This window comes from Pseudoalteromonas 'SMAR', assembly GCF_048515945.1.
GTDB lineage: Bacteria > Pseudomonadota > Gammaproteobacteria > Enterobacterales > Alteromonadaceae > Pseudoalteromonas.
Genome location: NZ_JBLWMW010000031.1, coordinates 1 through 54020, shown reverse-complemented (window position 1 = coordinate 54020; position 54020 = coordinate 1). Strand labels below are relative to the sequence as shown.

Genomic DNA, 54020 nt, shown 5'->3' with positions numbered 1-54020 from the left:
CACCGCCCTTTCACGGCGGTAACAGGGGTTCGAATCCCCTAGGGGACGCCATTTCAATTTACATCTCTATCTCTACTAAGAAAATTTACTTCTAGTACTCATCTTTTATTACTTAACAAGAACCTCAATGCTCAGTTTTGTTAGTATTTATTGCTAAGGCTCATTATCCCTTTTCCGCACCTGCCTTGTCCCAACCCGTATTAATACTTTGTAATTCCACCCAATTTAGCGAATGGGTATTTAGAATGATGGCAGTGGGCAGGAAAAAACACCCAAACCCACTCAATACTGCGAAGCAAGCGATTATACGGTATAACCGCCAGCAACGCCTTTAGTTGCATAAGCTACAGCATCGTGGGCATGTAATGACTCATAATGATTTATTTTTATATAAAAATCAGATAGCTCTGCTTTATTCAGTCGGGCTTTGAGTTTTCTTGCCGCATCTTCACAAAACATCAGGTTCTGGCCGTTTAAGCGAGCAAACTCTTGCTCATCTTCCCGTTTTACCGCTGCTTGTACTGGTGTTTGTAACTCATCCTCTAGGGTGTCTATTAAGTTAACAATATCAAACTCTTCAATGTCATGTGCTAGTTTGACCTTGAGGTTAGCAATAGAGCGCTGTGAGTGTGGAGTGGCGACAATACCTGCCGTACTACCCAGCCAATCATGTATGCTCTGGTAGTCAAGTTGCTTACCATCAAAAGTGTCTTGGAAAGCATCTTGTATAAGCTGCCTAGAAAGCGCTGCAGAGCAGGGGCAGGTTGACGAGTAGGTTACATCTAGGCCTAATTCTAATGAGTAGCTGCCATCTTGTAAGGTGGCATCAATCACTACTGGGTAGCTTTTCCACCCCGCTTTTTTACTAAGTAAAGAATTACGTCGTAAAGGTAGTTCAAAGTTCAGCGTCACTTTGGCTGCCGTACTGAGCTCACTGTGGGTGCTGAGAAATTGATCCAGCACTTGTTTTAAACTCTTAGGTGTCAGTACATGTTCGCAAGAGAGATTATCCAGGGCGAGAAAGAGGCGCGACATATGGATCCCTTTTGCCTGCTCTTGTTGCAAGTTTACAAAAGCATCCGCTTTTGCCAACACAGGCACCTCGTTTTGGCCTTTGGTTTTTAGCATCAAAGGCAGTTCAATATTGCCCATGCCTACCCAATCTAATCTGCCTGTTTGCAAGGCTTCCGCGTTATGTGCGATATCCGGCATGTTTTTCTGCATTGCTACTCTCTTCAATCACGACTTAAAAAACGCGCATATTACACCAAAAGCTGAAAAGTTGGGATGAGATAGCTAAATTCAAAAGTTAAAAATTATTATTAACGTGCAATTCTCGATACATCTCTAGCTCGCGCAGCTGTGGCTTTATGCGACTGAAATGGCGGCGGCTGATCCGGTGAACTGGTATTTTCCGTCGATATCCATGCTCGCTTATTATAGTGGCTTTTGTATAATAAATACTTCAGGCTCGTGGTCACCAAACTCTTAGTGTTTGGCTCTAGAGCTCTTAGCAGTTTTGCAACAAATCTCGCCCTACAAGCGTTTAAAAATGGTGATGTAAAGTATGACAGAAAATTCGTTTGGCTCATGGGCTCGAATTTTATCTAATCTAGTTGAAAAGTATGGTAATAAGCGAGCCTTTTTTATCGCTTATGGGTTTACCCTTTTCGTCGCCAGTGTGCTTTCTTGCATGTTTTACTATGTCGCACTTGGGGTGGTTGAAGTTGTTGATATATTAGCGCTGTTATTTATTACTGCAGTGATATCACCGGCATTAATCATGATGTCGGTCATGGCGATGCGGCAGTTACAGTCTTCAAAAGCCTACCTTGAATCTGCAACACAGCAAGAAAAAATGCTGAACCAGACCCTCAAGGATAATATTAACCGCCTTAATAGCGAGATAGACGAGCGTAAGATTGCGCTCCATGCCAAACACCGTGCAATTGATGAACTGCGCAAAGAAATCGCTGAGAGAAAGAAAACGCAACAAGAATTAGCACAACAAGGCATGTTGCTGCGAAGTATTGTCGACTCGTCACCCGATTTATTTTACTACCGCGATGAGCAGGGGGTCTTCCAGGGTTGCAATAAAATGTTTGAGTTGGTGATGGGTAAGTCCAGCAGCGAGCTTATAGGGCGCTCTGTGGCTGAAATTTACGACCAAGCTTACCTACCTAAAGTATTGGAGACCGATGCCGAGGTAGAGCAAACCCAGCAACCTATAACATTGGACGTGGAATACCCAGTAGAAGGAGAGATGCGCTGGTTCGAAATGCGCAAACTGCCATTTATCTCTGAAAATGGAGAGTACATTGGCTTACTAGCCTTTGGTCGTGATATCACCAGCCGTAAAGAAGCTGAGCAGGCGTTAGAAACCGCTTATAAAGATAAAGGGAAGTTTATAGCAACACTGAGCCATGAGCTCAGGACGCCCCTTAACGGCATTGTCGGGCTAACTAGAATGATGCTCGATACTGAGCTTACGGCACAACAAAAAAGTTGGTGTAATACGATTTTCTCCAGTGCTGAAACCTTAGGTAATATTTTTAATGATATTATCGACTTGGATAAAATTGATCGGGAGCAGTTAGATATTGCTACCGACAGTATTAATGTTTCAGACTTTATCAATGATGTAGTGAATTTTGCTGGGCTTATTGCGGAACAAAAAGGATTAGAGTTTACGATTAACCGTTCAGGCATGCTGGATGTTTACGCCTTAATTGATCCCACGCGACTACGACAAATTTTATGGAATCTAATCAATAATGCCGTGAAGTTTACTCACAGAGGTGGGGTAACGCTTGCTTGCCGGCGAGAAAACCGGGAAGACATGCCTTGGCTGGTGATCAGTGTCATTGATACTGGTATGGGGATCCCGCCTGAGCAAATAGAACGCATTTTTGAAATGTATTACAAGGCACCTGATTCATCCGGAAGTAATGCCATTGGCTCGGGTATCGGTCTTGCTGTGACTAAAGCTCTGGTACAGGCTATGAAAGGCACTATCAAGGTATCTAGTCTTGAAGGAGAGGGCAGTCGTTTTGATGTGGAAATCCCTCTGCAGTTATGTAGTGCCCCTAAAGAGCAAAGCTATGCTGGTCGCAGCTTGTATATTTTGTTGGTGGAGGACGTGCCACTTAATGCTGAAATTGCCACTAACTTACTAGAGCAACGCGGCCATGAAGTCATCTGGGCTGAGACCGGAGAGGATGCCTTGTCTTTTGTGGAAACAGAAGACGAACTCGATCTTATTTTGTTAGATATGCAGCTACCTGATATTAATGGCGATGAGGTGGCCAGACAGATCCGTGCCGATGCCCATTTTGATCATTTACCAATTGTGGCATTAACAGCCAATGTCCGCAGTGCGGAACAAGAACTACAAGGGATCAATGTTCAGGGGGCACTAGCCAAGCCTATCAACACCACCAAACTTGATAAGATGCTGGCTGAGCTATTTGGTATTGCGGCGCAAAAGAATAAACAGCAGCCACTTAACCTCCGTGAACTGATGACACAGGATGGTTATAACGGTCTTGATGTAGAAACCATTTGCGACTTTGTTGAATCAATGGGAGCTCAGGCCTTTCAACGTAGCTGTGATCTGTTTCAGCAGCTCAGCCCGAAATACTGCACTGAACTTAGGGATGCGATAGCAAGTAATGATAGCGACAGCTACAGCGCCGTAGCACATAAAGTGAAAGGAGCTGCTGGTTCTGTGGGATTACAGCTAGCGCAATTACAGGCTAAGAAGATGGAGCAGGAAAGCTCAGAGCAGTCCGAAGATGTGTTGGAGCAGTGGGTTAAGGATTTAGAAGCAAAAATAGAAGAAGGGCAAAAAGCCCTTCATCCATTAATTGCAAAACTCGCTGATGGCTAAGGTACGATTACTGAGTATCGATTTTACCGATGAAACGATAACCTTCACCGTGAATTGTGCTGATTAATTCAGGTGTATTGTTATCGGTTTCGAAGTGTTTACGGATGCGACGAATAGTAACATCAACTGTACGGTCGTTAGCGCGAAGCTCACGGCCTGTCATGTGCTTAATCAGCTGCTCGCGGCTGAAAATACGGCCAGGAGAGTCTAGCATTAGGCGTAATGCGCGGTACTCACCCTTAGGTAAGCGCTTTGAATCACCTGTTGGCGAAGTCAAACAGCGGCTGTTTTCATCTAATTCCCAACCGTTAAAGGTAATAACGCCGTTACTGTCGATGGTGGACTCTTCAACCGATGTGCCGGTACGAGAGATCAGGTTACGGGCACGAATAGTTAGCTCGCGTGGGTTGAACGGTTTGGTGATGTAATCATCAGCGCCGATTTCAAGTCCAAGGATACGGTCAACGTCATTGTCACGACCAGTAAGGAAGATAAGGCCGATATTTCTCTTCTGGCGTAATTCTCGCGCCAAAATCAAACCATTTTTACCAGGAAGATTGATATCCATGATCACTAGATTAACGTCATCGTTAGACGTTAATTTGTCATGCATATCATCGCCATCAATGGCTTCAATTACCTTATACCCTTCCGCTTCAAATAAACTAACGAGGTTCAGTCGAGTTACGTCTTCATCCTCTACAATTAGAATGACTGGCGTTTGCATTATTAATTAACCTTTTCGGAATATATAATTTACAATGAGTTCGGAGCTATATAATAAATCCGAATATTTACGATTATAGGAGCTTATCCAATTGTTAACAAGTAAAATCAGTTGGGATGAAACTTGGATACGGCAAGTAGCCTTGAGCGCACGATAAAGTACTGATTTTCTAGGGCTTGTTTGTTTATATACAGTCGAATTTTACTCCCTTCTTGGACCAAAGAAGCAATCCCGCCTCTTTCTAAAAACTCAATACTTTCACCAATAGTCAACATATTTGATGCTATTGTGTCGGTCCAAGCGGACAGTATATCATTTTCACTTATTTCATCAATGTATGTGATATCACAGAGCCGGGAAAGTTCCCTGTAGCTGGTCGATTTTGCAACATTACTGATAACAATGGGCTTACCAGCTACGATTAAATTGTTAGCTCCTTTTAACTCAGCCGCGGGTCCTGCGTCGAGTGAATAGAAGCAAAAACGTAATCCTGACTGCTTTTCTAACTCGGGAAATTCAATGAACTTAGCCATTTGATATAAAAATGCCGCACGCACTTGATCTGGGGTTTTTGCCTCAGCAGCAACAGCAAACAAGAGCAAGATTAACACTATTATTAATCGTTTCATGATGCTTTACCTGATTTAGGCAGAGTGATAATAAACCTAGCGCCAGACTTGTACTCATCATCTAGCGTGATAGAACCTCCTAACGCTTGTGTTACTAGGTTATAGACTAAGTGCATACCTAAACCACTGCCACCTTCACCACGGCGTGTGGTAACAAAAGGATCGAAAATACGTTTTTTAATCGCCTTTGGTACTCCCTCGCCGTTATCTTGATAGTCAATGGTGACCTCATTGCCGCTGCTTGAGATAGTAATATCAATGTTGTTATCTTCAGAGGATTTAAAGCCATGCAGCAAGGAGTTAGAGACTAACTGCTCTAGCACCTGTTGCATTGGGCCGGCCTTACTTTGAATGGTTAAGTTGTCATCACAGGCCAGTGATACGTCAGGATTCTTAGTGGCAAGTTCTGGACGCATAGCTGCGATGACCTCCTTCAGTAGGGTAGCAAGATTCACTTCCGTGTTGACCTCTAAGTCTTGACTAACCGCCAAGCGTTTAAAGCTAGATACCAGCTCCGCCGCTCTATTAAGGTTACGGTAGATAAGATCGAGATTCTCAATTCCCTCGCTAATAAAGCGTTCTAACTGCTTGGAAGTGAGAGACTTATTCTGAAACGCATCGTTAATGTCTGAAAGTTTGTCACGCAATAATGTTGAGCCGGTTATGCCTAGCCCGATTGGGGTATTTACTTCATGGGCTACGCCGGCAACCATTTGTCCTAACGACGCCATTTTTTCATTTTCAATGATTTGATTCTGGTATTGGTGCATTCGCTCCAAGGCATTCAGTAACTCTTGGTTTGCTTCGCGTAGGGCAATGGTTCTTTGGTTAACCTTTTCCTCTAGGCTCTGGTTAAGTTGCTTTATTTCTTGTTTATCAGCTTGGTGGCGTTCTAACTGGTTCTGTGTTCGCGCCAACATAATATTGAGATTATTAGCTAAGACATTGAGCTCTGATATGTTGCTACCAGGAGCACGGGCATTATAATTATGATTTTTAGAAACATCTTGAAGCAGATTGGAAAGCGCCTCAATGGGGGAGGCAATGCGTTTTTGAATACCGCGAGATACCAGTAGAACTAATAAGAGCACAAACAGTGTTAGGGCAATATCAACCAGTATTTTTTTATTTATGTAAGCTGAGAGTCGCTCTAGGCCTCCTCTTATATACACATACCCCTCTATCTCACCTTCATAGATCACCGGTTTGATCAGTTCCACGTAGTCTTCTGACACTTTTGGCGTCGCCAATTCATCTATCTGATTTACTTTAAGTGGCACCGGAGGAGTACGACTGGCATTAAAGCTGGTGAAGAATACCGGCTTATTGGTAACATCATCAATAGCATAGATGTGGATGTTTTTGATAATATCGACCTGCTGAAATGATTTTAAACGAGCATCTTCGGTTTTTCTATCATCAAACAAAATGGTGATTTGCGAGTTAAAAGCAACAATATCAGCAATCATTTCAATTTTATTGATGATTAGCTGCTTTTGCTCTTTGACATCTAGGTAGGTTGAAATCGAAATCGACAGCGATAAGCACAACGCCGTTACAAGCATCACAGCGCTGATCAAAACTTTTCTTATGCTTGTTTTTGTTAGTTGCTTACTCATTCATTGTCCAGCTGTATGATCAGCATTAAGCTAAGTCTAGCAAATATCGGCTTAAGGTGTATTTAAACACTTTGCCTTGAATAACTAGCACCGTTCGCTAACCTAGTATAATAAAGTAGAGCAATTAGCTGAAAATGAAAAGGTTTAAAAGAGTCGAGACGGTAAATTTATACCGTCTGTATATGCGCGGACTAGGCTTTGGCGATTTAAAACTGGGCTTTATAAACCGCAAATTTATTGTTTTTGTCGACAACATCAAATTGCTGAAATTGCGCCGCAAGGATAGGTGGGTACTTTAAAAAGCTATTGGCGACAATTTGCAAACTGGCTGCTTTGTCCATATGACGCTTAGCTCCAGTCAAAAACTGCTCAGCGATACCATAATCGGTGGCAATGCCAGTATGAAATGGTGGGTTACTGAGAATGAGTTGATACTTCCCAGTTAGTTCACTGAGTCCATCGCTTAACACCAGCTCAGCTGTAAGGCCGTTCATAGCTAAGGTTTTTTGTGTCGCAAATAAGGCTAACGCGTTTACGTCTAAACAGCTAAAACGAAGGTTAGGTTGTTGTAGCAAGGCAAAGCAAGTAATGATCCCGGCACCACAACCAAAATCTAACGCCTTACCTTTGTACGGCAGCGAGATATTTTCTAATAGTAACTGCGTCCCTAAATCCAGTTTACCGTGATTAAATACTCCAGGCACACTGGCGGCACAAAACTGCGTGCCGGCGACACTAACATCAAAGCTGGTAACGTAAGTTTCAATATCAAACCGCTCTAATACGCTAAGCTGGTTAAATTCGTAAAGGATGCAGTGCTTTGCACTGTCGAGCTTATAGCTATACTGGGCAACCGGCTTTAGTTGTTTTTCAACGCTTTTCACTCCGCCTTTATTCTCTCCAACAACCAGCAATCGCGTGTTAGCGCCACATAAACTGCGAATATTATCCAGCGTCATTTGCGCTTCAGGCTTGGATTTAGGGTAATAGTAAATAACCAACTCAATGCCACCCAGTGGCGGTAGTTGATGATCTATATGTGCTGTTAGGCCTGGTACTTGTTTCGCGTGAAGGTGATTGGCAAAGTCATAGCTAAAGGCGTGAATGTCAGAGTCAGGGTTAAGCGCACACAGTTCACCGAGAAAATCATCGCGTTGATGATTTATAACCAGAATCTTATTGGCTACTAACTCTTCTTCATTGCGTAGCAACAGTAAACTTGGATTGGTTAATGACAAGGTTAGCTCCTGAATAAGTGTGGCTGAAAAATGGTTGTGAAGTTAAGGAGCTGGGCAGCTCCTTATTGCGAGCTTAGTTTTGGCGTTCAAACATAAGGTCCCAAACACCGTGACCCAAGCGTTGTCCACGTTGTTCGAACTTAGTAAGTGGCCTAAAGTCAGGGCGCGGAACATAGTCATGGGTTGCTGATAGGTTGCTGTAACCCGGTGCGGCATTCATTACTTCTAACATATGCTCTGCGTAGTTTTCCCAGTCCGTTGCCATGTGGAAAACACCACCCACTTTTAGCTTTTTACGTACTTTTTCGGCAAACTCTAATTGCACAATACGACGCTTATGATGGCGCTTTTTATGCCACGGGTCGGGGAAGAATAATTGCAATTTCGCCAGCGCACCGTCAGCAATACAATCAGCTAACACTTCTACTGCATCATGTTCAAATACGCGTAAATTGCTGACCCCTTGCTCATCTGCTTCCATTAAGCAGGCTCCAACGCCTGGACGGTGAACTTCAATGCCAATAAAGTTTTGCTGTGGATTGTTTTTAGCCATTTCAACCAGAGACTTACCCATGCCAAAGCCGATCTCTAGAACGACATCATTGCTGTTGCCAAATACCTCAGTTAAATCTAATAACCCCTGCTGATGCTCTAACCCCATGCTTGGCCAGCATTTTTCTAAGGCAGCAGCTTGGCCTTTGGTTAAACGGCCTTCGCGTTTTACAAAGCTGCGTACTTTTCTGATGTATTTGCCTTCTTGTTGCGCCTGTTCAAGCGCACTCTTGCTTGATTCGTTCATGGTCATTTCTATGCTCGTGAAAATGGTCGCATATTATCGTCATTCGGTTAGCAATAAACAAGTATAGAGTGAAACTTTACCAGGTGACTAATCAAGCATTAGTCATTACACTGGCGGCTTTTGTAGCAAGTAGTAGTTAGGTTTATGAAAGTTAGCCAACAACAAGCCAGCTGGTTCGCTGAACAGGTCGTTAATTGGTACCACTTACATGGTCGCAAAAGCTTACCGTGGCAATTAGGTAAAACGCCTTACAAAGTGTGGGTCTCGGAAGTCATGTTGCAGCAAACCCAGGTTGCCACTGTGATCCCATATTTTGAGCGATTTATGGCACGATTCCCTACGGTCATAAAACTTGCCGATGCTCCAGAAGACGAAGTATTACATCACTGGACAGGGTTAGGCTACTACGCCAGAGCGAGAAACCTACATAAAGCAGCAAAAATAATTCGCGATCAGTATCAGGGGCAGTTTCCTGAAACGCTCGAACAGGTGATGGCATTGCCAGGTATCGGTCGCTCTACTGCTGGGGCGATATTATCACTGGCGCTAGGTCAGCATCATGCCATTTTAGATGGCAATGTAAAACGGGTGCTAGCGCGTTTTTATATGGTGGAAGGCTGGTATGGCGTAAAAAAAGTGGAGAATACACTTTGGTCGCTTAGTGATGCCGTTACCCCAAGTGGTGATGTACGTGAATTTAATCAGGCGATGATGGATTTAGGTTCCGGAGTTTGTACCCGCTCAAAACCTAACTGTGAAAGTTGCCCTTTGAGTCAGCAGTGTGGTGCGTTGGCACACGATCGAGTGGCGGAATTTCCCCATTCAAAACCAAAAAAGCAAAAGCCCAAAAAACAGGCTCATCATTTAATTGTACGAGTTGGTAACCAAGTGCTGATGGAAAAGCGCCCAGCGGCGGGGATTTGGGGAGGACTGTTTGGCTTTTTCGAGTTCAGTGGGCAAAGCGAACTTGAGGCGTTTGCTGCGCAGCAAGACATAGCCATAACCAAGCGTCAGACTTTGCAGCCATTTGTGCACATTTTTAGTCATTTTGAATTGACCATTACCCCAGTGGTGGTGGACCTGGATAAGGTGCCTGATTGTGTCCATGAGCAACCTTTGGTTTGGTACGACCTGCAACAGCCTCCAGAAGTTGGCCTTGCTGCACCGACAAAAAAGTTGGTTAAAGTCTTAGCGGCAATAGGGTAAACTGATGTTATCAACTGGGTTGGCTGTAGTTCAGCCCATGAATTATTTAAAAGGTAGGTACTAATGGCTCGAACAGTATTTTGTCAAAAATTACAAAAGGAAGCGCCAGGGTTGGACTTTCAACTTTATCCGGGTGAAGTCGGTGAGCGTATTTTTAATAATATCTCTAAAGAAGCTTGGCAGCAGTGGCAGCAAAAGCAAACCATGCTTATCAACGAAAAACACCTGAACATGATGGACCCTGATCATCGCCAATTACTTGAAGAGCAAATGGTCGGGTTTTTGTTTGAAGGCAAAGACGTTGAAATTGAAGGCTACCGCCCACCAGAGCAGTAATACCAATCCGCATTAATACTTGCTCAATTTGAGGGAGCAAATTCGACGCTAACTGCGTTAAAAATTTCTTATTTAGAACAACTAAATAGCAAAATTTTCGCCTTGTTATCGACAGAATTTTCTTGCCTCAAATAGACCACTTAATTAAGCGAATTGGTATAAATTAAGTAATAAAAAAGGTCGCTATAGCGACCTTTTTTATTACTAGAAAAAGTATCAATAGTCGCGGTCGACTGAAATTTCAGCCAGAGCTATTAAGGCTTGTTTATAGTCAGACTGTGGTAGTACATCGAGTTGCGCAATGGCTTTTTTCGCCTCTTCTTGGGCTTTTGCCATGGTAAAATCAAGCGCTTTAGTGTCACTTAGGGTAGCTAAGATATCATCGATATATTCTAAACCATCGCCTTGTTTAATGGCTTTACGGATCTGCTCAGTTTGTGGTTGTGATGCTTTTTGCATTGCGTAAATAAGCGGTAATGTCGGTTTCCCTTCCGCCAAGTCATCACCGATGTTTTTGCCTAATAGCTCTGCATTGGCGCTGTAGTCCAAAATATCATCAACTAACTGAAACGCAGTACCGAGGTGCATACCATACAGCTTTAGTGCTTGCTTCACTTCTTCTGACTGTTCTAATACCACTGCTGGTAACAGGGTCGCCGCTTCAAATAATTTTGCCGTCTTGCTGTATATCACCTGCATATAGCTTTGCTCGGTGGTATCTGGGTCATTACAGTTCATTAACTGCAAAACTTCGCCTTCGGCAATCACATTGGTGGCATCGGCGAGTATGCCCATGACTTCCATGTTGCCCAGGCCGACCATCAACTGAAACGAGCGAGTATAGATAAAGTCTCCCACTAAGACGCTAGCGGCGTTGCCGAACTCCGCATTGGCGGTTGGCTCACCTCGGCGCAGTGCAGACTCATCGACGACATCATCGTGTAGCAAGGTTGCGGTATGAATAAACTCAATGATGGTTGCTAGGGTTATGTGTTTGTCACCCTCGTAACCTAGTGCACGTGCTGCAAGCAATGCTAGCATCGGGCGAATGCGCTTACCGCCACTATTGACTATGTATAAGCCCAGCTGTTTAACGAGTGCAACGTCAGATTGCATTTGCTGGTGTATGAGTTGGTTGACATCAAGCATATCTTGCTCAACCAATGTTTGGATAGTTTTTATATCCATCGTGCTCCGAGCCAATCTATTAACCGAGAATGAATAAACGCCGATGATTGTACTACAAAAAAAAGCCCGACTCGATATTTTGTCCGAGTTAAGGATAAAAAAGCAGTTTTATGCTGTTTTTTTGCCCTTTTGCAACCTTAAACTACGGTAAAAGGGTGAGGTTGTGCCTTTATTAGGTAGAATGGCTTTTTCCCTGCTGCTGGTGGTTATAGCGATATTAAGGTTGAAAAAAGAGCTTGGCTTTGACATTTTTTTGACTAAAATAGGAGAAAATATTTGATAGCCCTCATGCGAGCTAATTTTTATTCACTTTCTTCAAAAATACACTTGCGCGGTTGTGAGCATTAGCGTAAACTTCGCGCCCTATTGAAGAATATTAAGTTGCGTCGATTTGAGGGCGCACAGACGGAGTTAATTATGTACGCGGTTTTCCAAAGTGGTGGTAAACAGCACCGTGTGACTGAAGGTCAAACAATTCGTTTAGAAAAACTAAACGTTGAAACTGGTGCAGCAGTTGAATTTGATTCAGTACTTCTAATTGCTGATGGTGAAAAAATCGAGATCGGTGCACCGTTCGTAAACGGTGGCAAGGTAACAGCTGAGGTTGTTTCTCACGGTCGTGGCGAGAAAGTTAAGATTGTTAAGTTTAGACGTCGTAAGCATTCTCGTAAGCAGATGGGCCACCGTCAGTGGTTCACTGAAGTTAAAATCACTGGCATTAGCGCTTAATAATTTAGAGGTACAGAAAGATGGCACATAAGAAGGCAGCTGGTAGTACTCGTAACGGTCGCGATTCCGAAAGTAAACGCTTAGGTGTTAAACGTTTTGGTGGCGAATCAGTTCTTGCGGGTAACATCATCGTTCGTCAGCGTGGTACTAAGTTCCACGCAGGTACTAACGCAGGTATCGGTAAAGACCACACAATCTTCGCAAAAGCAGACGGTAAAGTTGTTTTTGAGCAGAAAGGTCCTTTAAACCGTAAATACGTTAGCATCGTTGCTGAGTAATCGGTATTAAATACTGAAAAACCCCGCTTAGGCGGGGTTTTTTGTTTTTAGCGTATAGAACATTAGCATAGCTCTACTCGCCTTGCTGCATTATCTATGATGTAGCTGCTATAATGGCGTAGTGAGTTTCAGACCGAGTTAAAGAGTTTAAATCATGAAGTTTGTCGATGAAGTAGAAATTAGAGCGGAAGCCGGAGACGGAGGCAGCGGTGTTGTCTCATTCCGCCGCGAAAAGTTTGTGCCAGATGGTGGTCCAGACGGTGGAGATGGCGGTGACGGTGGTAGTGTTTTCCTGCAAGCAGATGAAAACCTCAATACGCTGGTCGACTATCAATTTGAACGCTTTCACAAGGCTGAGCGTGGCACCAATGGTCAAGGCCGAAACTGTACCGGTAAAAAAGGTAAAGACTTAATCATCAAGGTACCTGTAGGTACTCGTGTTACCGATGTTGATACCGAAGAGAGTCTGGGTGATTTAACCAAGCATGAACAAAAGCTATTAGTCGCCAAAGGCGGCTTCCACGGCCTTGGTAATACCCGTTTCAAATCAAGCACCAACCGTGCGCCAAGACAAAAAACGCTGGGTACACCTGGGGAAGTTCGAAACCTCAGGTTGGAACTTATGCTATTGGCCGATGTCGGTCTACTTGGTCTGCCCAATGCTGGTAAATCGACCTTTATTCGCAGTGTGTCTGCCGCCAAACCTAAGGTTGCCGATTACCCTTTCACCACATTAATACCTAATCTTGGCGTAGTTCGTCCAAGTTCAGGTAAGTCGTTTGTGGTCGCCGATATTCCTGGTCTGATCGAAGGGGCGTCTGACGGTGCTGGTCTCGGTATCCGCTTTTTGAAGCACCTTGAGCGCTGTCGAGTGTTGCTGCATGTTATCGACGTAATGCCGATTGATGGCAGTGACCCGGTAGAAAACGGCTTCGCAATTATTAATGAGCTACATCAATATAGTCCGAAACTGGCTGATAAGCCGCGTTTCTTAGTGTTAAATAAAGTGGACTTATTAAGCGATGATGAGCGTGAAGAGGTGTGTGCTCGCATTGCTGAAGAGCTCGGTGTAGAAGAAAATATCTTTATGATTGCGGCTGCGAACAAGTTCAACACTGAAGAGCTTTGCTATGAGATTATGAAGTTACTCGATAGCATGCCAAAAGATAAGTTTGAAGAAGAGCAGCAACAAGAAGAAGTTGAATTCAAGTGGGACACTTATCACAGACACGCCACCAAGCATGATGACGATGATTGGGACGATGACTGGGACGAAGACGACTATGATGTTGAGGTCGTCTACGAACGTTAGCGAGAAATCAGTACAAAAAAGGCCAATGGAAATTGGCCTTTTTTGTTGCTCGCTTAAATTTATTCAGGTTTGCTAAGCAGTGATATACTGCGAGCAATGCAACGCAATACTGACCTTTACTCGATTGTGTATTGGTTTTAGAAGCAACGCATAATCATAAGGTTAATATAAAAATCAATACAAAGATATTAGAAAAGGTACATTGTGATAATTTCAATGATAGCTGCGATGGCGCACAATCGTGTCATCGGCAAAGACAACGATATGCCCTGGCATTTGCCTGCAGACTTACAACACTTTAAAAAGGTCACGCTCGGTAAACCGGTGTTGATGGGTAGAAAAACATTTGAATCTATTGGTAGGCCCTTACCGGGAAGGCGCAATATCGTCATATCAAGAAATAGCGACTATAATAAGGAAGGGATTGAGGTTGTTGGCTCAGTAGAGGCTGCTCTAGAGCTTGTTAGGGACAGTGACGAAGTTATGGTTATCGGTGGCGGTCATATTTATGAGCTATTCTTACCGTTTGCGGAACGACTGTATTTAACCTTTATCGACTTAGAAGTGGCTGGTGACACGCAATTTCCAGATTACTTAAGTCAAGGTCAGTGGCAGGAGGTTGCAACTGAAAGTAATGAGCCTGATGCAAAAAATAATCATAGTTATAAATTCGTAACACTCGACAAAAAACTATGAGTTTCTTGCTAACAATTGCTTAGGTTGCTAAAATATAGCCAGTTATGAGCTATACGAATAAAGTATTAAAGGGTCTGTGTAATGAAATTAACTACCGTGCTTCTATCAGCGTCTATTGCTGTTGCTTCACTTTCTTTTAGTAATTCTGCAGCGGCTAACGATCAGTTAGCTTTGTCACTGTGTGAGTATATCGCAGCAGATGATAAAAACCGCATCCGCAAAACGTTGAGAACAGCGCGTATTAAAATGCGTAATATTTATGATGGTATCCAATGTAATGGTAACAGCCTTTTACGCCATGCTATTGCAAGCAATGCTACAGACTCAGGTGAGTACATCGTTAAAAGTATTCCAAAAAGTGCGTTAGAAGATGGCAGTGATATTGCTTGGGCTGAGTCTAACGGCCACGGTGGCTCGCCACTGATCGCTATCATTAAAGACCGCGCAGGCCTATAATTCTTTAACTACTTGCTTATTAGCCGATATAGGAGAATAAGTAACTAGAATGCCCAAAGCCCTCATGTATGAGGGCTTTTTGCGTTTTACCACTGTGTTATACCAATCCGCATTAATACTTACTCAATTTGAGGGAGCAAATTCGACGCTAACTGTGTTACAAATTTCTCATTTAGAACAACTAAATAGCAAAATTTTCGCCTTGCCTATACGGATGTAGGTACCTCGGCGGTAGCAGGATGCGTGAGCGGAGTTATCGACAGAATTTTCTTGCCTCAAATAGACCACTTAATTAAGCGAATTGGTATTAATTCGCTAGCTGCCTTTTCTTTTTAGTGCTCAGATTGCGTTTACCGCTTGATAAAAATCAAGCCATTCTAAATTTTGTCATAAATTTCTGTTACGGCCTCTTGAGAAATTACCTATTCATGCCAATACTATTGTTAAGGGTAAACGCAAAAGAAGGATTGCATATGAAAATTAACCTTTCTGGTCACCATGTAGATGTAACCGATGCTGTTAAAGACCACGTTAACGAAAAGTTTGCCAAGATCGCTAACCACTTTCCATCGTTGTTATCCCTTGACATCATCATCAGCAAAGAACACAAACAATTTAATACTGAAATTACCACCAACTATGCAGGTAGTCGCATAGCGGTCAAAGGAGAAGATGACATCATGTATCCAGCTATTGCAAAAGCGGCTAAAAAGCTGGATGCGGCGTTGAAACACCGTAAAGGTCAACTTAAGGCCAATAAACATCAAAAACCGGTGAGCACCACGCCACCTATTGCCCATGAAATCATTCAAGAGATGGAGCTGAAATAGCCCCACTCAAACAAAAATAGCATAAGGCCCTTCTGGGCCTTTTTTGTTACACTCGCACTATCATGTAGCAGCTGGTCATTTTACTGTATGACAGATTACCAACAGATATTACAACAAGCATGTCAGTTCGTTAAGCCGCTTCTTAATAAAGGTAAGGTGGCTGATTATATTCCGGCCTTGGCTGAGCAGCCGCTGGAGCAATTCTCGGTGGCGCTACATACCGTTGATGGTGAAACCTTCAGCGCAGGTGATATCGATGCTCAGTTTACTATTCAGTCGGTTTCCAAAGTCATGACGCTGACTTTAGCGCTACAGCGCTACGGTGATGAGTTATGGCAAAGGGTAGGCAAAGAACCGTCGGGCACTGCATTTAACTCACTCACTCAGCTAGAGTTTGAAAATGGTATTCCCCGCAACCCTTTTATTAATGCTGGGGCAATAGTGACTTGCGACGCTTTGTATTCACGCCTCTCTGCTCCTATTCACACTATGCTAGAGAGCTACAGAGCAATGGCTGGCAATGATAAGCTTTGTATTAATAAAGTGGTTGCGCAGTCGGAGTATGATCACCGTTACCGCAATGCCGCAATGGCCTACTTGATGAAGTCGTTTGGTAACTTTGCCAATGAAGTAGATGATGTGCTGTGGTCTTATTTTAACTTTTGTGCCATTGAAATGACCACCACAGAGTTGGCTAAATCTTTTTCTTACCTTTCCAACCAGGGCTATTGTGAACACTCAGGTCAACAAGTGCTGAGTCATAAGCAAACCAAACAATTAAACTCGCTACTATTCACCAGTGGTTTGTACGACGCCGCTGGGGATTTTGGTTATCGTGTTGGTATGCCTGGAAAGTCTGGAGTGGGTGGCGCCATCATTGCTGTGGTTCCTAACCGTTTTACCATTTCTGTATGGTCTCCGGGGCTGGATAAGGTAGGGAACTCTTTAGCTGGTATTGCTGCGTTGGAATTTCTATCCGATAAGTTAGGTACGGCTATCTTCTAACGCCAGCCGTACCTATAAATCTTATTTTTCCCAGTACGATTGCTCTAATGAGTCTTCACGTTCTGGCAAACCACGTGATAAGCGCGGTGAGTGCTGTACTAATACCTCATAGCTGGCGCGGTTAGCGTATTTACTGATCTGTGCTAAAGAAGAGTAAGTAATGGCATTTTGCTCATGCTTAGCTGAGTTAGGCACGTTTAGTTTATGATATTCGTTGGCACAAATATCATGTAATACCGCCGCTAATGCACAATCTCCAGCACCATTGGTGTTTTTGATGATGTCGGGGCCGCCCATGTAAGGCGCGGTATGACTGTATGCTCGAATAGGGTTGTCACACTGAGCGCGTTTCATCGCCCGAGAAAACTCATAACGATTGAATTCAGGGATGGCGCCAGGCAGTAATGGGTATTCGGTGGCTCGTTTACAGCTGTCATCAACATAACCGGCCATAAATAACCCTTTGGCACCGGCAGTACAAATGACCAAATCAGCCCAATCAAGCGCTTTGTCAGCGGCAAGTAAAGGGTCGTTAAAACCGGTAATGGCTTCGCCTTCCTCTTCGTTCATGGCCAAAATGTCAACGTGTTTAGCGACAAAGTCAGCCCACCACTTAGGATCTTGTTCTATAAGAAACTTAGTGCCTAGAGTCAGCACCACAGGAACGCCCGCCTTGTTTGCATACTCAACGGCCTGCATGGTCGCTTGAGTCATGGTTTCTTCGCCATGTGTACGCATTAAATAGGCACTGATCACCAGAGCCGAGGAGTTTTCGATCAGTGTTTGGCAAATAGACTCAGGACGTAAATGATTCATCAGCCCGGCACTAATTGCAAAGGTGCGCTCACCACTATCATCAATTAAAGTGAAGCAGCGGCCAATAGGGCCATCAACCGGTTGCAGGTAATCGAGATCAACACGGCTAGAGGTGTTACACAAAAACTTGTAGGCATAGCTACCGATCTTGATGTTCTCACTCATGACACCTAGCAGTACCGAGCGGTCATCCGCTAATACCGAGTAATTGTGCATGGTGTTACCTATGGTACCGCCAGCAAATTCATAGTCGATCATGCCATCACGTTTTAGCCTGTCATAAAGGGCGTTGGTGACATCATTGTCTATCACTTGTGACATTCCGCGCTGTAAGTGAAACTCATCAAGGAAAGCTTGGTCTACTTTGGCTTCTATATCTACGACAATCTGGTCGATACCACAGATATAGCTCCTTTTTAGCCGATCATCAGCGTGTAACTGGTTAATAAGCGGATCTTTATCTTCCACCGGAAAATAGTGTTTATGCCTACGGCGTCCCGGAAATTTCATATTTTACCCGTGTGTTTTTGAGCTTACGAAATAAAAAAAGCGGCGAATTATAGCGTAAATTAGCCTAACTGAGCCACGGGAAATTTGCGAAATTTTGCAATAATTCCCGAAAAAGAGCGGATAACTTCCTTTAACTTGCTGACTTTACTTATAAAAAGTTGATTTTTCACTGGCTTAGTTTATTTAAGAATAGCAGTTCAAGCACTATAACTACGCTTTACTGTTATAATCTTGGCAAAATCGCTGCCAGTAATAGGGGATACAGTGGAGCAAAAAGACGATCAGTATTGGATGCAAAGGGCACTGGAGTATGCCGATAAGGCCGAGGCTGAAAATGAAGTGCCGGTTGGAGCGGTGGTGGTGAAAGACAATGCCATCATAGCGGCAGGGTGGAATCGTTCTATTACCTGTCATGACCCTTCTGCACATGCGGAAATGATGGCCATTCGAGAAGCCGGTAAAGTGCTAGAAAACTACCGTTTAATTGACTGTACGCTGTATGTGACCCTAGAACCTTGCCCTATGTGTGCAGGGTTATTGGTGCATAGCCGCTTAAAAAGAGTGGTGTTTGGCGCAGCGGATGCTAAAACGGGGGCAGCAGGCTCGGTGATGGACTTATTACAACATCCGCAACTAAATCATCAGCCAGAGGTAACATCCGGGGTGTTAGCACAGCAGTGTGGTGATAAGCTTTCTGCATTTTTTAAGCGGCGGCGACAAGAAATTAAAGCCGCGAAGTTAGCGGCTCGGCAAGCAAAGTAGCAAAGCCTATTATGGCTTTGCTACGGCGGCTCTGAACTCTCTTTGCTCTTCCATTTGGATCAAAGCAAAAATACGATGGCGTAACAACGTCTTACGATGTGCGTTTTTGAGTTTAATGCGACGACGGTTGGGGGAAGTAAACCGAGTATTGCGTTTAAATTGATGAGTTCGACGTCTTCTCAACATAGAACCTCCTGATGTGAGAGATTGTGCTGCATAGCGCGCAGCGTTTTATAGAATTATAGATACGCTACGCTAATGACAGATTTATGACCTTGGGAGAATTTTTTCAAGTCTTTTACAGTGTGTGTTGAAACCAAGTTTAGTTTTTTGAGGTTTCGATTACAGCTGTTTCAGGTGCAGGTAAGAGTGCGCCGTTTTCTTCTAACCAAACTAACGCATCGTAGTATCGACGAATGTTATCCACATAGGTCACCGCAACATCGCCACGGGCATATCCGTATCTTGTACTACGATAGTAACGCTTTTTAGTAAGCAGCGGAAGTCGTTTTTTCACGTCCGCCCAGCTGTTCGGATTGCCACCTTGTTGCTCTGTGATCGCGCGAGCATCACGGACATGTCCCCAGCCAACATTATAAGATGCTAATGCAAACCAAGTGCTGTCAGGTTGAGCGATATCTTCTGGCATACGGTCAAATAGAATGCGTAAATATTTCGCGCCGCCCGCGATATTTTGTTCTGCATGTAAGCGGTTGGTGACACCCACGCGTCTTGCCGTTGGCTGTGTCAGCATCATAATCCCGCGCACTCCTGTCGGCGATTTTGCCCGTGGGTCCCACATGGATTCTTGATAACTGACCGCTGCCAATAAACGCCAATCAATATTTTGCGCTTTGGAATAAGACTTAAACCATTTTAGGTATTTCGGCAAAGTGTCATGAACCGCTTCAACAAAAGCTAAGGTATTGACGTAGTTAAACTCTTCGATATGACCGAAGTATTTTTCTTCTAAGGTAGCGAGAAATTTATTGTTTTGCATTTTGGCGAAAAACGCCGGTAAAAGGGCGTACAGAGAATCGTCTTTTTCACTGCGCATCATCCAGGCCACATGCTCATCTTTAGTCACAGAGAATGCAATGCTCACGGTTGGGTGATAGCGACGGAATAGCGCCAAAGAATGCGAGTCGGTGATGGTGTAATCGAGGTCGCCATCAATGATCCCTTGCAGTAACTCTTCTTCGCCCTTATCCGATACGACTTGCCAAGTTAAATGGGGATGTTGTTGCCGCGCTTCTTGAAGCGCAATGACGTGGTTACTGTGAGCTAATACCGTAATCGGCGCGTCGATATCAGCAAAATCTCGTGGCCATTCTCGCCCTTGTTTATACACCAGTTTTTGACTGATCATGCGATAGGTAGGACCAAAGCGGTAATCCTCAGTGCGACTCGGGTGGAAACTTATTCCTGAAGCGACAATATCCAGATCGCCAGCATCGAGCCGGGCAAACATTTCATCTAGGCTGAAGTAAGGCACCATGTGCAACTCTACACCGAGCTCTGCTGCAAACTCACTGGCCAACTCATACTCGAATCCTTGTTCGCCGATTGGGCCTTGATAATAATTGCCTGGACCTGCCAACGTACCAACGCGAAGCTCGTTGTTTTGTTTCACTTGTTGTAATTGGTTTAATGGCGCTTTGTCGCACCCCAATAGGCCGATAACGACGAAGCTGACCAAGAAAATTCTTAGCATGTAGTTCACTCTTATTTGCGCCTAACCCCAACTTACCCTAGCAATAACATAATTGCAAAACCCGAAACTTGGCTAAAATCATCGAGCTGGATTGCGATTTTGATGATATTTTCGAGTTTTGACAAATTAGTGTTAAATCCGCGCGCTATTTCCACTATAATGTGCGCCCAAAGATATCGTTCAATCCTTAACCCCGGATGAAAATACCTATGCTAATCCTACGTGGTGCGCCTGCACTTTCTGATTTCAAAGTCCAAAAGATCCTTAAAACCTGCGCGGCAGCTGATTTACCTGTCTCTGGCGTGTATGCCGAATATATGCACTTTGCTGATGTGTCGGCGGCACTTTCTGAGACTGAACTGACTAAGTTAAATAGCCTATTAAAATATGGCCCAACCATCGCTGAGCATGAACCTGAGGGACAACTCATACTTGTCACTCCCCGTTTAGGCACCATTTCTCCATGGGCTTCTAAAGCCACAGACATTGCTAATAATTGTGGTCTAGATAAAGTTGAACGGGTAGAGCGTGGCATTGCCTATTATGTTGAGGGTGAGTTAAGTGCATCTCAACTGGAAGCCGTGGCGAAGTTACTGCACGACCGCATGACAGAGTCGGTGCATGGCAAGCTTGAAGATGCTGCGGGTTTGTTTCGTCATGAAACACCGCGGGCTATGTCATCGGTTGATATTTTGTCTGGTGGCCGCGAAGCACTGGCGCTGGCCAACATTGAGCAAGGCTTTGCTTTAGCCGATGACGAAATTGACTACTTGGTTGAGAGCTTTGAAAAGCTAGGTCGTAACCCCAACGACATCGAATTATTTATGTTTGCCCAAGCAAACTCTGAGCATTGTCGTCACAAAATCTTCAATGCCGATTGGACCATTGATGGGGTGCAGCAGCCTAAATCACTGTTTAAGATGATTAAAAACACCTACGAAAGCAACAGTGACAATGTCTTATCTGCCTATAAAGATAATGCTGCGGTGATGACAGGTTCGAAAGCAGGGCGCTTTTTCCCTAATAAAGACGGTGAATACACCTACCACGAGGAAGATATCCACATTCTAATGAAAGTGGAAACTCACAACCACCCAACTGCGATTGCGCCATTCTCTGGAGCCTCTACTGGCTCTGGTGGTGAAATTCGTGATGAAGGTGCAACCGGCCGTGGCTCTAAGCCGAAAGCGGGGTTAGTTGGGTTTACTGTATCAAACCTACGTATTCCTGGCTTTGAACAGCCATGGGAAAGCGATTTTGGCAAGCCTGGGCGTATTGTTAGTGCCCTAGATATCATGCTGGAAGGCCCGCTCGGTGGTGCTGCATTTAACAACGAATTTGGTCGTCCGAACCTACTTGGTTATTTCCGTACCTATGAAGAGCAAGTAGATAGTCACAACGGCCTAGAAGTTCGCGGTTATCATAAGCCGATTATGATCGCTGGTGGTTTAGGTAATATTCGTGAAGATCACGTGCAAAAAGGCTCCATTCCTGTGGGCGCGAAACTGATTGCCTTAGGCGGTCCGGCGATGAACATTGGACTTGGCGGTGGCGCGGCATCATCAATGGCCTCGGGGCAATCAAATGAAGACCTGGATTTTGCTTCAGTACAACGCGAAAATCCAGAAATGGAACGTCGTTGCCAAGAAGTCATCGATAAATGTTGGCAGCTAGGTGATGATAACCCTATTGCCTTTATCCATGATGTCGGTGCTGGTGGTTTGTCTAATGCTTTCCCTGAGTTGGTGGATGACGGTGGCCGTGGCGGTAACTTTGAGCTGCGTAATATTCCGAATGACGAGCCAGGCATGGCCCCTCATGAGATCTGGTGTAACGAATCACAAGAACGCTATGTGCTAGCCGTAGCTGCAGAAGACTTTGCTCGTTTCGAGGCAATTTGTAAACGGGAACGCGCACAATACGCCGTTATTGGAGAAGCCACAGAAGATCGCCACTTAAGAGTGTCGGATAATCACTTCGAAAACAATCCAGTCGATTTACCATTGGATGTGTTGCTCGGTAAGCCACCGAAAATGCACCGTGATGTGAGTTCAAAGCGTGCCACTGGAAAGGCGCTCACTACCAGCGAAATTAAAGTGGAAGAAGCGGCAAAACGACTATTGCGTTTACCTGCGATTGCTGAAAAAACCTTCCTTATCACCATTGGCGATAGAAGTGTTACCGGTTTGGTTGCCCGCGACCAAATGGTTGGTCCTTGGCAGGTGCCGGTGGCAAACTGTGCCGTGACTGCCGCCACTTACGATACCTATCATGGTGAAGCGATGTCGATGGGTGAGCGCACCCCAGCGGCACTATTAAACTACGGTGCCTCGGCACGTTTGGCTGTGGCTGAAGCACTTACTAATATCGCTGGCGCGAACATTGGTAGTTTGAATAACATTAAGTTGTCGGCAAACTGGATGGCCGCTGCGGGTCACCCAGGTGAAGATGCCGGTCTTTATGAAGCCGTTAAAGCCGTAGGTGAAGAGTTATGCCCTGCATTAGGCTTAACCATTCCTGTGGGTAAAGACTCTATGTCGATGAAAACCCAGTGGCAAGAAAATGGCGAAGACAAGTCTGTCACTGCGCCTTTATCTTTGATCATTACTGCCTTTGGCCGTGTGGAAGATGTTCGTAAGACAGTGACACCACAGCTACGCAGCGATAAAGGCGAAACCAGCTTAGTGTTACTTGACCTCGGGGCGGGGCAAAATCGTCTAGGTGCCTCAAGCTTAGCCCAAGTGTACAAGCAACTGGGTGATAAAACCCCAGACGTGGATAGCCCTGAACTACTAAAAGGCTTCTATAACGCCATGCAGGCGCTAGTGGAGTCAGGTAAGGTGATTGCCTATCACGACCGCTCTGACGGTGGTCTATTCACCACGGCAGCGGAAATGGCATTTGCAGGCCATACCGGTGTGACAATTGAGCTAGACTCACTATCAGGTTCGGATTTAGAAGTGTTATTCAATGAAGAGCTTGGTGCCGTATTGCAAGTCAGCAACGACGATCTTGCTGAAGTTGAGGCGGTGTTTGCTGAGCACGGTATTGCGGATATAGCACACCGTATTGGTACGCTTAACAGCGAAGATAAAATTATCTTCAATCGTAATGGCAGCACAGTACTCGCTAATAGCCGCACTGAATTGCGTACGATTTGGGCTGAAACGACTTACCAAATGCAGGCGCTGCGCGATAACCCAGATTGTGCTAAGCAAGAGTTTGATGCCAAGTTTGATGAAAAAGATCCTGGTCTAAACGTTGATTTGAGCTTTGATATCAACGAAGACATCGCAGCGCCATACATTGCCAAAGGGGTTAAGCCTCAGGTGGCTATTTTACGTGAGCAAGGGGTGAACTCTCACCTAGAAATGGCTGCGGCGTTTAACCGCGCTGGTTTTGCTGCCATTGATGTGCATATGAGTGATATCCTAGAAGGGCGTTTAACACTAGAGCAGTTCAAGGGCCTTGTGGCCTGTGGTGGCTTCTCCTATGGTGACGTATTAGGCGCCGGTGAAGGCTGGGCTAAGTCAGTGCTGTTCCACGACCAAGCTCGTCAGCAATTCCAGGGCTTTTTTGAACGTCAAGACACCTTCAGCTTAGGTGTTTGTAATGGCTGCCAGATGCTTTCGACTTTGAAAGAGCTGATCCCGGGTACCGAGCATTGGCCACGTTTTGTTACCAATAAGTCAGAACGTTTCGAAGCTCGCTTTAGCTTAGTAGAAGTACAGCAAAGCCCTTCTATTTTCTTTGAAGGAATGGCAGGCTCACGGATGCCAATTGCGGTTTCACATGGTGAAGGTCATGCTGAATTTAGCAGTGAAGCGGCAGTACAAAATGCCCTGAACTCAGGTGCCGTGGCGGTTAAGTTTGTCGATAACTATGGTAATCCGACAACCCAATACCCAGCCAACCCGAATGGCTCGCCTGCGGGGATCACCGGTATGACTTCTACGGATGGTCGTGCAACTGTGATGATGCCACACCCTGAGCGAGTTTTCCGTGCTGTTGCTAACTCTTGGCACCCTGATGAGTGGCAAGAAGACAGCCCATGGATGCGTATGTTCCGCAATGCTCGCAAGCTAGTCGGATAACATAAGCGTAACCACTAAAGCTTTGAGAGGCCACCTAACACTAGGTGGCCTTTTTGTTGCTGGCGGCTCAGTGATGCAAGTTGTTGGGTCATCAGGTACACTGAGGAGGGAAACATACCAATCCGCATTAATACTTACTCCCGCACATGGCTTACTTCATTAGGCGCGTTGGTATAACGACGGAGAAAGGATAATATGAAAAAGTGGCTCGGTGCCTTATTGACTGTGCTGGTGTTGATGTTCATTGTATACATTGCACGAGTGCCGCTGACAATCGCGGTTGTGGAGCGCCTGTTTGCCACGGATGACCTTGAAATGACTTGCCTAGATTGGCATATAAGTGACATCGACAAGATCACCGCCCCTGAAGTGTGCATTACAAGCCCTCAAGTATCAGCACGGCTGTCTGATGTAAAGTTGTCTTGGCAAGCCATCGACATCGAAGCCATGACGCTGGCTATTCAATCAGCTAATAATTCAGCCGCCACACCTCCCCAAGCGCTATCATTACCGCTTGATGTTACCCGGCCGCTGCTATCTATAAATTCACTCAGTGTTACCGCAGAACCATTGCCTGCGCCAATTACCGTGGCAGTCGAGGAAGTCGCAGCGAATCAATTTCGCTTGCAGGGCGATGTGCATGCAGAAATCACACTCAGCACCAACGCCATTGACGCCGAGATAGATCTCAGTAGTGAAGCGATTCAAAAGCAGTTGCCAAGTGCCATTAGCCAATTAAGTGGTCAGTTAAACACGACTTATCGTGACGCCCAGCTAGTGGCCAAAGTTACGCCTACTATTTATGCCCAGTTGGCATTACCTCATTGTCGTATTAATGCGTCTTATCAAGGGCAAATTAGCGCTCAATATCACCTTAAACAGCAGCGCGGGGAAGTAAGTTGGCAAGCGCCCATTGAATTACTCCCTGAAAATAATTGCAGTAGTGAACTTGCTTGGCTAGGTGATGTAAGTGGGAGTTTTCAACTCACCGCCGCTCAGGGACTCAGTATCGAGAAACAATTGCTAATGGCACCCTTGCTAGAGCTGCAAAGTGAAACCAGAGATTTTCAGTTAAAGGCAAAGAGCAGCGCTGTTGACCTAGGAACTGCCTCAGTCAGCAGTGAGGTGATGCTAGAGCTGCAAAGTAGCCAGCTAGGTGCACACCAGATGTCGGCGCAGCTTAAGTGGCAAGCCAATGACCTTGAGGTGCAAGGGGATTGGCATTATCAGCAGGATAAGCTGCGCTTGGCCAAGCAATTTAATGCCACAGAGGTAGCGGCCCATAGTCAATTTAGTGTGCAAGGCGATCCGCGCAAGCGGTTAACGCTGGAGGCTGACACTCAACTCTCCTCGCAAAAAATGGCGCTGGCAGACAAAGTAGCAAAAGAGCTATCGACGACGCTGTCGTTGCAAACTGAGGTTGATATCGCTCGTGTAGGTAATGGTCTGAGGTTACACCGTGTACTGCCCGAGGGGATCCATTTTAAAGCTGAAATTGACTCACAAGCATCAGCGCTGATGACTTCTGATATCAATGCTGGCGACAATACTATCAACGCGACCTTAACCCTGGCTCCAAACCAAGACTTTATCATCGATTTAGCCCTTGGCAGTGAGCATATCGATTGGCAAAACACACAAGTGAAGGGGCTACAACAGCAACTGCATTGGAGTGGCAATTTAGCCCCTGGAGAAATTTTCTCATCGTTTACTGGCAACACTGAGATTGCTGCAATTAGCCAATCTGACATCACGGCCAAACGCATTGCGATAGCAACAACTGGCAAGCAAAATCGCGGCGTGGTGGCCGAGCATGCCGTCACCATAGATGGCATCGAACTTTGGCTAGAGCAGCAGTATTCCTCTTCACAGCACTTAGTAAAGTTGCAGCTACCGCTGCAGTCCTTAACTAAACTGCAGCCCTACATCACACCCAGGTTACCTGATGCGCAAGTGACTAAGGGCGAATTTTCATTACAGTTGCAGGGAGATTTGCATGTTGGTGTGTTTGACTTTAATGCCAATGTTCAAGGGGCCGAAATATTAGCCAATGAGCAGTTACTGCGTGATGGCCAGCTTAGCAGCCAAGGCCGGTTTAGTTCAGCGGCAATTCAACTGCAGCCTAGCACACTGAATATTGCTGAAATCAGAAGTGGAGTGGTGTTGGAAAACATTCACGCAGAATTAAGCAGTGAAAACAACCAGCCAAGGCTACGAAATATAGGTGCCGACATATTTGCCGGTACGCTAAACATTGATGAGCTTAAGTTATCAGAGCAGCCACAGCGCTTTAATGTTACGCTCGACAAGCTTAGCTTAGGCTTACTGGCCGAGGCTGGCCGAGATGCTGGTGTCGAACTGCAAGGATTAATTTCGGGAGAGCTGGCTGTGCAGGCATCCGATGCTGGAATAGAAATAACCGCAGGCGAGGTTCGCAACGTTGGTGGGGGCTTACTAAAAGTGCAAGAAAATGCCTCGATTAATGCACTGAAACAACAGCAACCGAGTTTAAAAACCGTAATTACTGTTCTGGATGAACTCACTATAGAGCAGTTAAACAGTGGCGTGACCTTAGGGGCAGATGGTTGGCTCGACTTAGATGTCAAAATTGCTGGCATTAATAAACGCCAACAACAACCGGTCAACTTCAACTATACACACTCTGAAAATGTGTTTACCTTATTACGAGCCTTACGGCTAAGTGACGAAATTACTCGCGAAGTAGAAAAGGCGCTAAATAAAGAGGAGCGTTAGACGATGAAATGGATGCTGATAGTAACGGCATTGCTGATTTTCAGTGGATGCACACACAAGGTTCAGGTTGAAACCAAAGAGCCGATTACCATTAATCTCAATGTCAAAGTGGATCATGAGATCCGAGTAAAAGTGGATAAAGAGCTGGATGATCTATTCAGTGAAGAAAGTGAGTTATTCTAAGGAGGACTTATGCAGCTTAAATCATTAATGAGTTTACTTGCTGGTGTCGCAATGAGTTTTGCGGCTTTAGCTATGTCATTAGACAGTGCCAAATCACAAGGTTTGGTGGGTGAGACGATGTCGGGTTATTTGGGCGTTGTCAAAGCCAGCCCTGAAGTGCAGCAGTTGGTTGATGAGGTCAATGCTAAACGCAAAGAAAAGTACCAGCAACTGGCTAAGCAAAATGGCATTACTTTGGCTCAGGTCGAGGCATTAGCTGCGAAAAAGGCTTACACCAAAACCCAGGCGGGCCACTACATTCAAGTGAACGGTCGCTGGGTTAAGAAATAACACGCAGTGACTATTTAATCGCTGGGGTGGCACTGTTTTAATAAGTGCTGCCAAAAAGCTTCGCCTTTTCTGCGCGCAAGGCGAATGTTGTTGTCGGGAATACTCTCAGGGTCGTCGTACTCAGCTAACGCTTCAGCCATACTGGCTTCACGAATAAGGTGCAGCGCAGGGTAGGGAGCACGATTGGTGTAGTTTGCTGGATCATTGTCATCGCTGTCGGCAAACACGTAGTCGGGATGGAAGTTGGCGATTTGGTAAGTGCCTTCAAAGCCTTGAGCAACCAGCAGGGCATTGGCTAAATCAACCAAGTCTAAAAATTCCGCAAAGTCTTTAAAGCCTTCAGCAAAAACCACCAAGGTGGTTTCCCGTTCAGGGTTATTGTCGAGCTCGCTGCATTGTGAAAGCAGCTCTAATACGGCATCTTCATGACTGTGGGTAGCTGAAATATGATAATACACACTGTGGTTTTCTACTTCTTGCCGTGCAAATGGGCAAAAGTTATATTTTACAATAACCTGGCTTACCCAGTTGCGCATGGCTTGTTCAATTTGTTGCATGGCTTACTCCAAATTACCTTGTATCAGCTGTACCGTTTTGGCAATGGCACCGGTGTTTTTTTGTAGCACCTGAGCGGCATTGTTGCCAAGTTCAGCACTTTGCTCTGGGCTGCTCAAGAGTGTCATTAACTGCTCACCTAGTTGCTGTTCATCCGCTACGATTAGAGCACCACGTTGGGCAATTAATTGTGGGTATATATGGGCAAAATTATAGGTATGGGGTCCGCTGATAATGGCTTTACTATGGGCCGCGGCTTCAAGGGGGTTATGGCCACCGCGGGGGATCAAACTGCCACCAATAAAGGCAACGTCAGCACAACCAAACAACCATTTTAATTCCCCCAGGGTATCTGCTAGTAGTACCTCAGTGGCGGCGTTAATGTCTTGTTGGCTGCGGCGAGTAAAGCTTAGCCCTTGCTCTTCTAGCAGCTCAGCAACCGCTGAAAATTGCTCTGGGTGGCGAGGGGCAATAATTAATAACGCATCCGGATGATGCTTTTGTAACGCTTGATGTGCGGCTATGACTTGTTCATGCTCACCTGGGTGAGTGGAGCCGGCAAGCCAAACTGGGCGTGGCTGCAACTGCTGGCGCAACTGCTGTGCGCGTTTAACGTCATTGTCAGCCAAGCTAATATCAAACTTCACCGAGCCGGTGATAGCGAGTTTTGTTTTTGCTAAGCCAAGAGCGATAAAACGCTCGCCATCGCTTTGATCATGGGCGGCCAATAAATCGATGTTGTCCATTAGCTGACGGCTTAAACCTGAGAAGCGCTTATACCCTTGAAATGAGTTGTGCGAGAGTCGCGCATTAACAACCATAATGCGGCTATTTTGCTGCTTGGCATAGTGAAATAGATTGGGCCAAAGCTCTGTTTCCATTACGATCACGGCTTTGGGCTGCAACCGAGTTAAAAAGCGGCGCATGGCAAAGGCAAAGTCGATAGGCAAATAACACACCTGAATATCAACATCATTAGCAAAAGCCTTATTGATCTCGGCGCGCCCGGTTGGGGTATTACAACTAATGATAATGGCTTGGTTATCTTGCTTTAATGCTTTGATTAATGGGGTGGCTGCTAACACTTCACCTACTGAGGCACAATGGATAACAAGGCCATGCTGTGGCAGGTGACTGAGGCCAAAGCCGAGACGCTGAGAAAAGTAACGGCGATAACCTGGGTTCTTGTTACCACGCAGTACATAGAGGTAACCCAGCAGCAGTGGAGCTAACAAAAGGAGTAATAATGAATAAAAAAAGCGTGCCATGGTTTTGCTTTGAACCTGAAAAGCCGTATTTTACCTTGAACAAGTGATAAAATGGAACCTCAAGACAATTTTACACAGTTGAAAAGGTGCCGAGCGGTCCTGTGTTTGGTAGTATCTCAGGCATAAAAAGTAATGGAATGACAAGATGAAATTAGTTCGTACGTTGGCCGCTGTTGGCCTATTGGTTTCAGGCTTTGCTGTGGCAAGTCCAACGGCTTACTTAGCCATTGGCAAAGATCCGTTATTAGAATACCAAATTGATAAAATGTTCGCCTTAACGGTGGGCACGCCTATGGCAAAACCCTACCGTATCAGTGTGGTAAAAAGGCACTTAGACAAGGTAAAAAGCATTGATGGTGAGCTGCATCGCAGTATCACAGATGGCATAGCGCCATACTTACAAGCAGACGCTATCACTCAGCGCTCCATAACTCTGCGGCTCGATTCTGGGGAGTCACAGCAACTTGCCAATGACCGCGGCAATAGCAGTAGTGAGTATGCTCAATTAGGCCTCGCTGGGGTATATCGTGGTAGCGATGCCAGTATTTTCCAACTTGGGGCTGAATATCGCGCAGACAGCAATAAACTCGTTGCCTATAATACTTTTTATGGCCTTTCCTATGGTAATTTGCAGCTCAATTTAGGCTACAAAGAACACTGGTTTTCACCTTTTAAACACTCTGCACAAGTGTTTTCAACTAATGCCAAGCCGTCTTTGTCTGCGTCTTTGGGGCTGGTTATTCCAATTCCAAATTGGTGGAACTTTGACTTTGAATTGTTCTATTCAGAATTAGAGCACGTCAATGACGGCATCAAGTATCAAGGCACCTTACACGATGGTACGCCGAAACTTGCCGGTACCCATTTTAGCGTGGAACCTATCCAAGGCTGGAAAATAGGCATCAATCGCGTGATGCAATTTGGTGGTGGGCCACGCAAAGTCGATTTTAAAGATGTGGTTAAGGCCTACTTTGATCCTGTGGGTAATGACAATAAAACCGGGTCTTTAGGTCAAGATGACGAGCTGGGGGATCAATGGGCTTCCATCACTTCGAGCTTTACCACGGACTGGGGCATGCCGGCACAGTGGTATCTTGAATATGGCGGCGAGGATACCAATAACCATAAGAACTACTTATTTGGTAATACGGTGGTGAATCTGGGCGTTTATCTGCCCAAATTGAGCCATAACACGACCTTGCGCTATGAGTTCACCGATATGGAGAGCTTGTGGTACGTCAATGAGATCTATGAAACACGAGGCAATACCATTGGCGGCTTTGGCGTTGGCCACTTTGCTGCCAATCAGCGCCAGTTTGATGATGGCGCACCATCGCAAATTCACGTACTAGAAGGGACGTACCAAAGCACACCTAGGTCGTTGTGGCGGGCGAAAATATCGCTGGTTGATAATGACAGCAACTATTTGAATGAGTTAGGTGAACTGGGTGCAGAGTATGAGCGCGGCTATGAACTAGAACTGGCGCACATCGGCGAGTTTTACCAAAAACAAGTAGAGAGCAAATTAACCTTAGGTAAAGATGTCTTTGGGGAAAATTACACATGGTTGTCAGTGCATGTATACTGGTAACAACGCGGGAAGAGCATAAACAGTTTAGGAATTCTTATGTCATTGAATGAAAAAGTAGCCCAGAGCTACTTGTCGAGTTTACAACGCCATGTCGATGTCTTTGAAACGATGGCGAATTATCATCAAGAGTGTGTGGAGTTGCTAGAGGCATGTCAAAGCACTCTCACTGCTGGTGGTAAAGTAATTTGGTTTGGAAACGGCGGCAGTGCTGCCGATGCTCAGCACCTCGCAGCTGAATTTGTGGTGCGTTACAAGTTAGAGCGTGGGCCACTGGCGTCCATTGCCTTAACCACAGACACCTCGATTCTAACCGCACACAGCAATGACTATCACTTTGACAGCGTTTTCGAACGTCAAGTGCAGGCTTTATGTAAACCTGAAGATATGGTGATTGGTTTAACTACCTCTGGTAGCAGTGAGAATATTAACTTGGCCCTTAAGGCGGCGAATGATATTGGTGCCTACACGGTTGCTTTAACGGGCCGTGACGGTGGCAAAGTCAAAGACATTGCCAAATTACCTATTATTATTGCTAACGATGAAACCGCCCGCATCCAAGAAGCCCATATGTTCATCGGTCACTGGCTCTGTGAAGCCGTTGATATGCTGGTTGAGGCGGAGCAAAACGCATGAACCTGAACGCGCTACAACAGCTAAATCAAGCAAAAGTCCTAGTGGTGGGAGATGTCATGCTCGATAGATACTGGCATGGCGATACTCAGCGGATCTCGCCAGAGGCTCCGGTGCCTGTGGTCAAGGTCAGTGCACTGGAAGACAAGGCCGGTGGCGCTGCTAACGTCGCTAAAAACATCGCCCATTTAGATGGCAAGGTCGGGCTGCTGGGATTAATTGGCGAAGACGACAATGGCAAAAACTTAGAGGCAATATTAAGTAAAGAAAATATCACCTCAAGCTTAGTGAACGTAGTTGAGCTGCCCACTATTGCAAAAATGCGCGTGATCAGCCGCCATCAACAAATGGTCAGGTTAGACCTCGAAGAGCCGTTTGGCCGCTCGCATAGCCAATTACTATTGCAGCGCTTAAAACAGGAAGTGGACAACTACGACTTTGTGTTGTTCAGCGATTACAATAAGGGCGCGTTAAGCGCCATCAGTGAGATGATTGAGGTGGCCAAAGCGGCGGGTAAAACCGTGCTCATTGACCCCAAAAATAGCGACTTAAGCTGCTACCGAGGTGCGGATTATATTACCCCAAACCTCAATGAATTCCGCTTGGCTGGGGGAGATGACAGCAGTGAAGAAGCGCTAACAAGCAGTGCCCGCAAGCTGTTACAGCAAGCTGGTATCGGCGCCATGTTACTCACACGCTCAGAGCAAGGGATGTCATTGATAACCGCCACAGAAAAGCATGACTTTGCTGCGCAAGTGCAAGAAGTCAGCGATGTCACCGGCGCTGGAGATACCGTCATTGCGACACTCACGACCATGCTAGCCGCTGGCATGGTGCCTAAAGAGGCGGTTGAGATAGCCAATATTGCTGCCGGTATTGCCGTAAGCAAGCTTGGCGCAGCCACGGTTTCTCCAGAGGAATTAAGCCGTAAATTGGGGCAATACCTTCGCGAAACGGGCGAACATTACCAAACCCCATTTGAGGAAGTGTTAAAGCACATCTCATTTGCCAAACAAAACGGTGAAACCATCGTATTTACCAATGGCTGCTTTGATATTTTGCACGCCGGACACGTCCGTTATTTAGCCCAAGCTAAAGCCATGGGAGACCGATTAGTGGTGGGGCTTAATAATGACGAGTCCATTGCGCGCTTAAAAGGTCCTGAGCGACCGATTAACTCACTCACAGAGCGTGCCATGGTGCTATCAGCGCTGGCCTCTGTGGACTGGGTGATCCCATTTGGTGCGCTAGAAGAAAATGACACCCCAGCCAAATTAATTGAGATGGTAAGCCCAGACATTTTGGTTAAGGGAGGAGATTATAAAGTCTCTGAAATCGCTGGCGCTGAGCATGTTCTCAACCTCGGTGGTAAGGTGGAAGTGTTGCCCTTTTTAGATGGCTGCTCAACATCGAATGTGATCGCCAAAGCGCGGTTACAAAAAGATTGATACCACTAACGCGCTGCCAGGTAGGTCTGTTTTAGGGCCTGCCATTGCTTATCATCAAAATGAAAGGCTGGCCACTTGCCAGCCTCTTTATTGAACGAACGCTCCAACCTTGCCAAATTATCGTCTTGCCAAGCGCGCTCCGGGGGGATTAATTTACCCTTATCAAAATCAATCAAATAGACCTTACCATCTTCTGCAAACAAGATATTATTGATATTTAAATCATCATGATAGGCGCCGTGGCGGTGAAACTGCGCGATGCAGTTGGCAATGCTGTCGAGCTCTTCTGCCGTGAGCTGGCGCTGGCGTAAAATTTCACAGACACTGGTGGCACCTGGTATGGCGGCGGTGAGAATATCGGCGCGATAGACACAGCCAAAGGTGGTGATTTGCGCCGCCAGAGGGGTTGGCACCGGAAGGTTATGCCCTTGCAGTTGTTCCAACAAGGCAAACTCTTGATATACCCGGGTGCGTTCAACGCCAAGGTATAAATACTGATCTTTCAGTATTTTGCCAATTAAGCCGCCACGATAGTAGTGTTTAAGCACGGCAATGTGCTGGTTAAAGCGGACAAACCAAGCGGTTGCGCGGCCTTGTTTACTGTCTACTACGGCGTTATTACGCTGCCAATACTGCGGCGAAAAATACTCTGAAGTGATCTGGTAATTCGCCTGATCTGGTAACAGCAAAAAGCCACTGGGCTGTTTAATGATTTCCACTTTAAAAGCACTCAAAAAAAGACATGGCCGTCATTCTAGCGATTTTTACTCAGCAGTGAAACTTGCAAACTGGATTGATTAATTTAAGATCAAGCGCTTGTTGTTATTCATAAGAGCATTTGTTGTGCCACAAGCCATTCGTTCTATTTGTATTCTTCGGCTCTCCGCCATTGGCGATGTTTGTCATGCCGTTTCTGCGGTACAGGCCATTCAGCGTGCCCACCCACAAGCTAAAATCACTTGGGTAATAGGCAAAGTAGAGGCCATGCTGTTAGCGGATCTGCCCGGTGTGGAGTTGGTGGTATTTGATAAAAAGCAGGGTAAAGCCGCCTTTAAGGCACTAAAAGCCAAGTTTAAAGGGCAGCAGTTTGATGTTTTGCTGCACATGCAGGTGGCCTTGCGAGCAAACCTAGTGGCTCGAATGATCCCTGCGAAGAGAAAAATAGGTTTCGATAAAAGCCGCTCGAAAGAGCTTCACAGCCTGTTTATAAATGACCGTATAGCAAAGCAGGAGTCGCCTCATGTGCTGGAAGGGTTTCAACACTTTGCTCGAGCAATTGGCGCGGAATGTGGCGAGCCCAGTTGGCAGATGCCGGTAACAGAGCAGCATCAGCAGCAGGCCAGAGCGCTACTTCCAGAAGGCAAAGTATTTGTTATTTCTCCTGCCGCCAGTAAAGCTGAGCGTAACTGGTTGCCGGAGCGCTATGCCGCCCTTGCCGATCATGCCAGTGACCAAGGCTTTCAAGTGGTGATCACCGGAGGGCCAACGGCGCTTGAACAAGAGCTGGCCGCAGCAATCTGCCAGCATGCGCAAAGTGAGTTACTCAACTTAGTGGGCAAAACCGATTTAAAAACCTTGCTCTGCGTACTACAACAAGCACAACTAGTACTGGCGCCTGATACTGGGCCTGCGCATATGGCAGTGACAGTAGGTACACCGGTGATTGGTCTGTATGCCCATTCTAACCCAGCGCGCACAGGGCCGTATTTATTTCAGCAGTATGTGGTCGAGGTGTATCATAGCAACCTGCTAGCACAAAAAGGCAAAACGGCTGCCCAATTGCCTTGGGGAACCCGGGTTAAAGGCGCCGATCTGATGGCGCAAATCGACGTTGATGAGGTGATTGCTATGTTTAATCGAGTGGTAAAAGAGCAGGGGATAACAAACCATGAATAAAGCACTGTTTCTTGACCGTGATGGCGTGATCAATGTCGACCATGCCTATGTTCACAAGGTTGAAGACTTTGAATTTATCGAGGGCGTGTTTACCGCGTGCCAAGCATTTGTTGCCGCAGGTTATAAGATTATTGTGGTGACTAACCAGTCGGGGATTGGTCGGGGTTACTACGATGAGCAACAGTTCCATGCCCTCAGTGACTGGATGTGTCAGCAGTTTTCCGCTCATGGGATTGATATCTCAGGTGTTTATTTTTGCCCGCATCACCCCGAAAAAGCCGTTGCGCCATATAAGGTTGACTGTGATTGTCGTAAACCTGAGCCGGGTATGTTACTGCAGGCCATCGCTGAACATAATATCGATCCTACACACAGCGTGATGGTGGGCGACAAACTATCAGATATTGCCGCGGCACGGGCCGCGGCAATAAACACCACTGTACTGGTTAAATCAGGACAAAGCGTTAATGCCAAGGAGCATGATTTGGCTGATTTTGTCTGTGATTCAATACAGCAGGTGCCAAACTGTATTTTAACAAGTGCAGGTTAATGCGGGGGGCAGTCATCGCAAATCGTGCATTTATTGTCTGAACCTTTTAAAATACCCCTATCTTTTATGTGCAGGGGGGTCACCTTGCGCATGCTAATTTTCTTGTAACACCTTGGTGTTCAAGCGTTAACTACTGGCAAAGTCGCAACTGCGGCACTTGCCACCGTGCAAAAATGGAGACTCCAGATGAGAGCATCGGCCTTTTACAGCCAGCTTCAGCAGCAGATTGAACAAGTCAAAGCTGAAGGATTGTATAAAAAAGAACGCGTCATTACTTCTCAGCAACAGGCTGAGATCGCAGTTTCATCAGGCGAGAGCGTCATTAACTTTTGTGCTAATAATTATCTCGGTTTAGCTAACCACCCAGAATTAATTAAAGCAGCGCAAACGGGTCTTGAGGAGCATGGCTTTGGTGTTGCTTCAGTGCGTTTTATCTGTGGCACGCAAGATATTCATAAAACCCTAGAAGCGAAAATCAGCGAGTTTTTACAAACCGAAGATACCATTTTGTATTCTTCTTGCTTTGATGCCAATGCCGGCCTATTTGAAACCATTTTGGGCCCGGAAGATGCCATTATTTCCGATTCATTAAATCACGCTTCGATTATCGATGGTGTTCGTCTGTGTAAAGCCAAGCGTTTCCGTTATGCCAATAACGACATGGCGGATCTAGAGCAGCAGCTTATTGCTGCCGATGAAGCTGGTGCGAAAACCAAGCTAATTGCCACTGATGGCGTTTTCTCAATGGACGGTGTTATTTGTAACTTAGCGGCACTGTGTGACTTGGCCGATAAGTACGATGCTTTGGTAATGGTTGATGACTCTCACGCGGTTGGTTTTGTCGGTGAAAATGGTCGTGGCACGCCAGAATACTGCGGCGTATTAGATCGCGTTGATATTATCACGGGGACTTTAGGTAAAGCACTTGGTGGGGCATCGGGTGGCTATACTTCAGGCAAAAAAGAAATTGTCGAGTGGTTACGTCAACGTTCGCGTCCTTACCTATTTTCCAACTCACTGGCACCTTCTATTGTAACCGCATCCATCAAGGTGTTGGATATGATGAAAGAAGGTGATGAATTACGTGCTAAGCTTTGGCATAACGCCGCGTATTTCCGTGAGCAAATGGAAGCGGCTGGTTTTACCTGTGCAGGTAAAGATCATGCCATTATTCCGGTGATGTTAGGAGATGCCAAAGTGGCTTCAGAAATGGCAGACAGGCTGTTGGCTGAAGGTATTTACGTGATTGGCTTCTCGTATCCGGTTGTGCCTAAAGGTCAGGCGCGGATCCGTACGCAAATTTCAGCGGCTCATACCACCGAGCAGCTTGATAAAGCAATCGCAGCCTTCATTCGAATTGGTAAAGATTTAGGCGTAATTTAATCACCAATGTCACCGGCTTCTTGCCGGTGCAGCTAATGAGCGAACACTATGAAAGCATTATCCAAGTTGAAAGCCGAAGAAGGAATTTGGATGGCAGATGTGCCAAAACCGGAAGTTGGGCACAATGATCTATTAATTAAAATCCGCAAAACAGCAATTTGTGGTACCGATGTGCATATTTATAAATGGGATGAGTGGGCACAAAACACCATTCCTACGCCTATGGTCGTGGGTCATGAATACGTTGGTGAAGTGGTCGATATGGGCCAGGAAGTTCGTGGCTTTACTATCGGCGACCGTGTTTCTGGAGAAGGCCATATCACTTGTGGTCATTGTCGTAACTGTCGTGCGGGCCGAGTTCACTTATGTCGTAACACCATCGGTGTTGGTGTCAACCGTGAAGGGGCATTTGCCGAATACTTAGTTATCCCAGCGTATAACGCGTTTAAGATCCCAGACAATATTTCCGACGAATTAGCGTCAATCTTTGACCCATTTGGTAATGCTGTACATACGGCACTGTCGTTTGATCTAGTGGGTGAAGATGTATTGATAACTGGAGCCGGCCCCATCGGCATTATGGCCGCAGCGGTTGCTAAACACGTTGGTGCCCGTCATGTGGTGATCACCGATGTTAATGAGTACCGACTGGAGCTGGCGAAGAAAATGGGCGCCACCCGAGCGGTCAATGTTGCCAATGAAAACCTTGATACCGTGATGACCGAATTAGGTATGACGGAAGGCTTTGATGTTGGTTTAGAGATGTCAGGGGTACCTTCTGCCTTTACTGCCATGCTTGATAGCATGAACCACGGTGGCAAAATTGCTATGTTAGGTATTCCGCCTGCGGATATGGCCGTTGATTGGAACCAAGTTATCTTTAAAGGATTGGTTATTAAGGGTATTTATGGCCGTGAAATGTTCGAAACCTGGTATAAGATGGCAAGTCTTATTCAGTCTGGCTTGAATTTAGAGCCGATTATTACTCACCAATTCCACGTTGATGAGTTCCAAACGGGTTTTGATACAATGATCTCTGGACGCTCTGGTAAAGTGATCCTGAACTGGGATTAAGCCTCTTAAGCAAGCGTTGCTACTAAGACAAAAGGGGCCGCGCAGAGAAACAATAGGGCGGCTTATGCCGCCTTTTATTCGATTTATAAAAGGTAAATTATGTCTTTTAAACATATCACAGTGGCAGATACACACGCGCTGTTAAACAAAGACGATGTTGTAATTGCAGATATTCGTGATGAAAACACCTTTGCACAAGGTCACATCCCAGGCTCTGAGCACCTTTCCAATGCCAACATTGCGCACTTTATGCAGGAAAAAGAGTTTGACCAACCTATTATCGTGGTTTGTTATCACGGTATTTCTTCACAAGGGGCTGCCAACTACTTAGTGGAGCAAGGCTTTGAAGAAGTGTACAGCATGGATGGCGGCTTTACCCAGTGGGCCAGCGAGCTGCCGGGTGAGATAGAAAAATGACTCTAATTGCCCGTTACCATCACCCTCGACTAGCACAAGGGGCGGTAGACTACTTTAAAACGCAAGGAGTGGAGTGTGTGTTACGTAGTACCGACGGCCAAAATGTCGAGGTGTGGTTACAGCATGGTGATGTTGAACGGGCACAACAGCTCTGGCAAGAGTTTCTCGCCGAGCCCACAGCAAAGCGATACCTTGCAGCGTCATGGCAAACGGGCAGTACTGAGGGGCTATTTCGCTACCCGGGAGAAAAGCTCAATTTATTGCAGCGCTTGTTTGCCTTAAATTGGCTATTGCAAGGCGTGTTTGGCATCAGCCTTATTATCTTTATTGCGATGTTTTTTGGCGATGCCAGAAGTATCTTCGATAACTTACGGTTTGCGCCTGAGCAACCTTTGACATGGTTGGCGCCAACGGTGATTCACTTCAGTGCCATTCACTTGATCTTCAATCTCAGTTGGTGGTTGTATCTCGGCGCACAAGTATCGGCGCGACTAGGCCTAGGGGCATTGATTGCCGTGTACGTTAGCAGTGGTCTTATTAGTAACTTTATGCAGTTTTGGCTGGTTGATGCTAATTTTGGCGGCCTCAGTGGCGTGGTCTATGGTTTATTAGGCTTTTGTTGGATTTACAGTCACCGACACCCCAAGCAACCTGCTTTAATTGCCAAGCCAGTGGTTGGCTTTATGCTGCTGTGGATGTTGTTTGGCTTTACCGAGCTATTTTTCATTAGCATGGCCAATTGGGCACATTTATTTGGTTTACTATCAGGTATGGCAATGGCGGCGCTATGGTCAAGGTCTCAAGACGAACCAAGTCAGCCAGCGCCATAGCAGGTGGTGTTAGTGATATAGATACTTAGTAAAAAGTACGTCACGAACGATTTCTTGGCCTGTTTCTTCTTTTAATAAGGTTTTAAGTTTACTGGCACACCGTTGACGAATTTCTTCTCTACCTGTGAGTGACTTAATGGTTTCTTCACTCTCTTTGCTAAGGATCTGCACGATGGCGTCACGTAACAGTGGCATATGATGCTCAACCACTTCAATATTAGCAACATCATTTAGCATGAGGTCGACGGTCACCCGCACATAGCCGAGCTTCTTACTCGATTGGCCGATGTAGTTGGTGATGATATCTGGCTCAAAACCATAATACCCAACGGCTGATTCTGCTTTTGCTGGCAGCGCAGAAAACAAAGCTGCGCATAGGGTTAGTACAGCAACAAACTGTCTCATGTTGTGTCAGACATCCTAATAAAGTTGATTTGTTGTTAGTTTATACGCAATTGCGCTGATTTTACAGCTGTAGACAACACAAACATAAACTTTTTAGAAGTCGCCAGCTTTGCTATTATGGCGGTGGATTTCGATAACGGAAGTATTAACTTGCCTTTGCAATTACCATTACATCTGCCTTGGCAGAATAATAAGCAATCGCTCAATGTCACTGCGATGCTGTCGCCATATTTATTTGATAATTATTCTTTAACCGCAGCATTAAAAAATGCCTGCGACCAGTTTTCAGTGCAAGTTCTGAACAATCAGCAATTTCCAGCCCCACACTTTTTAGCTGCCTCATTTAATGAGGTTCAGCCTTTGTGGTGTCGTGAGGTGTTGTTGCAATGCGATGGTCAGAACACAGTTTTTGCCCAAAGTTGGCTTAACCCTGCAGCTTGCCACATCGGCATGGACACCATTGGAGAGACGCCTCTGGGGGAGATCCTATTTACAGATCACAGCTGGCAACGCGGTGAGCTGGAGTTTTTCGAGATAACTGGTGAAGCATTACAGCAACTGGCGGAGCATATTGGCGAAAATCTGCACTGGCAGCACGGAGTATGGGCGCGCCGCAGTTGGTTTAAAAATGGCGCAGCAAAAATTTTGGTATGCGAAGTATTTATAGCGAAGCAGTTTTATGATGACTAGAGAAAAGCGCTTAGCCTATGCGCAGTTGATGCGTTTAGACAAACCCATAGGTACTTTATTATTACTATGGCCAACGTTATGGGCACTATGGTTTGCCTCAGCTGGGGTACCAGAGACTAAACTCATTATCATCTTTAGTTTAGGGGTGGTGGTGATGCGCAGTGCAGGCTGTGTGATCAACGATTTTGCCGATCGAAACCTTGATGGTGCGGTAAAGCGAACGGCTCAGCGGCCCTTGGCTAGAGGTGCGGTTTCCGCTAAGGAAGCGTTAGGGCTATTTGCAGTATTGATCGTTATAGCCTTTGCATTAGTGTTGTTGCTGAACTGGCAAACGGTTGTGCTCTCAATAGGGGCGCTGGCATTGGCCGCAATTTATCCCTTTATGAAGCGCTACACTCACTTGCCTCAAGTGGTGTTAGGGGCTGCGTTCAGCTGGGCCATTCCCATGGCCTTTATGGCCACTAATAAAACGGTGCCACTGGAAGCTTGGCTACTATTTTTGGCAAAAATACTTTGGACTGTTGCTTACGATACCATGTATGCCATGGTCGATAGAGACGACGATGTTAAAATTGGTATCAAGTCGACGGCAGTTCTGTTTGCACAGTGGGATCGCCATGCGGTGGCCTTGTTAAACTTTACTTTTATCGCTTTGATGGCCTATGTCGGCGCAAGCTATGCTATTGGTGTTGGCTATTGGCTGGGGTTAGGGGTTGCCTGTGCTCTATTAATATGTCAGCAATATGCTATTCATCGAAGGGCGCGAGAAAAGTGCTTTTGGGCTTTTTTAAATAACAATTACGTGGGCTTGGTGATTTTCACCGGTGTGGTGCTGGGCTTTGCGTTTTAGCTTAAAGTGAGCATAGAGAAAGTGGTAAACGCTTTTGTTTTACCACTTATGGAGTCATTAATAGGTCACTGTTTGCTTATGCTCCGATGCCGTGCCTTCAATCAATTCTAACAAATGGTTGATATGTGAGTGGCCATCGATATGGTGATTGGTTTGTACAATCAGCTGCTCTTTATCAAGTGCTTTGTTGGTTTTTAACAATACTAAGTCGCTGTCTTGGGCTATTTGCTTGGAATGCTCAATGCTAGCAATAGCGAAACTGTTACTGCTCTTAAGGCCATTGATAACTTGGTCGATACTGCCAATTTTGACACTGGTGGATTTATTTAGCGCGTCTACTGCTTCATTTAGCATGGTTTGCACTTGCTTTGACTGTGAAAAACAACCATACATAGGGTAGGCTGTCAATTCCGACTTAGTGATACTGTCTTGATTAGCAAGCGGATGGTTTTTTGATACAAATAGAATCAATTGATCTGGTAGATGAATATCACTGGTAATGCTGTGAGCACTTTGTAAATAGACACTAATATCGATTTCACCCATTTGTAGTTTGCGAGAAAGCTCTAGCTCGTCCTGAAGCTGCATTTCGATTTTGACATCTGGGTACTGTGCTAAAAACTGACCGCAGGAGATTGGCACAATGCCGCTGGCTTGAGAAGTATAACCGATAATCAGCTTTTGATTATCACGGCCAAACAGACTTTGCTTGATGGTCTTTTTGGTTTGGTCTAATTCTGACAACGCTGTTTTACAATATTTTAAAAACAGTTCTCCCTGCTCCGTTAATTTTACTGAGCGAGTAGAGCGCTTGACTAGTTCACAGCCAATCTCATCCTCTAGGGTCTGAATGCTACGGGTTAGGGCGGAAGTACTAATTTGGGTTTGTTCGGCAGCCTGTCTAAAATGTCTTAGATTACCAAGCGCCACGAATTGCTCGAGCTGTTCAAATCTCATGTGAAATTCCTTTTAATTTCAACTAAAACACAGTGATTACGTCTTTCCCTAATAGTAATACACAATCTGAAAAAAATAAAGTGAAGTTTTTACATTCTGATTACAAAACTAGTCAGGGAATTTATCGCGTATCTCAATAAACTGTTCTAAATTATTTAGTAAAAGGTCAACCAATTCAGGATCAAATTGTTTACCACTTTCAGACTTAACTAACTGCAGTACTTTTTCCATTGGCCAAGCCGGCTTATAACAGCGTTCACTGCCCAGAGCATCAAAGACATCAGCCAGTGCCGTGATGCGACCAACAATGTCTATTTGTTTGCCACTAAGCCCTCTGGGGTAGCCTGAGCCATCCCATTTTTCATGATGTTGGTGTGCAATTTTGGCACCACAGAGGAGAATTTCATTATTCGAATTTTTTAATATTTCGTAACCTTGCTCCGCATGGGTTTGCATGATTTGCCACTCTTGTTCATCGAGCTTGCCCGGCTTATTTAAAATACGATCCGGTATGCTTATTTTGCCAATATCGTGGAGCGGAGAGGCCATTTTGATGATCTCTGCTTGATAATTTGATAAGCCATAAAGCTTGGCTAGCAACATGCTGTAATGGGCAACACGCTTAACATGGGAGCCGGTTTCTTTGGAGCGTTTTTCAACCGCTTCACCGAGAATATAAGAGAGTTCTTTTTGCGACTCTTTTACTGTTTCTCGCAACTTTAAGTTGTCGTAAGCCAGTGCGATGTTGTTGGCAAAAAACTCCAGCAGTTGAAAGTCCATGCTTTGTAAATCGCTGTCTTTACTCACGTATATCATGGTCTCACTGCCTTCTTGGGAGGAGAAGTAGCCAATGTACTCATTGTTAGTGCGTAAAGATGACTTTTTGTTGTGAGTTTCAATAAACAGCTTTTGTACGTTTTCTGGCAATGTTGCTGTGCTTGGCTCCACTCCAGCCCCTGAAGCGGCCAGTAACTGAAACTTGGTTGGCTCCTGTGATTGATGATTCACAGCAGCTGCACAGTAAATTTCAGAGTCGGATAAACCCATTACCGCCGAGACGTGCGCTAAAATGGTTGATGCAAAATCTTGAATATTGTTGCATTTTAAAAAATTGGAAGATGCATCAATAATGCGTTCTAAGCCAAGTTTATGCTTTTCAATTATTTGAATATCGCGGTGGGCTCTAAGAGCTGAGTACAGTAATGTTTTGAGCTTTACTGCCGTCAGCTCGGTTTTGTTCTTATAATCATTAATATCATAATCTCTGATCACGGACTCTTCAGGTGCTTCACCGGGTTGCCCTGTGCGTAACACCAAGCGAATATCAAAGTTTTCAAGCTCGTCACGAATATAGCGAATGAGGTCTAGGCCAGCATGATTACTTTCCATCACCACATCGATTAAACCCACAGAAATATTATGCTGCTGACTCAGCACCTGTTTGGCTTCTTGGGCCGAGTAGGCGTGGTGGAATCGTAAGGCTTTATCTTCGAATTGAAAGCCAGATAACACTAACTTAGTGACTTGATGAATATCCTCTTCATCATCGACTACAAGGATATCCCAAAAGTTGTCAGCAGCCTTATCGGTTGAGCTGTCTAGTACTTCATCTGAGAACAAAAATCCGCTCACAGATAGCTCCTCTTTTTACGCAGTTTCAAACCTAGTATAGTCTGCTGCAAAAAGGTCGCTAATTTTGTTGCGGTTTTTTCTCTATATTTTGTAACTCCAGCTCAATGGCATCGCAGGAAATATGTATTTCGTATAGCGACAGTAGCAATGAGAAGGTTAGACTACAAAGGCTAGCGCCAAACAGCACTATGCCTAACAGTGACACATTGACAAACAGGGCAAACATCGAAGAAGTACACAACACAAAGGCCACAATCCCCCACACTTGCATCCGCCTGATCAGTCGAATACGCTTGCGTAAATTATCAATTTGCGCCTTTACTAAAGGGCGAATACTCTCTCCCTCACGAGCATTTAATTCTCTAATCAGTTGCGCTAAAACCAAAAAACGATTGGTATAAGCCAGTAACAGTAAAGAAATAGCTGGAAAGAGTAGACCTGGAGTTGTTAGTGTCATGGTGGTATTGATCCAAACTGCTCGCTAGTTTTTGTAGTGTGATGATAATGCCGACGTTAATCAAGTGATAATAGAGCCTCTGTTGTTATTTTTGCAGCCTATTATTGGTGAGCACAGCAAAGTAGAAGTTAAACACATGAATGATGATTGTTTTAGATGGGTAGAGCTATGCGCGGTCTCTGATGCCATTGAAGCGCATTTGCTAAAAGGTCTGCTAGCACAAGCCAATATCGATGTTAGGTTACAAGGAGAGCACTTATCGGGCGCGGTAGGTGAACTGCCCTGCGATCAAGTGGCGGTGCAGTTATTGGTTTATGCAATAAAATTACCCGAGGCACAGGAAATATTGGTAAACTACAATCAGTCCAAGCGTCAGTCCGATTCAGCCACCGCTGATTGGGTATGTCGCCAATGTGAAGAATTAAATGGTCCAGCGTTTGAGTACTGCTGGCAATGTGGAAACAAGCATGAGTAAAGCAAATAACTTTCAAAGAATAAGAGAGTTAAACTATCTTCAAAAAGCCGTTTTAGGGGCCGCCATTATTGAGCGAATGTTACCTAATTACGCGCTGTTTAGTGAGGCGAGCGGATTTGGTGATCAACAGGTGCTGCGTAATGCACTGAATTTAATTTGGGAAAAAATCCTTATTCCAAAGAGTAAAATTGGTCTTGAAAAGTTGGTTGAGAAAGTCGAGCCGAATGTTCCTGAACTCAGTGAATTCGATATGTTTGGCACTTACCCAGCGATTGATGTGGCCACGGCGATTTTGACTATGTTGCATGGCTTAATGGCGAAAGAAGAGCAAGAATTTGTCAGCATCGCTAAAATTTCGCAGGCTTCAGTGGCTAAATACATTGAGTTTAGTTTGCTGGCAGAAGACATTACTCCTAGCAACCAGCTGGTTCGAGAGCACCCGCAAATGCAATATGAAATAGACATATTGGCAGAGCTTATTACTCAAGTGGAGTCAATGGGACGCATCACCAGCGAGTCAGCTAAATCGCTAAAAGCATTGGCACTGGCTGATGGCCAAACCAATATTGGTTTGGAAGTTGCGTAAGTGAACGCGTATAATGCCGCGCTGCAGTTGAGTTGGAGTAAATGATTTGCGTATTTTAGGTATTGAATCTTCGTGTGATGAGACCGGCATTGCTATATATGATGATGAGCAAGGTCTGCTGGCGCATCAATTGTATTCACAGGTTAAGGTCCACGCTGACTATGGCGGGGTCGTGCCAGAGCTTGCTTCGCGTGACCACGTACGCAAAACCATTCCACTGATTGAAGCCGCTTTTGCACAAGCAGGTTGCAGTGCCGCTGACTTAGATGGCATTGCCTATACTGCGGGCCCAGGTTTAGTTGGAGCGCTACTTGTTGGCACTTCAATAGGGCGCTCACTAGCATTTGGTTGGGGGCTGCCAGCGGTGGCGGTTCACCATATGGAAGGCCATCTTTTGGCTCCCATGCTGGAAGAGGATAAACCAGAGTTTCCGTTTATTGCGTTGCTGGTATCCGGTGGTCACACCATGATGGTGAAAGTGGCGGGTATCGGAGAATACCAAGTATTGGGTGAATCTGTTGATGATGCTGCAGGTGAAGCGTTTGATAAAACCGCCAAGCTGTTAGGTTTAGATTACCCTGGTGGCCCTATGCTGGCTAAAATGGCACAACAGGGAGTTGCTGGGCGCTTTACTTTCCCAAGGCCAATGACGGATCGTCCCGGGTTGGACTTTAGCTTTAGTGGTTTGAAAACGGCGGCAGCAAATACCATTCGCAAAGAGGGGAATGATGAGCAAACCAAAGCGGACATCGCCCATGCCTTTCAAACGGCGGTGGTAGATACCCTAGCCATCAAATGCAAAAGAGCATTGAAAGAAACGGGCATTAAGCGTTTGGTTATTGCTGGTGGCGTAAGTGCTAACACTGAGCTGCGACAAAAGCTCGAGCGCATGATGCAAGGTATGCAAGGCCGGGTTTATTATCCTCGCACTGAATTTTGCACCGATAATGGAGCAATGATTGCTTACGCTGGAATGCAGCGTCTTAAAGCAGGTCAACACGCGACATTGGATATGAAAACAAAGCCGCGCTGGCCACTCGATAGCCTAGAAAAAGTTTAATCCTGAGATTTCTTACCCACCCTCGGCTCCTTGCCAGTGAGGAGCCGTTTGATGTTGCCGCGGTGGCGAATAATAATTACCAAGGTTAAAAAGCTCACTGGGATGGTGTAAAGAGGCTTTATCCACCAAGTGTACAGTGGTGCAGCCGCAACGGTGATAATAGCTGCCAGCGATGAATAGCGCGTTACCAACAACACCACTAGCCAGGTGGCAATCAACAGTCCAGCTAACGAAGCGCCAATTGGAAGCAAAGCGCCAAATGCCGTAGCAACGGCCTTACCACCATTAAAGTGAAAGAACACCGGATAGATGTGCCCAAGGCATGCACTGACCGCGATAGCGCCTAACCATAACGGCTCGATATGTAAAAAATAGGCTCCCCAAACGGGTATGGTGCCCTTAAGAATATCAAACACCAATACCATGGCAGCAGGTACCTTACCACCTAAACGCAAGACATTGGTGGCGCCGGGATTATTAGAGCCATTAAAGCGCGGGTCGGGTAATTTGAATAACCGACATACTAAGATCGCCGAGGAAATCGACCCTAGTAAATAAGCACATACGCACATTAAACTGATTAACACTGTCTTCCTTATTTTTTATTGCGTTGTTTTGGGCTATGATCGGCGGTCTTTGGTCCTGCATGAATTACGATGCGATTGCACCATGCAGGTGAATTACAGCGATAAACATGTTTGGAGTTTACATGGATAAAGTCTATATCTCACAGCTACACGTCGAAGCCATAATAGGAGTGTACGACTTTGAAAAAGAAAGTAAACAAAGCCTTTACTTTGATGTTGAGATGTTGACCGATATCGCTGCTGCTGCGCGTCACGATGATATTAATTTGGCGGTCGATTATGCCAAGGTCAGTGAGCGTATTATTGCTCATACACAAGCAAAACCAGTGGAACTACTAGAAACCTTGGTAGAGCAATTAGCGACTATTATTTTACAAGAATTTACGGTAGAGCAGGTACTTATAAGAGTAAGCAAACCCGCTGCAGTGCCTCAGGCACAAACGGTTGGTGTTGAAATTGTGCGAAAAAAATAGAGAAAAATATGGCACAAATATTTATTAGCCTTGGATCTAACATAGAAAAAGAAAAAAACTTACGCAGTGGCTTAGCGGCACTGATTAAGCACTTTCCTCAATATCAACATTCAAGTGTTTATGAGAGCGAGGCGGTGGGGTTTGCCGGTAATAACTTTTACAACTCAGTGTTTGCAGCCACCACCAGCATGCCATTACAGCAAGTCTGTCGGCTATTGAAAACCATTGAGTATGACCATGGCCGCCGCTGTAATGAGAAGAAGTTTAGTCCGCGTACGTTAGATTTAGACCTGCTTTTTTACGATCAGGTCGTTTGTGACTCCCCAGCGCAACTGCCGCGTGATGAAATTACCAAAAATGCCTTTGTACTTCAGCCATTGGCAGAGCTTGCCGGAGACTTCCTTCATCCTACTGAAGACAAGTCGGTAGCGCAGCTGTGGCAGGAGTACCACAACCCAACACAAAAACTATGGAAAGTGGAGTTTGCCAAGTAATGAGTGTTATTGAGATTGTTGTCCTTGCTGTTATTCAAGGTCTCACTGAGTTTTTACCTATTTCGAGTTCTGCCCACTTATTACTGCCTTCGCAAGTATTAGGTTGGCAAGATCAAGGGCTGGCTTTTGATGTTGCGGTTCACGTTGGTACTCTGTTGGCGGTGGTATTGTATTTTCGTAAAGACATTGTCAGTTTGCTGGCCGGTTGGTTTCAATCCTTTGGAGCTTCGGGAAAAAGCAGCAAAGAGAGCCGCTTAACCTGGTGCATTGTGGTGGCTACCATCCCCTTTGTGTTGTTAGCGCCGTTGTTAAAAGACATTGTGGAACTCTATCTACGCAGTGCGTGGGTAATCGCAACTTCCACCATCGTTTTTGGCTTGTTGCTTTGGTATGCCGATGTTAAGGCCAAACAGATTAACGATGAATTTGCCTTAACTTGGAAAAGTGCTCTGATACTTGGTTTGGCGCAAATTACGGCGGTTATTCCTGGTACCTCACGCTCGGGGATTACGATTACTGCGGGACTACTACTTGGGCTCGATAAAAAAAGCGCTGCGCGGTTTTCATTTTTAATGTCAATCCCGGTGATCTCCATGATGGGTCTGTATTATACCCTAGAGCTGGCAGTAGGAGATGAAGTGGTGGATTGGAACGCATTACTCAGTGGCGTGGTATTGTCATTTGTTTCAGCCTACGCCTGTATTTTCTTTTTCTTAAAAATCATCGAGCGCATGGGCATGATGCCATTTGTGATTTACCGCCTTATTTTAGGTGCTGGCTTAATCGCCTACTTAAGTTGGGCAAGCTAAATAAAAATGCCAGCATTTAATGCTGGCATTTTTATTTAGTGGTAAGGCTGTTAGGCAATTTGCTTTTCCGCCAAGCTCAACTCCATCGTTGCCTTTAGTAAGCGATAAAGGTTTATCGAGGCGTCTATCTCTTCTTTGCGGTTGGTTAAACTTTCAATATTGAGCCCCAGTGAAATGTCCAGATGGGCGCAGCTTTTTAAAATCTGATCGAGGTTTTCTTTGCAGACACGAATTGACTCGCTTAATGAGTTGTCGGCATCGAGGATCCGCCATTTGGTGCCTTCTGGTACTGAAATGCCGAGCCACTCCATAAATTGCAGCGTTTTTTCACCGCCACACGGGGTAAAGGTTAAAATGATGCGCTTAGGTGTTTGACCTTGCTGTTTGCAACTTCGTGCGTAACTGGTGATTAAGTCAATGGTCGCCTGGGCATTGTACACCGCTTGCGAGACAAAGAACTCGCAGCCCTGAGTGGTCTTCTGAATTAGGCGCTGATGTTCATTGCCTTTGCTAGCATGACGCTCAGCGATGGTAACGCCACCTAAAAAGTAGTCTTCTTGGTGTTGTTTTAATACTTCATAGGCATCAGCCAAAGGCAACTTGATGTCGCCAGTTGATGACGGGCTACCAACCAGTACTAGATTATTCAAACCAAACTGTTGCTTGGTATCACTTAACCAGCTAGAAAAGGCTTGTTCATCGCGCTGAGCCACGCTTTTGTAGGTGATCACATCAAGTCGAGAAAGCTCGCGAATGAGCTGGCTGTACTCACAGGGATCAACCGTATGCTTAAACGGGAAAGGTCGTGGCACTTGAGTGCGACTGCTCTCATCTTGAATGTCGTAGATGATCACACCGTCATATTCTATTTCATGTAAACGGGCAAGCAGTTTGTTGGCGATCGCTTTTAGCTGCTCAGGCTCAGTGCCGATTTTCGGTGGCGTAGTACCAATTAAATATACCCCTTGGTTCGGGTCGATGATTTTCTCTTGAAGCGTTAAAGCCATAATCCTCATTCCACTAAAGCGGTTTTAGTCTATGAGAAATAATATAGCAGCCATTTAGACGTCTAGATAGATTTTTTTAATGAAAGAATTTCAAGGAGTATGAATTTGCTTCATGTTAATCTCAGGTGGTATATATTTGTTTACAGTTTTATGCTGCAGCTTGTCCGAATAAACGTGTTATGACAATGAATTCAGGCATAATTACCAAGTTACATTGAGCGTAAGCGAACCATGCTCATTTTAGAATAACGATGATTAGGAAAGTCTCATGAAATTTAAATTACTGGCAACCAGTTTTGCTGTGAGTTTGGCACTTGCTGGCTGTACGGCAACCGAAGCGACCAATAATAATACCGCCACTGCTGCAGTGCAGCAGAGTAATAAAGTATTTGCCCAAGACTATGTACTTGAGGAATTAGATAACGGCCTGCGGGTTATGGTAGTGAAAACCGACTACCCAGACGTAGTATCACTGCAAATTCCAGTATCCGTGGGATCACGTAATGAGGTAGAAGCGGGCAAAACCGGCTTTGCGCACTTTTTTGAGCACATGATGTTTAAGGGCTCGGAAAAGTTTCCACAAGATGTCTATGCCGATATTTTAAAAAATTCAGGTGTTGATAACCGCGCTTATACCACCAACGATTATACCAATTACCACTTAAACTTTTCTAAGCAGCACTTAGACAAGGTATTAGAAATTGAAGCGGATATTTTCCAAAATCTCTCTTATACCGAAGAGCAGTTCCGTACCGAGGCCTTGACGGTAAAAGGCGAGTATTTAAAAAATAATGCCAGCCCAATCCGTAAGTTACTAGCGGCAGTGCGTAAAGAAGCCTTTGATGAGCACACCTATAAGCATACCACTATGGGCTTTTTCGAAGACATTGAAGCCATGCCAGATCAAATGGAGTATGGCCAAACTTTCTTTGAGCGTTTTTATAAACCGGAGTACGTTTCGTTAGTGATTGTCGGTGACGTTGACCCGAAAGAAACCATGGAAATGGTGAAAAAACATTGGGGTGGTTGGCAAAAAGGCGATTACCAAGCTGAGGTACCTGTAGAGCCAAAGCAGCAGCAAGCACGTTATGTACATGAGCAGTATGAAGGTTTGCCAGGTCATTGGCTGTTAGTGTCATACAAAGGGGCTGCGTGGCAACCAGAGAAAAAAGACCGCGCGGCATTAGATCTGATCTCGCAGCTGTACTTTTCTGAAAACTCCGACTTATACCAACAACTGGTAGTGGAAAAGCAACTAGCCAGCCAGATGTTTACTTATAACCCTGAAACCAAAGATCCAGGTCTACTGCATGTATTTGTTAAGGTTGACGATGAAAAAGACTTGGCAACGGTGCGAGATGCTATCAATCAAACTTATGCAAAAGCCCGTACAGAGTTGGTCGATGAGAATAAGCTCGAAGCGTTAAAATCTAACCAAAAATATAGCTTTATTAATGGCCTAGATTCCTCTCAAGCGATTGCATCCACCTTGGCGCGTTATGTCCACTTCGAGCGCGATCCTGAGGTGATCAATACTCTATACGCCACTGCGGACAAGGTCAGCCCAGAAGACATTCGCGATATCGCCAACAAGTACTTTGTTGATAGTGGCAGAACCACAGTGACTATGTCTGCGCTGGAGTCGGTCCCAGGCTTTGCACAAGAAGTGAACTTAGATGCGATGGTAACTAAGATGGCACAGCCAGCTGAGCGTCACTTTACGGTACTAGATAACAGCAATGATTCACCATTAGTGGACGTTAACTTGTTATTTTACACCGGTGCAGCAGCCGATCCGCAAGGCAAAAAGGGCTTGGCGGCACTGACTGCAGCGATGATTGCCAATGGCGGCAGTGAATCCATGTCGTACAAAGCCATCCAAAAAGCGCTTTACCCAATTGCCGGAAGCTTTGGCTACCAAATCGATAAAGAAATGATTTCTTTACGTGGCCGCATTCACAAAGACAACGCCGAGCAGTGGTACGACATTGTCAGTCAGCAACTTCTCAACCCAGGCTTTCGAGAGGATGACTTCAAGCGTTTGAAAAAAGAGCTGATTGATGACATTAAAGCCGGACTTAAAGCGTCTAATGATGAGGAACTAGGTAAAGAAGTTTTATACCATGAGCTGTATCAAGGCCACCCTTATGAAAGCTACAACTTTGGTGACTTGTCAGACTTAGAGGCTATTACTCTGGATGACGTCAAGGCATTTTATGCTGAGCAGTTCACCCAAGCAAAGTTGAATGTCGGCATTACTGGCGCCATGGACAAGACGCTTAAAGAGACCATGCTAAACGATTTAGCCAGTTTACCAAAAGGTCAGCAAGCGCGATTAGATATTCCTGATGCCCCAGAGCTTGAGGGTCGCCATGCTACCATCATCGAGAAAAACGCCAAGTCGACAGCGGTTTCATTTGGTTTCCCTATCGATACCATTCGTAGCAGTAAAGACTGGGCTGCGCTTTGGTTAGTGCGTTCTTATTTTGGTGAGCACCGTAACTCTAACAGCCACTTATTCCAGCGTATTCGTCAGGTCCGTGGTATGAACTATGGTGATTATGCCTACATTGAGTATTTCCCTCGTGGTATGTTCCAAACCAAGCCGGATGCCAACTTAGGCCGCAGTGAGCAAATCTTCCAAGTATGGTTGCGGCCACTGCGTTCCAATAATGATGCCCACTTTGCTACCCGCACGGCGTTATTTGAGTTAGACAAGCTCATTAACGAGGGAATGACGCAAACGGATTTTGAGGCAACTCGTAATTTCTTGATTAACTACGTCCCGCAATTAGTGGCCAGTCAAGATCGCCAGCTGGGTTACGCCCTAGATAGCGAGTTCTATGACATCGACGAGTTTACCAGCTATGTAACCCAACAATTGCAAGGGCTGAGCTTGGATGACATTAATCGAGTGATTGCAGAAAACTTACAAACCGATGATATTCACTATGTGTTTGTCACTGGTGATGGCAAAGACATGGCAGAGCGACTGGCTGAAGAGCAGGCGTCGCCACTGGAGTATAACACCAAAAAACCGGATGCCTTATTGGCCGAAGACGCCAAAATTGCAACCTACCCACTTAATATTCCAGCGGAAAATATCAGCACTATAGACGTTGAGGCGGTGTTCAAATAACGCCACCAAGGAACCCTCAGGGCGACTCAATGTCGCCCTTTTTTATGCTTGCCTGCTTGGCCCTAGAAAACACTGTATGTCTGCAGTCGTTATTAGATATAACCAAGTGTTAGCAAAGGCCTTTTTAATTCTACATGACACACAGTAGCGCGAAGCGTTACACTATAAGGATTAAAGGTATCCTTGGAAGAAGTGTAATGAGACATGAGATCTGGAATAAACTGCGTGAAGAGGCCAATGAATTAGTGTCACGCGAGCCACTGCTGGCAAGTCACGTCTACTCTAGTATCTTAAATCACGAATGCTTAGGCTCGGCGCTAAGCTTTATTGTCGCTAATAAGCTGGCTGATGCCGTGGTGTCAGCATTTACTATCCGCGAATTATTCGACCAAGCTTTTGTCCATTGCGATACCATGCTGACTCACGTTGCCAACGATATAAAAGCGGTTAAAGATCGGGATCCAGCTGCCGATAGTTACCTCAATGTTATTTTAAACTTGAAGGGCTTTCATGCTATCCAAGCACACCGACTGGCCTACTGCTTATGGCGGCAAGACCGCAAAGAGCTGGCCCGGTTTATTCAGAGCAGAACCTCTGAAGTCTTTGGCGTTGATATCCATCCTGCTTGTAAAGTCGGTCATGGTATTATGTTTGACC

53 protein-coding genes are annotated in these 54020 nt (G+C 45.4%); 34 read left to right on the top strand and 19 right to left on the bottom strand.

Features of this window, described 5'->3' with window-relative positions; all coding sequences use genetic code 11:
- Positions 1 to 303: 303 nt before the first annotated feature.
- Entirely contained in the window at positions 304 to 1224 is a 921-nt protein-coding gene (gene folE2, locus ACNKW2_RS13510; RefSeq protein WP_419149037.1) for a GTP cyclohydrolase FolE2, read from the bottom strand.
- Between the two features lie 343 nt (positions 1225 to 1567).
- Between folE2 and arcB the strand changes: the two genes are divergently transcribed.
- Positions 1568 to 3889 carry an aerobic respiration two-component sensor histidine kinase ArcB gene (gene arcB / locus ACNKW2_RS13505; RefSeq protein WP_419149036.1) on the top strand — a complete coding sequence of 774 codons (2322 nt, stop codon included), beginning with the start codon at positions 1568 to 1570 and terminating at the stop codon, positions 3887 to 3889.
- Positions 3890 to 3896: 7 nt separating this feature from the next.
- On the opposite strand, the gene arcA is transcribed toward arcB, so the two are convergent.
- From arcA to trmB, 5 genes are all read right to left on the bottom strand, one after another.
- The gene (arcA, locus tag ACNKW2_RS13500) at positions 3897 to 4616 is read right to left on the bottom strand and encodes a two-component system response regulator ArcA (RefSeq protein WP_336568871.1); all 720 of its coding nucleotides are present in this window, start codon (positions 4614 to 4616) and stop codon (positions 3897 to 3899) included.
- Positions 4617 to 4723: 107 nt separating this feature from the next.
- Positions 4724 to 5245, bottom strand: coding sequence for a YfiR family protein (locus ACNKW2_RS13495; RefSeq protein ID WP_419149035.1), 522 nt, complete (start codon positions 5243 to 5245; stop codon positions 4724 to 4726).
- Positions 5242 to 6864: a sensor histidine kinase gene (locus ACNKW2_RS13490; RefSeq protein WP_419149034.1), complete on the bottom strand. Its 1623-nt coding sequence runs from the start codon at positions 6862 to 6864 to the stop codon at positions 5242 to 5244. Before ACNKW2_RS13490 ends, ACNKW2_RS13495 begins: the two co-directional genes overlap by 4 nt.
- Positions 6865 to 7070: 206 nt before the next feature.
- Complete coding sequence (locus ACNKW2_RS13485; protein WP_419149033.1) at positions 7071 to 8102, bottom strand: methyltransferase; 1032 nt, start codon at positions 8100 to 8102, stop codon at positions 7071 to 7073.
- 73 nt (positions 8103 to 8175) lie between these two features.
- Complete coding sequence (trmB, locus tag ACNKW2_RS13480; protein WP_336568875.1) at positions 8176 to 8901, bottom strand: tRNA (guanosine(46)-N7)-methyltransferase TrmB; 726 nt, start codon at positions 8899 to 8901, stop codon at positions 8176 to 8178.
- 144 nt (positions 8902 to 9045) lie between these two features.
- On the opposite strand from trmB, the gene mutY reads away from it, so the two are divergent.
- Entirely contained in the window at positions 9046 to 10107 is a 1062-nt protein-coding gene (mutY, locus tag ACNKW2_RS13475) for an A/G-specific adenine glycosylase (RefSeq protein ID WP_419149032.1), read from the top strand.
- Between the two features lie 63 nt (positions 10108 to 10170).
- Positions 10171 to 10443 (top strand): oxidative damage protection protein, encoded by a 273-nt coding sequence (locus ACNKW2_RS13470; RefSeq protein ID WP_336568877.1) that lies wholly within the window; start codon positions 10171 to 10173, stop codon positions 10441 to 10443.
- A gap of 216 nt (positions 10444 to 10659) precedes the next feature.
- On the opposite strand, the gene ispB is transcribed toward ACNKW2_RS13470, so the two are convergent.
- Complete coding sequence (ispB, locus tag ACNKW2_RS13465; RefSeq protein WP_419149031.1) at positions 10660 to 11631, bottom strand: octaprenyl diphosphate synthase; 972 nt, start codon at positions 11629 to 11631, stop codon at positions 10660 to 10662.
- A 417-nt stretch (positions 11632 to 12048) separates the two neighbouring features.
- On the opposite strand from ispB, the gene rplU reads away from it, so the two are divergent.
- From rplU to glsB, 7 genes are all read left to right on the top strand, one after another.
- Positions 12049 to 12360: a 50S ribosomal protein L21 gene (rplU, locus tag ACNKW2_RS13460; protein ID WP_336568880.1), complete on the top strand. Its 312-nt coding sequence runs from the start codon at positions 12049 to 12051 to the stop codon at positions 12358 to 12360.
- Between the two features lie 20 nt (positions 12361 to 12380).
- Positions 12381 to 12638 carry a 50S ribosomal protein L27 gene (gene rpmA / locus ACNKW2_RS13455; RefSeq protein WP_105169123.1) on the top strand — a complete coding sequence of 86 codons (258 nt, stop codon included), beginning with the start codon at positions 12381 to 12383 and terminating at the stop codon, positions 12636 to 12638.
- A gap of 154 nt (positions 12639 to 12792) precedes the next feature.
- Complete coding sequence (gene cgtA, locus ACNKW2_RS13450; RefSeq protein ID WP_336568883.1) at positions 12793 to 13950, top strand: Obg family GTPase CgtA; 1158 nt, start codon at positions 12793 to 12795, stop codon at positions 13948 to 13950.
- 204 nt (positions 13951 to 14154) lie between these two features.
- The gene (folA, locus tag ACNKW2_RS13445) at positions 14155 to 14646 is read left to right on the top strand and encodes a type 3 dihydrofolate reductase (protein WP_419149030.1); all 492 of its coding nucleotides are present in this window, start codon (positions 14155 to 14157) and stop codon (positions 14644 to 14646) included.
- Positions 14647 to 14727: 81 nt separating this feature from the next.
- The gene (locus ACNKW2_RS13440) at positions 14728 to 15102 is read left to right on the top strand and encodes a DUF3718 domain-containing protein (protein WP_419149029.1); all 375 of its coding nucleotides are present in this window, start codon (positions 14728 to 14730) and stop codon (positions 15100 to 15102) included.
- A 473-nt stretch (positions 15103 to 15575) separates the two neighbouring features.
- Positions 15576 to 15932, top strand: coding sequence for a ribosome hibernation-promoting factor, HPF/YfiA family (gene hpf / locus ACNKW2_RS13435; RefSeq protein ID WP_336568886.1), 357 nt, complete (start codon positions 15576 to 15578; stop codon positions 15930 to 15932).
- A gap of 87 nt (positions 15933 to 16019) precedes the next feature.
- A complete protein-coding gene (gene glsB, locus ACNKW2_RS13430; RefSeq protein ID WP_336569345.1) occupies positions 16020 to 16937 on the top strand; it encodes a glutaminase B in 918 nt (305 codons plus the stop codon).
- A gap of 21 nt (positions 16938 to 16958) precedes the next feature.
- On the opposite strand, the gene ACNKW2_RS13425 is transcribed toward glsB, so the two are convergent.
- Positions 16959 to 18263: an inosine/guanosine kinase gene (locus ACNKW2_RS13425; protein WP_336568888.1), complete on the bottom strand. Its 1305-nt coding sequence runs from the start codon at positions 18261 to 18263 to the stop codon at positions 16959 to 16961.
- Positions 18264 to 18527: 264 nt separating this feature from the next.
- Here ACNKW2_RS13425 and tadA point away from each other — a divergent pair, with 264 nt between their 5' ends.
- Positions 18528 to 19025, top strand: coding sequence for a tRNA adenosine(34) deaminase TadA (gene tadA, locus ACNKW2_RS13420; RefSeq protein WP_419149028.1), 498 nt, complete (start codon positions 18528 to 18530; stop codon positions 19023 to 19025).
- Positions 19026 to 19034: 9 nt separating this feature from the next.
- Here tadA and ACNKW2_RS13415 read toward each other — a convergent pair whose 3' ends face one another.
- Positions 19035 to 19211, bottom strand: a complete 177-nt coding sequence (locus ACNKW2_RS13415; protein ID WP_336568892.1) for a hypothetical protein — start codon at positions 19209 to 19211, stop codon at positions 19035 to 19037.
- A 136-nt stretch (positions 19212 to 19347) separates the two neighbouring features.
- On the bottom strand, positions 19348 to 20739 hold the full coding sequence (gene mltF / locus ACNKW2_RS13410; protein ID WP_419149027.1) for a membrane-bound lytic murein transglycosylase MltF: 1392 nt from the start codon (positions 20737 to 20739) through the stop codon (positions 19348 to 19350).
- A 209-nt stretch (positions 20740 to 20948) separates the two neighbouring features.
- On the opposite strand from mltF, the gene purL reads away from it, so the two are divergent.
- The 4 genes from purL to ACNKW2_RS13390 all read left to right on the top strand — a co-directional run bounded on the left by purL (position 20949) and on the right by ACNKW2_RS13390 (position 28100).
- Positions 20949 to 24833, top strand: a complete 3885-nt coding sequence (gene purL / locus ACNKW2_RS13405; RefSeq protein ID WP_419149026.1) for a phosphoribosylformylglycinamidine synthase — start codon at positions 20949 to 20951, stop codon at positions 24831 to 24833.
- 195 nt (positions 24834 to 25028) lie between these two features.
- Positions 25029 to 27587 (top strand): intermembrane phospholipid transport protein YdbH family protein, encoded by a 2559-nt coding sequence (locus ACNKW2_RS13400; protein WP_419149025.1) that lies wholly within the window; start codon positions 25029 to 25031, stop codon positions 27585 to 27587.
- A 3-nt stretch (positions 27588 to 27590) separates the two neighbouring features.
- Complete coding sequence (locus ACNKW2_RS13395) at positions 27591 to 27770, top strand: YnbE family lipoprotein (protein WP_419149024.1); 180 nt, start codon at positions 27591 to 27593, stop codon at positions 27768 to 27770.
- 9 nt (positions 27771 to 27779) lie between these two features.
- Positions 27780 to 28100 (top strand): YdbL family probable chaperone protein, encoded by a 321-nt coding sequence (locus tag ACNKW2_RS13390; protein WP_419149023.1) that lies wholly within the window; start codon positions 27780 to 27782, stop codon positions 28098 to 28100.
- Between the two features lie 14 nt (positions 28101 to 28114).
- Here the strand turns inward: ACNKW2_RS13390 and ACNKW2_RS13385 are convergent, their stop codons facing one another.
- Both ACNKW2_RS13385 and waaA read right to left on the bottom strand, forming a co-directional pair.
- Entirely contained in the window at positions 28115 to 28657 is a 543-nt protein-coding gene (locus ACNKW2_RS13385; RefSeq protein WP_419149022.1) for a DUF1415 domain-containing protein, read from the bottom strand.
- A gap of 3 nt (positions 28658 to 28660) precedes the next feature.
- A complete protein-coding gene (gene waaA / locus ACNKW2_RS13380) occupies positions 28661 to 29923 on the bottom strand; it encodes a lipid IV(A) 3-deoxy-D-manno-octulosonic acid transferase (RefSeq protein WP_419149021.1) in 1263 nt (420 codons plus the stop codon).
- A gap of 145 nt (positions 29924 to 30068) precedes the next feature.
- On the opposite strand from waaA, the gene ACNKW2_RS13375 reads away from it, so the two are divergent.
- Genes ACNKW2_RS13375 through hldE form a run of 3 tightly spaced genes read left to right on the top strand, consistent with a single transcriptional unit; the run spans position 30069 to position 33592 of the window.
- Positions 30069 to 31514, top strand: coding sequence for a capsule assembly Wzi family protein (locus ACNKW2_RS13375; protein ID WP_419149020.1), 1446 nt, complete (start codon positions 30069 to 30071; stop codon positions 31512 to 31514).
- Between the two features lie 36 nt (positions 31515 to 31550).
- Entirely contained in the window at positions 31551 to 32147 is a 597-nt protein-coding gene (locus ACNKW2_RS13370; RefSeq protein ID WP_336568904.1) for a D-sedoheptulose-7-phosphate isomerase, read from the top strand.
- On the top strand, positions 32144 to 33592 hold the full coding sequence (gene hldE, locus ACNKW2_RS13365; RefSeq protein ID WP_419149018.1) for a bifunctional D-glycero-beta-D-manno-heptose-7-phosphate kinase/D-glycero-beta-D-manno-heptose 1-phosphate adenylyltransferase HldE: 1449 nt from the start codon (positions 32144 to 32146) through the stop codon (positions 33590 to 33592). Before ACNKW2_RS13370 ends, hldE begins: the two co-directional genes overlap by 4 nt.
- A 5-nt stretch (positions 33593 to 33597) precedes the next feature.
- Here the strand turns inward: hldE and ACNKW2_RS13360 are convergent, their stop codons facing one another.
- Positions 33598 to 34311: a 3-deoxy-D-manno-octulosonic acid kinase gene (locus ACNKW2_RS13360; protein ID WP_419149017.1), complete on the bottom strand. Its 714-nt coding sequence runs from the start codon at positions 34309 to 34311 to the stop codon at positions 33598 to 33600.
- Between the two features lie 124 nt (positions 34312 to 34435).
- On the opposite strand from ACNKW2_RS13360, the gene ACNKW2_RS13355 reads away from it, so the two are divergent.
- The 6 genes from ACNKW2_RS13355 to glpG all read left to right on the top strand — a co-directional run bounded on the left by ACNKW2_RS13355 (position 34436) and on the right by glpG (position 39742).
- Positions 34436 to 35488 (top strand): glycosyltransferase family 9 protein, encoded by a 1053-nt coding sequence (locus tag ACNKW2_RS13355; protein WP_419149016.1) that lies wholly within the window; start codon positions 34436 to 34438, stop codon positions 35486 to 35488.
- Positions 35481 to 36038: a D-glycero-beta-D-manno-heptose 1,7-bisphosphate 7-phosphatase gene (gene gmhB / locus ACNKW2_RS13350; RefSeq protein ID WP_419149015.1), complete on the top strand. Its 558-nt coding sequence runs from the start codon at positions 35481 to 35483 to the stop codon at positions 36036 to 36038. The genes ACNKW2_RS13355 and gmhB overlap by 8 nt, the downstream gene beginning before the upstream one ends.
- 186 nt (positions 36039 to 36224) lie before the next feature.
- Positions 36225 to 37421: a glycine C-acetyltransferase gene (locus ACNKW2_RS13345; RefSeq protein WP_336568909.1), complete on the top strand. Its 1197-nt coding sequence runs from the start codon at positions 36225 to 36227 to the stop codon at positions 37419 to 37421.
- A gap of 48 nt (positions 37422 to 37469) precedes the next feature.
- On the top strand, positions 37470 to 38495 hold the full coding sequence (gene tdh / locus ACNKW2_RS13340; RefSeq protein ID WP_336568910.1) for an L-threonine 3-dehydrogenase: 1026 nt from the start codon (positions 37470 to 37472) through the stop codon (positions 38493 to 38495).
- 99 nt (positions 38496 to 38594) lie between these two features.
- Positions 38595 to 38912 carry a thiosulfate sulfurtransferase GlpE gene (gene glpE, locus ACNKW2_RS13335; protein ID WP_419149014.1) on the top strand — a complete coding sequence of 106 codons (318 nt, stop codon included), beginning with the start codon at positions 38595 to 38597 and terminating at the stop codon, positions 38910 to 38912.
- Positions 38909 to 39742, top strand: a complete 834-nt coding sequence (glpG, locus tag ACNKW2_RS13330; RefSeq protein WP_419149013.1) for a rhomboid family intramembrane serine protease GlpG — start codon at positions 38909 to 38911, stop codon at positions 39740 to 39742. The genes glpE and glpG overlap by 4 nt, the downstream gene beginning before the upstream one ends.
- A 9-nt stretch (positions 39743 to 39751) precedes the next feature.
- Here glpG and ACNKW2_RS13325 read toward each other — a convergent pair whose 3' ends face one another.
- A complete protein-coding gene (locus tag ACNKW2_RS13325) occupies positions 39752 to 40147 on the bottom strand; it encodes a flagellar basal body-associated protein FliL (protein WP_419149012.1) in 396 nt (131 codons plus the stop codon).
- A gap of 150 nt (positions 40148 to 40297) precedes the next feature.
- Between ACNKW2_RS13325 and ACNKW2_RS13320 the strand changes: the two genes are divergently transcribed.
- A complete protein-coding gene (locus ACNKW2_RS13320; RefSeq protein ID WP_419149011.1) occupies positions 40298 to 40837 on the top strand; it encodes a chorismate--pyruvate lyase family protein in 540 nt (179 codons plus the stop codon).
- Entirely contained in the window at positions 40827 to 41687 is an 861-nt protein-coding gene (ubiA, locus tag ACNKW2_RS13315) for a 4-hydroxybenzoate octaprenyltransferase (protein WP_419149010.1), read from the top strand. Before ACNKW2_RS13320 ends, ubiA begins: the two co-directional genes overlap by 11 nt.
- Positions 41688 to 41744: 57 nt before the next feature.
- Here ubiA and ACNKW2_RS13310 read toward each other — a convergent pair whose 3' ends face one another.
- The 3 genes from ACNKW2_RS13310 to ACNKW2_RS13300 form a co-directional block, all read right to left on the bottom strand.
- Positions 41745 to 42644, bottom strand: coding sequence for a LysR family transcriptional regulator (locus tag ACNKW2_RS13310; protein ID WP_419149009.1), 900 nt, complete (start codon positions 42642 to 42644; stop codon positions 41745 to 41747).
- Positions 42645 to 42752: 108 nt separating this feature from the next.
- Positions 42753 to 44276: a DUF3369 domain-containing protein gene (locus ACNKW2_RS13305; protein WP_419149008.1), complete on the bottom strand. Its 1524-nt coding sequence runs from the start codon at positions 44274 to 44276 to the stop codon at positions 42753 to 42755.
- A 58-nt stretch (positions 44277 to 44334) separates the two neighbouring features.
- Positions 44335 to 44733, bottom strand: coding sequence for a DUF2721 domain-containing protein (locus ACNKW2_RS13300; protein WP_419149007.1), 399 nt, complete (start codon positions 44731 to 44733; stop codon positions 44335 to 44337).
- A gap of 82 nt (positions 44734 to 44815) precedes the next feature.
- Between ACNKW2_RS13300 and ACNKW2_RS13295 the strand changes: the two genes are divergently transcribed.
- Genes ACNKW2_RS13295 through tsaD form a run of 3 tightly spaced genes read left to right on the top strand, consistent with a single transcriptional unit; the run spans position 44816 to position 46854 of the window.
- Positions 44816 to 45208 carry a putative signal transducing protein gene (locus tag ACNKW2_RS13295; protein ID WP_336577266.1) on the top strand — a complete coding sequence of 131 codons (393 nt, stop codon included), beginning with the start codon at positions 44816 to 44818 and terminating at the stop codon, positions 45206 to 45208.
- Positions 45201 to 45794, top strand: a complete 594-nt coding sequence (locus ACNKW2_RS13290) for a YjaG family protein (RefSeq protein ID WP_419149006.1) — start codon at positions 45201 to 45203, stop codon at positions 45792 to 45794. Before ACNKW2_RS13295 ends, ACNKW2_RS13290 begins: the two co-directional genes overlap by 8 nt.
- Positions 45795 to 45840: 46 nt before the next feature.
- The gene (tsaD, locus tag ACNKW2_RS13285) at positions 45841 to 46854 is read left to right on the top strand and encodes a tRNA (adenosine(37)-N6)-threonylcarbamoyltransferase complex transferase subunit TsaD (protein WP_336568927.1); all 1014 of its coding nucleotides are present in this window, start codon (positions 45841 to 45843) and stop codon (positions 46852 to 46854) included.
- On the opposite strand, the gene plsY is transcribed toward tsaD, so the two are convergent.
- Positions 46851 to 47441 carry a glycerol-3-phosphate 1-O-acyltransferase PlsY gene (plsY, locus tag ACNKW2_RS13280; protein ID WP_419149005.1) on the bottom strand — a complete coding sequence of 197 codons (591 nt, stop codon included), beginning with the start codon at positions 47439 to 47441 and terminating at the stop codon, positions 46851 to 46853. The two genes, tsaD and plsY, sit on opposite strands and share 4 nt — an antisense overlap.
- Before the next feature lie 122 nt (positions 47442 to 47563).
- Here plsY and folB point away from each other — a divergent pair, with 122 nt between their 5' ends.
- The 3 genes from folB to ACNKW2_RS13265 are packed head-to-tail and all read left to right on the top strand — an operon-like array spanning position 47564 to position 49217.
- On the top strand, positions 47564 to 47914 hold the full coding sequence (folB, locus tag ACNKW2_RS13275; RefSeq protein WP_419149004.1) for a dihydroneopterin aldolase: 351 nt from the start codon (positions 47564 to 47566) through the stop codon (positions 47912 to 47914).
- Between the two features lie 8 nt (positions 47915 to 47922).
- Positions 47923 to 48408, top strand: a complete 486-nt coding sequence (folK, locus tag ACNKW2_RS13270) for a 2-amino-4-hydroxy-6-hydroxymethyldihydropteridine diphosphokinase (RefSeq protein WP_419149003.1) — start codon at positions 47923 to 47925, stop codon at positions 48406 to 48408.
- Positions 48408 to 49217 (top strand): undecaprenyl-diphosphate phosphatase, encoded by an 810-nt coding sequence (locus ACNKW2_RS13265; protein ID WP_419149002.1) that lies wholly within the window; start codon positions 48408 to 48410, stop codon positions 49215 to 49217. The genes folK and ACNKW2_RS13265 overlap by 1 nt, the downstream gene beginning before the upstream one ends.
- Before the next feature lie 50 nt (positions 49218 to 49267).
- Here the strand turns inward: ACNKW2_RS13265 and ACNKW2_RS13260 are convergent, their stop codons facing one another.
- Complete coding sequence (locus tag ACNKW2_RS13260) at positions 49268 to 50224, bottom strand: methylenetetrahydrofolate reductase (RefSeq protein WP_419149001.1); 957 nt, start codon at positions 50222 to 50224, stop codon at positions 49268 to 49270.
- Between the two features lie 268 nt (positions 50225 to 50492).
- Between ACNKW2_RS13260 and ACNKW2_RS13255 the strand changes: the two genes are divergently transcribed.
- Together ACNKW2_RS13255 and ACNKW2_RS13250 are read left to right on the top strand one after the other, a co-directional pair.
- On the top strand, positions 50493 to 53363 hold the full coding sequence (locus ACNKW2_RS13255) for a M16 family metallopeptidase (RefSeq protein WP_419149000.1): 2871 nt from the start codon (positions 50493 to 50495) through the stop codon (positions 53361 to 53363).
- 197 nt (positions 53364 to 53560) lie between these two features.
- Positions 53561 to 54020 (top strand): serine acetyltransferase domain-containing protein (locus ACNKW2_RS13250; protein ID WP_419148998.1); only part of this gene is annotated, 460 nt, incomplete at its 3' end.

Excerpts from the sequence above, each read along its gene's own strand:
- folE2 (WP_419149037.1), bottom strand. The coding sequence starts at position 1,224 with ATGCAGAAAAACATGCCGGATATCGCACATAACGCGGAAGCCTTGCAA.
- arcB (WP_419149036.1), top strand. The coding sequence starts at position 1,568 with ATGACAGAAAATTCGTTTGGCTCATGGGCTCGAATTTTATCTAATCTA.
- arcA (WP_336568871.1), bottom strand. The coding sequence starts at position 4,616 with ATGCAAACGCCAGTCATTCTAATTGTAGAGGATGAAGACGTAACTCGA.
- ACNKW2_RS13495 (WP_419149035.1), bottom strand. The coding sequence starts at position 5,245 with ATGAAACGATTAATAATAGTGTTAATCTTGCTCTTGTTTGCTGTTGCT.
- ACNKW2_RS13490 (WP_419149034.1), bottom strand. The coding sequence starts at position 6,864 with ATGAGTAAGCAACTAACAAAAACAAGCATAAGAAAAGTTTTGATCAGC.
- trmB (WP_336568875.1), bottom strand. The coding sequence starts at position 8,901 with ATGAACGAATCAAGCAAGAGTGCGCTTGAACAGGCGCAACAAGAAGGC.
- mutY (WP_419149032.1), top strand. The coding sequence starts at position 9,046 with ATGAAAGTTAGCCAACAACAAGCCAGCTGGTTCGCTGAACAGGTCGTT.
- ACNKW2_RS13470 (WP_336568877.1), top strand. The coding sequence starts at position 10,171 with ATGGCTCGAACAGTATTTTGTCAAAAATTACAAAAGGAAGCGCCAGGG.
- ispB (WP_419149031.1), bottom strand. The coding sequence starts at position 11,631 with ATGGATATAAAAACTATCCAAACATTGGTTGAGCAAGATATGCTTGAT.
- rplU (WP_336568880.1), top strand. The coding sequence starts at position 12,049 with ATGTACGCGGTTTTCCAAAGTGGTGGTAAACAGCACCGTGTGACTGAA.
- rpmA (WP_105169123.1), top strand. The coding sequence starts at position 12,381 with ATGGCACATAAGAAGGCAGCTGGTAGTACTCGTAACGGTCGCGATTCC.
- cgtA (WP_336568883.1), top strand. The coding sequence starts at position 12,793 with ATGAAGTTTGTCGATGAAGTAGAAATTAGAGCGGAAGCCGGAGACGGA.
- ACNKW2_RS13440 (WP_419149029.1), top strand. The coding sequence starts at position 14,728 with ATGAAATTAACTACCGTGCTTCTATCAGCGTCTATTGCTGTTGCTTCA.
- hpf (WP_336568886.1), top strand. The coding sequence starts at position 15,576 with ATGAAAATTAACCTTTCTGGTCACCATGTAGATGTAACCGATGCTGTT.
- glsB (WP_336569345.1), top strand. The coding sequence starts at position 16,020 with ATGACAGATTACCAACAGATATTACAACAAGCATGTCAGTTCGTTAAG.
- ACNKW2_RS13425 (WP_336568888.1), bottom strand. The coding sequence starts at position 18,263 with ATGAAATTTCCGGGACGCCGTAGGCATAAACACTATTTTCCGGTGGAA.
- ACNKW2_RS13415 (WP_336568892.1), bottom strand. The coding sequence starts at position 19,211 with ATGTTGAGAAGACGTCGAACTCATCAATTTAAACGCAATACTCGGTTT.
- mltF (WP_419149027.1), bottom strand. The coding sequence starts at position 20,739 with ATGCTAAGAATTTTCTTGGTCAGCTTCGTCGTTATCGGCCTATTGGGG.
- purL (WP_419149026.1), top strand. The coding sequence starts at position 20,949 with ATGCTAATCCTACGTGGTGCGCCTGCACTTTCTGATTTCAAAGTCCAA.
- ACNKW2_RS13400 (WP_419149025.1), top strand. The coding sequence starts at position 25,029 with ATGAAAAAGTGGCTCGGTGCCTTATTGACTGTGCTGGTGTTGATGTTC.
- ACNKW2_RS13395 (WP_419149024.1), top strand. The coding sequence starts at position 27,591 with ATGAAATGGATGCTGATAGTAACGGCATTGCTGATTTTCAGTGGATGC.
- ACNKW2_RS13390 (WP_419149023.1), top strand. The coding sequence starts at position 27,780 with ATGCAGCTTAAATCATTAATGAGTTTACTTGCTGGTGTCGCAATGAGT.
- ACNKW2_RS13385 (WP_419149022.1), bottom strand. The coding sequence starts at position 28,657 with ATGCAACAAATTGAACAAGCCATGCGCAACTGGGTAAGCCAGGTTATT.
- waaA (WP_419149021.1), bottom strand. The coding sequence starts at position 29,923 with ATGGCACGCTTTTTTTATTCATTATTACTCCTTTTGTTAGCTCCACTG.
- ACNKW2_RS13375 (WP_419149020.1), top strand. The coding sequence starts at position 30,069 with ATGAAATTAGTTCGTACGTTGGCCGCTGTTGGCCTATTGGTTTCAGGC.
- ACNKW2_RS13370 (WP_336568904.1), top strand. The coding sequence starts at position 31,551 with ATGTCATTGAATGAAAAAGTAGCCCAGAGCTACTTGTCGAGTTTACAA.
- hldE (WP_419149018.1), top strand. The coding sequence starts at position 32,144 with ATGAACCTGAACGCGCTACAACAGCTAAATCAAGCAAAAGTCCTAGTG.
- gmhB (WP_419149015.1), top strand. The coding sequence starts at position 35,481 with ATGAATAAAGCACTGTTTCTTGACCGTGATGGCGTGATCAATGTCGAC.
- ACNKW2_RS13345 (WP_336568909.1), top strand. The coding sequence starts at position 36,225 with ATGAGAGCATCGGCCTTTTACAGCCAGCTTCAGCAGCAGATTGAACAA.
- tdh (WP_336568910.1), top strand. The coding sequence starts at position 37,470 with ATGAAAGCATTATCCAAGTTGAAAGCCGAAGAAGGAATTTGGATGGCA.
- glpE (WP_419149014.1), top strand. The coding sequence starts at position 38,595 with ATGTCTTTTAAACATATCACAGTGGCAGATACACACGCGCTGTTAAAC.
- glpG (WP_419149013.1), top strand. The coding sequence starts at position 38,909 with ATGACTCTAATTGCCCGTTACCATCACCCTCGACTAGCACAAGGGGCG.
- ACNKW2_RS13325 (WP_419149012.1), bottom strand. The coding sequence starts at position 40,147 with ATGAGACAGTTTGTTGCTGTACTAACCCTATGCGCAGCTTTGTTTTCT.
- ubiA (WP_419149010.1), top strand. The coding sequence starts at position 40,827 with ATGATGACTAGAGAAAAGCGCTTAGCCTATGCGCAGTTGATGCGTTTA.
- ACNKW2_RS13310 (WP_419149009.1), bottom strand. The coding sequence starts at position 42,644 with ATGAGATTTGAACAGCTCGAGCAATTCGTGGCGCTTGGTAATCTAAGA.
- ACNKW2_RS13300 (WP_419149007.1), bottom strand. The coding sequence starts at position 44,733 with ATGACACTAACAACTCCAGGTCTACTCTTTCCAGCTATTTCTTTACTG.
- ACNKW2_RS13290 (WP_419149006.1), top strand. The coding sequence starts at position 45,201 with ATGAGTAAAGCAAATAACTTTCAAAGAATAAGAGAGTTAAACTATCTT.
- folB (WP_419149004.1), top strand. The coding sequence starts at position 47,564 with ATGGATAAAGTCTATATCTCACAGCTACACGTCGAAGCCATAATAGGA.
- folK (WP_419149003.1), top strand. The coding sequence starts at position 47,923 with ATGGCACAAATATTTATTAGCCTTGGATCTAACATAGAAAAAGAAAAA.
- ACNKW2_RS13265 (WP_419149002.1), top strand. The coding sequence starts at position 48,408 with ATGAGTGTTATTGAGATTGTTGTCCTTGCTGTTATTCAAGGTCTCACT.
- ACNKW2_RS13260 (WP_419149001.1), bottom strand. The coding sequence starts at position 50,224 with ATGGCTTTAACGCTTCAAGAGAAAATCATCGACCCGAACCAAGGGGTA.
- ACNKW2_RS13255 (WP_419149000.1), top strand. The coding sequence starts at position 50,493 with ATGAAATTTAAATTACTGGCAACCAGTTTTGCTGTGAGTTTGGCACTT.